A 57,671-nucleotide genomic window follows, 5' to 3' on the forward strand; every position below is an offset into this window, starting at 1 on the left:
GTTTCTTATCATAAATATGATATCTGGGGGTTACTTCCCTTAATAATATATCCAATAGTTTTAATGAGGCTCTCAGAGATATCTTTAAAGGACTGTTTCCGAAAGATAAGAGGAATACTTCCGCTTATCTTGTTTATCGGTCTCTTTAATCCCTTTCTAGACCGGGAAGTGCTATTTATGGCAGGTAAGCTTCCTATAACAGGAGGTATCCTGTCTTTTCTTACCCTATTCTTAAAAGGTGCTTATTGCCTTTTCGCTTCCTTCCTGCTTATAGCAACAACCGGAATAGAGGGAGTCTGCTATAGTTTGAGATTACTTAAGTTACCGGGAATTCTGGTGAATCAGTTTCTTCTGACTTACCGGTATATAACGGTATTGATGAAAGAGGCTAATGCTGTTTATCAGGCTTATTCCTTAAGGGCACCGGGGGAAAAAGGAGTAAAGTATAAGATATGGGGATCTTTATTAGGGCAGCTGTTTCTCCGCTCCATTGACAGGGCAGGGAATCTATATGAAAGCATGTTGCTTCGAGGTTTTGAAGGAGAATACTACCTGACAGGCAAACGCAAAGCAGAAGGCAAGGATTATGCTTATTTTGTACTTTGGGCAGGGATATTTCTGATACTTCGTGTTGGCATCAGATATCTCATGAAATAAGTTAAGGCACACCAGAAGGAGAGGTTATGAAAAGTATAAAAACAATAAAACCATTGGCATCAAAGGATTTAAGGCAGAATCATACAGATGGGACGGGACTGGTGGAATGTAAGAATCTGTCTTTTTCTTATGAAAAGGGTACGGATATCTTGCAGGGGATTACTTTTTCAACCGGAAGAGAAGAAGCGGTGGGTATTGTCGGCGCCAATGGAGCTGGGAAGTCCACGTTGCTTCGAATACTGGTTGGTCTGGAAAGCGCCTATACCGGGGAAGTTCTGATTGACCATATACAGGTAAAAAAAGAGAATTACGCCTTTATAAGGGCGCATGCAGGTTACCTCTTTCAGGATTCCGACAACCAGCTCTTTACCCAAAGTGTTTACCAGGATGTAGCTTTCGCACCGAGAAATTACGGACTGAACGAAGCTGAGGTGGATAAACGGGTAATGGAGGCTCTGGGAATCCTTGATATTACCCATTTGCGAGACAAACAGATTCATAAAATGTCCGGAGGTGAGAAGAAAATGGCATCCATTGCAACCCTGTTGTCTATGGCGCCGGATATCCTTCTGTTTGATGAACCCTCTATTGCACTTGATCCAAGAAATCGCCGGACGCTGATTCAGGTTATAAATAAATTAAGGTTAACAAAATTAATTGCCTCTCATGACCTGGACCTAGTACTCGAAACCTGTACAAGGGTAATCCTTATAGCAGAAGGCAAAATAATTAAGGATGGGCCGTCAGAGGAGATATTAAAGGATAAAGAGCTGCTAGAAGCAAATCATCTGGAACTTCCTTTGTGTTTACAAAGATGCTGACCAAGGAATAAGCGTAATTAAGATAGATAAGACCTGAGCAGCAGAGATAAGAAAAAAATATATAATGACTTTCTGCTATTGTAATTATGTTCAGGCTGAAAATAGAGGAAATGTAAGAAAAGAAAAATAGCTATTTTAAGAAATGGAATAATCAGGTATAATGGGTTATAAGGACATAAGGACATAAGGACATAAGGACATAAGGATATTAAAATCATAAAATTCATGAAAAATCTATAATAATGATACTATTACAAAGGAATAAAAGATAACTATGAAGGTATGTGAATATTGCGGAACCAGAGTGGCGGACAACGTCATGCATTGTGCAGGGTGCGGATCAAAAGAATTTAAAAATATTTGTTTGAAATGTGGAAGTGTTATATCAGGTAATAAATGTCCAAAATGTGAGGAAGGCATAAAGGACATAAGAAATGAACAAGTAATACAACACCCAGTTGTACGGAGAATGAAACGTAAAAGAAACTATAAATTAATTGCTGCTCTGGTTTTATTGTATTTGGGGATAGGCGGTTTTGTAATGATGAATTATATACCTAATACGGAGGAATACCAGAAACTAAAGGAAAGTCAAAAAAAACAAAAGCTGACCTATGCTGAATTAATAACGTTAAAAGATCATCCGAAATATTATGGAGATTACAAAGAGGCAAAAATATTCTGGAAAAAATATGATGAGGTTGTAGTAGCCACAACAGGTAGTAACGAGGATGCGCTGTTACTGGTGGGAACCACTGATTCTAAGGTTATTGACAATATCAGAATTAATCTTTCAGAGGTTGAAGGAAATCAGAACATTGAACTGGAGGATGTCCTGTCATTGGTATCCGATTACATACCCTTTGACATAATTGATAAATATTATGATTTTAAAGAAGCATTTCATGAGACTTATAAAGCAGGCAATTATGAGGCTTATCATTATGTGATGGATTTAAATGAGGCAGGGAAGAAAGCAAATAAAACTGGTGAAATAAAATACGATGACAAATTTTCTTTTCAAATAATACATAGAAATGACCATGAATGGATTGCTGAAATGAATTATCTCTCCTACGAAGGAAAATATAAAAGCTTTAAAGAGGAGGAATTTGATATTAAGAAGTGGAAGGTCGACCTTAAAAAATATAGAAATTAGACAAGCGTATTACACTTAGTTTAATCAGATAATATAAAGTTTATAAAATAAAGCCAAGGCAGCATGGCAGCATCAGCCCTGGCTTTATTTGTGCTGTTTTCCGGGTGCTCTTTGCTTTTTATTTCAAAATCATAGAATTGTATGTTTCTAGTAATTGAAATTATAGTTATGAAATTATGATTTCCGAAGATACTATGGATAAACAATTTTATCAATAAACTGTTCAAAGATAAAAAAGAAAGCAGGAACAAAATATGAAACCGTCAAAAGTATACTATGAACCGGAGGTTCTGGAATATAGACTCGGTAAAGAATTACAGGATAAATACAAGGATCTGCCCTGGATACCCATTGAGAATCACAATAATATTGAGGAACTTCGTACCAAGGAAAATACAGAATTTCAGAAGCTTAAGACATTATTGATATTAGGCACCAGAAAAACGCATAAATATTCTCCCAACTATAAGGTATCTGATTATCTTGTGCCCTTCACCTCCTCGGGATGCACTGCCATGTGCCTGTATTGTTATCTGGTCTGCAATTATAACAAATGTTCGTATCTCAGGGTATTTGTCAACAGAGAACAGATGATGGAACGGCTTATACGCTTTTCCATGAAAACAGAAACAGAGCAGGTATTTGAAATCGGAAGTAACAGTGATCTGATACTGGAAAATACCATTACCGGCAATCTCCCCTGGATTGTTGAGGAATTTATAAAAAAAGGAAGAGGTAAATTGACCTTTCCCACAAAATTTAATATGATAGAACCCTTGCTTGGGCTGAATCATCAGGAAAGAGTTATCTTTCGTATGTCTGTGAATCCACAGTATATTATCAGCAATATAGAATTAGGCACAGCTTCTCTCAATAACAGAATTGAAGCAGTAAATAAAATGGCAGCGGCAGGTTATCCGGTAGGACTGCTGATAGCCCCGGTGATACTGCTCCCTGACTGGCAGAAGATGTATCTTGAGCTGCTTGATGTGCTGGAGGAAAAATTATCACAAAAGGTAAAAGATACCATGTTCTTGGAAATCATTTTTATGACCTATAGCTTTATTCATAGAAGCATCAATCATGAGGCTTTTCCAGAGGCTACAGAATTATATGATAAAGAGCTGATGAGAGGCAGGGGGATGGGAAAATACTCCTATAAACAGGATTTAAGAGAAGAGGGAGAGGCGTTTCTTTTAAAAGAGATCGACAAGCGGTTCGGTAAAGATAAGATACTTTATTTCAGTTAGAGAAACTCGATTAGAAAAAATACAAAGGATTAAACAGAAAAACCAAACTAATTATAACACCCTGAGCACCGTTAAATCGCATGGCTCAGGGTGTTATATGTAAGTTATACTGTAAATTAATAACGATTATTTTTATGTAAGCCATGTAGTAAGCAGCTACTATCATAATAAAAAAGATAGGCCAGTTTATGAAATTGTATAATTCCTGTATATTAAGCACTTTTATCAATAAATTGCAGTCCGCGTGTAACTTACAATCTCGCATAATTTACAGTCCTCACATAAACTGCTGTTATCTTATAAAATTCGTAAAAATCCGTTCTTCTTTTTTAGGAAGAGGGATTCCGGTATTCTTACCTGCCTCGATACATTTGAGCAGCCATGCCATATTTCTGCCAAGGGTTCTCATAATCTGCATGCCTTCAATATCCTGCTTAACTTCTTCCGGAGTATTACCGTGTACCATATTCCAGTACTGTGAGGATACAATGGGCATACTTGAGATGGTAAAGTATTTGTTAAGCTGGTCAAGGGAAGCAGTGGAACCGGCTCTTCTTAGAGATACTACAGCAGCACCCGGTTTATATGGAAATCCTTGCCCGCAGTAAAAGAATCTGTCCAGAAAAGAGGTCATGGCACCACTTGCAGAGGCATAATGAACAGGTGCTCCAAAGATAAGACCATCTGCTTTTTCTGCCAGCTCGATTGCTTCATTTACCGTATCATCCCCATAAGCACATTTGCCGGGAAACTTATAACAGACACCGCAATCCATACAGCCTCTGACAGGTTTGCTTCCGATGTGAAAAATCTCCGTTTCTATTTGCTCCTCTTCCAGTGTTTTCGCAACTTCCTCTAAGGCTGTATAAGTACAGCCGTGTATGTTAGGACTTCCGTTAATTAATAGAACTTTCATATCAACTCTCCAATCTGCGTGCTTAAGCTTACATTTTTCGCTTTCATTTAATATTAGCACTTATATTCTCTGCGGAAAAGAGTAAAAAAGATTGTTTTTATTGATGGATTTGTTACAATGTAAGTAAACTTTTTGGTACGTAAGGCAGGTAAAAAATGAATCTATATGACAGCCTATTAAAATACAGTGAGGCCGGATACTATCCTATGCATATGCCGGGCCACAAGAGAAACAGCAGGCTTCTTGCCATGTGTGACCCCTATTCCATTGATATTACAGAGATAGATGGTTTTGACAATCTACACAGACCGGAGGGAATACTAAAGGTCGGAATGGAGGCTTGGTCCGATTTATATAATTCCCGTAAAACCTATTATCTGGTAGGAGGAAGCTCAGCGGGAATTCTTACAGGCATCTCTGCCTGTACCAGCCGAGGTGATAAGGTTCTCGTGGCAAGAAACTGTCATAAGTCGGTTTATCATGCCCTTTATTTAAGAGGTTTAGAGCCTGTATATCTTTATCCTCCTGTTATGAAGGAATTTGGAATTAATGGGGGAATATCCGTGGAACAGGTGGAAGAGCACCTTAAATGTCAGGGGGATATTAAGTTAATTATTCTTACCTCTCCCACATATGAAGGGATAGTATCAGATATCCGTGCTATTGCAGCAGCAGCTCACAGCTATGGAATACCTTTGATGGTAGATGAAGCACATGGCGCACATCTGGGTTTTCATAAAGGCTTTCCGGAAACGGCAGTCAGGCTGGGAGCTGACGTTGTGGTACACAGCATCCATAAGACCCTGCCAGCTTTTACCCAGACTGCGCTGCTGCATATAAATGGACATTTGGTGGAGGAGGAGAAGATAGAACGGTATCTAGCCATATACCAGAGCTCCAGTCCCTCCTATGTACTTATGTCAGGAATTGAAAAATGTCTGGAACTATTAAAAAATAATGGGATAGAATTGTTTGAGAGCTATGAAAAAATGCTCTGCGGCTTTTATCAGGAGGCTAAAGGATTTAAGAATATCAGTATTTTGACCGATAATACTGTTACCAGAGAAGGTTTTTACCGGTTTGATCCCTCTAAGCTTGTATTAAGCGTTAAAGGAACCAATATGACTGGGAAGGAACTTTATGAAGTACTGCTCCATACCTATAAGATTCAGATGGAGATGGTTTCTAAGGATTATGTTCTTGGAATGACCAGTATTGCTGACAGACAGGAGGGCTTTGACAGGCTGCTTGCTGCTCTGAAGGAAATCGATAGAAGGCTCGGCAAGGAAACCACAACGGACAGGGTTATGGAATATGCCCCCCCTAAAGCAGTGATGTCTTGCGAAGAGGCTCTGAATGCTCCTTTCAAGGAGGTTCTGTTATCAAACAGCGAAGGGTTCATATCTGGGGAATATGTCTACTTATATCCGCCGGGAATACCCCTTCTGGTGCCGGGAGAGAGAATTGAAAAGGAATTGCTTACACAGATTACCTCCTGCCAAAAACAAGGGTTATCCTTACAGGGGCTGGCAGATTACAGCGGAAACACAATAAGAGTCATCAGTATATAGTTCAAGTACAGGTATTAATAAGTTGGAAGGAAAAAATAAAAGTATGCATAAACTGTTTGTTGTAATGGGCAAGAGTGCAGCGGGAAAAGATACGGTATTTAAGGAGATCACCCGCCGGGCTCTTAATTTGAAAACGGTTGCCGGGTACACAACAAGGCCGATCAGGGACGGAGAAAAGAACGGGGAAGAATACTTCTTTGTTACCAAAGAGGAACTGGCGAGATTACAGAAAAATAATAAAGTAATCGAACATAGGGCCTATGAAACCATGCACGGAGTATGGGATTACTTTACGGTTGATGATGGACAGATTGATTTTAATGAGACAAGCTCTATAATGATTGGTACTTTGGATACCTATCGGAAAATTCGTGAATATCTGGGAAAAGACAGAGTGGTACCCTTATATTTGGAAGTAGAGGACGGAATTCGGCTGGAACGTGCTCTGGCCAGAGAAAAGACCCAGAAAAGACCCAAGTATACGGAATTATGTCGTAGGTTTTTGGCAGACGAAGAAGATTTCAAAGAAGAAAATCTCCTTGAGCTTGGTATAAATAAAAGATATAACAATGAAAACAGTGAAATATGTATCCTGAACATAGAAAAAGATATCAGGGAGAATATGGAAGATTAAAATTTTCCTATTTATTTTAATCTGATTATGCTATAATAAATCTGGAAATTGTCCGTTTCAGTTTAAGCTAAGCAGCAATTTCCATTCTAATAATAGAATTTAGAGAAATGCAGCAGCTATAGTAATGGAATCTATTTTACTGAAGAGGGGAGAGGAGTTAATTTTATGGATATTAAAGTTAATCAGTTACCAACCATAAACCAAGTTGAAGCGAAAGCACCTCTGTCTGAAGCAGATGGCTCCTTTAAATTTACTTTGATCAGTAACATTGAGGAACAGGGACTGAAAGAACGCTTGAATCTTATGATGGAGGACATTATTCAGCATGGTAAGAAGCTGGGGAAACATATGGATGTCCGGGATATGAAAAGGTACAGGCAGCTTATCAGGGAATTTATGAATGAGATTGTCAACCGTTCCCACAAATTCAGCAGGGAGAATTTTCTGGACAGAAGAGGCCGTCATCGTGTCTATGGCATGATAAAGCTTATCGATCAGAATCTGGACGAGCTTGCAATGGAATTAATCAAGGATGAGAAGGATACAATAGCCATTTTAAATAAAATAGATGAAATCAAAGGACTGCTGCTGGATATATTTGCCTGATAAATTTTCAATCGGAAAAGCACAGTGTGCTTTGGGATTAGTATTTGTAAGTCCCTCAAGGGGCAGATGGGAGTTATTGTGGCTGGATTTAAGCAAATAATTGGTCATGAGCAGATTGCCGGACATTTAAGGACAGCAGCCGGAACAGGAACCGTATCCCATGCATATATCTTTGCCGGTGAAGAAGGGATGGGAAAACATACGCTGGCTGCCGCATTTGCAAAAAGCCTGCAGTGTGAAAACCTGGAAGCGGACGGCGAAAGTTGCGGTATCTGTAAGTCCTGCCTTCAGGCGGAATCAGGAAACCATCCGGACATTATTTATGTAACCCACGAAAAGGCAAGTCTTGGAGTGGATGATATCAGAAGCCAGTTAAACAACGATATACAGATAAAACCCTACAGCGGAGACCGAAAGATATACATTGTGGATGAAGCTGAGAAGATGACGGAACAGGCTCAGAATGCGCTCCTAAAGACATTGGAATCCCCGCCGTCTTATGCTGTTATCATACTGTTGACCAATAATATTAACGCATTACTGCAAACGATTCTGTCAAGATGCGTGGTGTTAAAACTAAATCCAGTAAAGGAAGAGGATATTAAGAGGTATCTCATGGAGGTACAAAAGCTTCCGGATTACCAGGCAGAACTCAGTGCGGTATTTGCACAAGGTAATGTGGGAAAAGCCATATCCTATGCTTCAAATGAGGATTTTACCTCCATGAAGGACAAGCTCCTTCATTTGCTTCGATACCTTGATCAAATGGAGCTCCACGAGCTGATAGATGGTCTGAAGAATATTTCAGAGCAAAAGAACCGAGTTGATGAATATCTGGACATGATTACGCTGTGGTTCAGAGATGTTTTAATGTATAAGGTTACAAGAGATATCAACCTGTTAATTTTTAAAGGGGAATACTCAGAAATTACCAGGCAGGCCGGAAAGAGAAGCTATGAAGGTCTTGAGAATATTATTAAGGCAGTGGAAAGAGCCAGGATACGCCTTAATGCCAATGTAAACTTTGACATTGTAATGGAACTTATGTTTCTTACCATAAAAGAGAATTAAAAAATTGTTATTTTACATGTGTGAAAGCCTAGAAGCAAATGTGATATAGAAGATATTTCATGCCCTGATTTGTGACAGCACCAAATATGCAGGCAGTGAAGGCTTGCAAGGGAGCAAATGTGGAACATCCGTAAACAATTTTTAACATATAAATTGAGCGCGCCAAGGCGCAAATGGAGGTTAGTATGACGAATGTTATAGGTGTCCGGTTCAGAAGAGCGGGCAAGATATATTTCTTTGATCCTGCCGGTTATGAGATAAAGCAAGGGGACTATGTAATAGTGGAAACCGCCAGGGGTGTAGAATACGGACATGTTGTTATCGGCCCCAGGGATGTGGAGGAGAGTAAGATTATTCAGCCCCTTAAGCCGGTAATCAGAACGGCGACGCCCGAAGATAACGAGATTGAAATGAGAAACAAGATAAAGGAAAAAGAAGCCTTTCAGATCTGCCTGGAAAAGATTAAGAAGCATGAACTTGAAATGAAGCTGATTGACTCTGAATATACCTTTGACAATAATAAGGTGCTGTTCTATTTTACAGCAGATGGAAGAATCGATTTCAGGGAGCTGGTCAAGGATCTTGCCAGTGTATTCAAGACCCGTATTGAGTTAAGGCAGATTGGTGTAAGGGATGAGACGAAGGTGGTTGGCGGTATTGGTATCTGCGGAAGACCTTTATGCTGTCATACCCATCTTTCTGAATTTGCGCCTGTGTCCATTAAGATGGCAAAAGAGCAGAACCTGTCCTTAAATCCCACCAAGATATCCGGTGTATGCGGACGTCTTATGTGCTGCCTGAAGCATGAGGAAGAGGCTTATGAGGATTTGAACAGCAAGCTTCCTAATGTAGGAGATATGGTAACCACAGCGGATGGTTTACGTGGAGAGGTTCAGAGCGTTACCGTATTAAAACAGCTGGTTAAGGTTATCGTTACACTGGAGAACGACGAAAAAGAAGTTCGGGAATACAAAGCATCCACTCTTAAATTTACGGCAAGAAAACGCAAGGAAAGAGTTGCTCTTGATGAAGAATTAAGGGTACTTGAGATGCTTGAAATGAAGGAAGGAAAGTCCCATCTGGATGATGTATAAGCTATGAGCGATATGAGGAATACCCGGGAAGAAGGGCTGCCAAACTGCGATACTTCTTTGACAGAGAAAGAAGCGCAGCAGCAGGATACAGTGAATATCCTTCTTCCGGGGGAGAGAATAGATGAGTTGCAGCGTAATGGATATAAGATTATTCAGAACAGCAAGAAATTCTGCTTTGGAATGGATGCTGTTCTTCTTTCCGGCTTTGCAAAAGTGAAAGAAGGGGAAAGAGTAGCTGATTTAGGAACCGGAACAGGTATTATACCCATTCTTCTTGAGGCAAAAACAAAGGGAGAGCATTTTACCGGGCTTGAGATTCAGGAAGAAAGTGCCGACATGGCTAGAAGGAGTGTAAGGCTTAACGGACTGGATGAGAAAGTCTCAATTGTAACAGGGGATATTAAAGAAGCAGGCAGACTTTTTGGCGCTGCTTCCTTTCATGTTGTTACCAGTAATCCTCCTTATATGAATGATCTTCACGGGCTTAAGAATCCAGATTTGCCAAAGGCTATAGCAAGGCACGAAGTGCATTGTACGCTGGAGGATGTGGTAAGAGAGGCGGCAAAGCTACTGAAACCTTCAGGACGCTTTTACCTGGTACACAGGCCCTTTCGTCTGATAGAAATAATAAATACACTTACTGCTTATAAGCTGGAACCCAAAAGGATGAAGATGGTGCACCCTTTTCTGGATAAAGAACCGAATATGGTGTTAATAGAAGCAGTAAAAGGCGGAGGGTCTATGATCAAGGTGGAACCTCCCCTGATTGTATATAAGGAAGTCAATCAATATACCGATGAAATCTATGATATCTACGGTTATTAAGAAAGAAGGGACCATTGCAGATGACGGGAACATTATATTTGTGTGCTACGCCCATAGGCAATTTAGAGGATATCACCTTAAGGGTTCTGCGGATACTAAAAGAAGCAGACTTAATTGCCGCAGAGGATACCAGACACAGTATCAAACTGTTAAATCATTTTGAAATCAATACACCCATGACCAGCTATCATGAGTATAACAAAATAGAGAAAGGCCGTTATCTGGTCGGACTTCTGAAAGAGGGTAAGAATATTGCTCTAATTACAGATGCTGGAACGCCCGGTATTTCAGACCCCGGTGAAGAACTGGTTAAGATGGCATATGAAGAGGGGATTTTAGTTACCTCTCTGCCGGGGCCTTCTGCCGTTATCACAGGACTTACCCTGTCCGGATTATCCACTAGACGATTTGCTTTTGAGGCTTTTCTGCCCTCTGATAAAAAGGAACGAAATAATATCCTGAAAGAATTAAAGTCAGAGACCAGAACCATCATTATATACGAAGCACCGCACAGGCTTATAAAGACTTTAAAGGAACTCTCAGAGGCTTTGGGAGACCGCAGGGTTACGGTGGTAAGAGAGCTTACTAAGAAACATGAAACGGCTTTTCAGACAAGCTTACTTAAGGCCGTCAGCCATTACGAAGCGGAGGAGCCAAAGGGTGAGTGCCTGCTTGTTATTGAAGGTTTAAAAATAGAGGAGCTGCTGGAGCAGGAAAAGGAGAAGTTTCTGACGCTTTCTTTAGAGGAGCATATGAACCTTTATCTGGGTCGTGGAATGGATAAGAAAGAGGCTATGAAAGCGGTGGCAACAGACAGAGGTATTACGAAAAGAGAAGTTTATCAGATGCTTTTGAATGCTTAGAGGAATAATTCTTAGAAGAATATAAGTATTGGACTGGCTAAGGGGTGGGGGTTCAAAAGGGGACGGAAAATAACGCAAAACAGAAAAACTTATGCTTCGATTACAAGGCATAAGAAGTCCTAATTCTCTGAATATTCTGTGCTGGACATATTATAAAACAGACAACTCGCTTCGCTCAAACAGTCTGCTTTATAAGATAGCACAAAATTTTCAGAGAAAAGGACCTCTAATGCCTTTCCATAGGCGCATTCGTTCTTCTGTTTTGCGTTATTTTCCTGAAGTCGTATGAAAACAGGAGCTTTTAGTTTTGTACTGAGAGAGTTAAGGTTAAAAAATACATGAATTTAGTAATATTAGGGTTTAAATTTAAAAGCATTTTTCACATTTGCTTGGACATGCCGCGAATAGTTGGAGTATGGGTTTAGGCATTTTTCAAGGATACACAGATTATGAATACCTTGATTTGTGGTAGTGCCACCTCTGCAAGCGGGTATTGTAGGTAATAAGGTTCTTATTTTATACGTTTCCTTTATTTTAGATTTCATTTTAAATAGTTTTAAATTATTCAACAATAAGAAATATTTTATGCGCTAATATAAGAAAAAGCCTGAAGAAAAGCGTATCGCTTTTTCTTCAGGCTACTTCTTTGAGCTGTATTATTCGATAATACCTACTAATTTAGCAAGCTCCATAATAGAATCTTTTGAAATCTTCTTTCCGTGATAATCAATTAAGTTATCTTTGGAACCATTAAAGATATCTGCAGGCTCATATTTTCTTAATATGATTCTGTCCTCATCAACAAAGATTTCAAGGGGATCTCTTTCCCCTACTCCAAGTGTTCTTCTGAGCTCGATGGGAAGCGTTATTCTTCCTAACTCGTCAAGCTTTCTTACAATTCCTGTGCTTTTCATATATATGTACCTCCTACAATACTTTTATAAAATACCATACAAATATTAGAAAGTCAATAAATGAAATATTAAATCAAGCAATTATTTAGTATTTTATAGAAATAATTGTAATAAAAGTATTAAAAAGTAAAGAAAAATAAGTTTTGAGTACTGGATTTTAGCGGTTTAAAGGGGTGATGTGACCGTGTTTTCGCTCTTAATTTACATTTTATTCCTTGTTTCGATAAGTTTTTCGACAGGTAATGGAAATTAATGGAACAGCATCTTAAAAGACCATATGAATTATTTTTCTAACCCCGGAATATAGTATAGATAAAGAAAAGAAACAGGCAGTTACGCTATAGGCGAAATACCTTACTGCCGGGGTTAGGAGGTTTCTTATGTTGAATTATCTATGGGGCTTCATGATAATAATCGGTGTTGTAGTTGGGGCTTTAACGGGTAAAATCGACGATGTAAGCGCTGCAACCTTATCTTCTGCAAAAGAGGCTGTTGTTTTGTGTATAACCATGCTGGGGTTTACTGCCCTTTGGATGGGAATTATGCAGATAGCCAAAACAGCAGGGATTATCGACGCCCTGACAAAATTTATCAATCCGCTGTTAAGTCTGCTCTTTCCGAACATTCCGGATAAACATCCCGCCAAAGAATACATAGCTTCCAATATGATAGCCAACTTTCTGGGGCTTGGCTGGGCAGCAACACCCATGGGGCTTAAAGCCATGCAGGAGCTGAAGAAATTGAATCAGGACAGAGAGTCGGCCAGCTGTGATATGTGCACCTTTCTAATTATAAACATATCCGCGCTCCAGCTGATACCCGTAAATATTATTGCGTTCAGAACACAGTACGGCTCCGTTAATCCTACAGAAATTCTTGGAGCAGCCTTGGTTGCTACCAGTGTATCAACGGTAGCAGGTATAATCTTCTCATTGGTGGCCAGAAAACTGGCACATAACAAGTAATTGCTATGAAACAGAAGTAACCGGGTGCTGTTTATGCAGTTATTCAAACAGAGTAAAAAAGAAAGGATGCCAGGGGCAGGGCAGCTGCTTATAATGGCTTTGGGGTAGAAGCTTGAGATTTCTTTTATATATATCAGACTACATAATTCCCTTTATTATTTTTTACATAGTAGGTTTTGCATTATTAATGAAAACGCCAGTGTTTCAGGAGTTCACAAAAGGTGCTGAGGACGGCTTTAAAGTGGTTCTTGGTATAATGCCTACCCTTGTCGGTTTAATGGTCGCTATAGGCATTATGCGAGCTTCTGGAGTACTGGATATGCTGGCAGGATTCATCAAGCCATTAACGAATTTTCTTAATTTTCCTTCGGAGCTGGTGCCGCTTATTACGGTCAGGCTTTTTTCAGCTTCGGCAGCCACCAGTTTACTGTTGGATATCTTTAAGGAATTTGGTCCTGATTCCTATATCGGCAGGCTTACCTCCATAATCATGAGCTGTACAGAAACCATTTTTTATACCATGAGTGTTTATTTTCTGACGGCTGGTGTGAAGAAGACGAGATATACCCTGGCAGGGGCATTAACTGCTACTTTTGCGGGAATCATTGCCAGTGTATTTCTTACTAAGCTGCTATTCTGAAGTAGAGAAAGCAGTTGTTAGTCAAGAACAGCAGCTGTTGTTAAAAAAAAGTATTTGGCAGCATAGAAAATAAATGGCATCATACATAGGAATTTGATTTGAGAAAAGGGTAATTATTATAAGAATTAGAATTGACACATAATCCCATTAAGTATATAATAGAGTTCCTTTCGCAAAGTTCGTTTTACCATAACTTTTCTGGCAAAATCCAGGAAGTTGGACTTGGCAAGATATTATGAAGTTTGATTCATTTATGGATATTGTCCGGAAAATCGGTACAGGATATGAATAAAAATATTAAACCTGCAGAATTTACGGCAATGCCCTCTGATGATGAAAGATGAAAGATATTACTACCAGGAAACCTAAGTTTGTGACATTTAGAATGAAACACAAACTTTCTATATAAGCTGAATGATAACCGCTACCTTTTTCAGTATAAAATGCCAGAATATCTGGCGTTTTATATCCGGAAGAGGCTAATGCTATGTTCAACTTATATAAGTGCATTTTTCATGCACAGAAGAGGAGCATGTAATGATTGAGGTAAGTCATATTACCAAGACCTTTCAGGTTGCAAGGCGCAGTGCAGGTCTAAAAGAAGCCATGAAGGCTTTTGTGCACAGAGAGTATCAGGAGGTGAAAGCTCTTGATGATATTTCATTTACCATTGAAGATGGTGAGATGGTTGGTTATATAGGGCCAAATGGAGCAGGCAAGAGCAGTACCATTAAAGTATTGAGCGGTATTCTTACTCCGGATGGGGGAAACTGCTTGATTAACGGCAGGGTTCCCTGGAAGGAACGGGTACGCCATGTAAAGGAGATCGGTGTCGTATTCGGACAACGTTCCCAGCTTTGGTGGGATGTACCTATTTTGGATTCCTTTGAGCTGATAAAGGACATATATCAGGTGGAGGAGAAAGACTACAAAAAGAATCTGGAGGAATTAACGGAGCTTCTGGATCTGAAAGATATCCTCAGAACGCCGGCAAGGCAGCTTTCCTTAGGCCAGAGGATGCGGTGTGAGATTGGAGCTTCCCTTTTGCATAATCCCAAAATACTCTTTTTGGACGAGCCTACCATTGGGCTGGATGCGGTTTCAAAGATTGCAGTGAGGAACTTTATTTTGGAGAGAAACCGTGACCATGGAACTACGGTTATCTTGACGACCCATGATATGCAGGACATAGAAGCCCTTACCCAGAGAATACTTTTAATCGGTAAAGGTAAAATTCTTCTGGATGGCAGGCTGGGGGAAGTAAGGGAGCGTTTTTCCAGGGACAAGCTGATAACGGTGCAATACTCCGGTAAGAAGCCTGTTTTAAGAGATGGCATGACGGAAGCCTTAAAGGTCCATACCACGAAGGAATCCGCAATAGAGGGAATTCTTACAGTTGCAGTAGATACAGAGATTCTTAAAGTCTCTGAGGCGATTGCCTGCTTGACGTCTCAGACGGAAATATCTGATATTTCCGTGGCAGGAACATCACTTGATGAAGTGGTCGTACAGCTTTATAAGCAGTATGAAATATAGAAAGGCGGTGTTCTGAGTGAAGAAATATCTGTCTTTTTTTCGAATACGGTTTACCAATGGGCTTCAATACAGAGCGGCTGCCCTGGCAGGTGTAGCAACCCAATTTGCCTGGGGAGTCCTGGAAATATTGATGTTTAAGGCTTTTTATTCCTATAATCAGGAGGCCTTTCCAATGGATTTTTCCGCACTTTGTTCTTATATCTGGCTGCAGCAGGCCTTATTATCCCTATACATGGTTTGGTTCTATGAAAATGAGATCTTTGACATGATAATCAGCGGTAATGTGGCTTATGAGTTATGCCGCCCCATATCAATCTATAAGATGTGGTTCGTAAAAAATATGGCTTCCAGGTTGTCAAAGGCGGCACTGAGGGCTTTTCCTATTCTGCTGGTAGCGGCCTTTCTTCCGGCTCCCTATGGCCTGGCTCTTCCGAAAGACATAACGGCAGCTCTATGGTTTCTGTTTTCCTTAACTGCTGCTTTTCTGGTGGTAATTGCTTTCTGCATGATTATATATATTTGCTGTTTCTACATGGTTTCCTCCCTGGGGATACGAATAGTGGCGGCTGCTTTGGCAGAATTTCTGACCGGCGCAGTTATACCTCTGCCCTTTTTTCCGGAGAAGGTCGAAAGAATCATAAGATTTCTACCTTTTGCCTCCATGCAGAATCTGCCCCTAAGAATTTATAGCGGAGATGTCTATGGTGTACAGTTGTATGAGGGAATCCTCTTGCAATTATTCTGGCTGATGGCAATGATTCTTGTTGGGAAGATGCTGCTGTCCAGAGCCTTAAGAAGAGTTACTGCCTTTGGAGGCTAAGTTAAGGACAGGGCGGGAATATAGAGACTTGAGATAGAAATTCGGGAACTGAAAGAAATTACAAAAAGGAGGTCATATGGGACTCTATTTAAAATATCTGTCCATTCAGGTCAGAAGCGCCATGGAATACAAGACTTCATTTATTCTGACTGCTTTGGGGCAGTTTCTTGTATCGTTTAATGTTTTTCTAGGCATATATTTTATGTTTCAGCGCTTTCATGAGGTAGAGGGTTTCACCTTTCATGAAGTTCTGTTATGTTTTTCGGTGGTTCTAATGCAATTTGCTCTGGCGGAGTGTTTTGCGAGAGGTTTTGATGCCTTCCCATCGGTGTTATCCAGCGGAGGCTTTGACCGTATAATGGTGCGCCCCAGAAATGAGATTCTGCAGGTTCTGGGTACCAAAATAGACCTTACCAGACTTGGACGTATGTTACAGGCGGTAATTATGTTTATTTACGGGGTATATAAGAGTGAAACAGATTGGAATGCATTAAGGATAATAACTTTGATCTTTATGATGGTGGGAGGAGTCGCAGTCTTCTCCGGTTTGTTCTTGCTTTATGCTGCTATCTGCTTTTTTACACTGGAGGGGTTAGAATTTATGAATATTCTGACTGACGGAGCCAGAGAGCATGGGAAGTATCCAATTGCAATCTATGGTAAGAAAGTGCTTTTATTCTGTACCTTTATAGTACCCTATGCCCTTATCCAATATTACCCTTTACTGTATGTGCTGGGTAAATCGGATAAGAGCTGGTATATGCTTCTTCCTTTAATTGCGGTACTGTTTTTGATTCCCTGCTATCTTTTCTGGAAGTTTGGCATGAGGCACTATAAATCAAACGGTTCGTAGCTCTACCTTTTGGAAGGTTGGTTTGTGGCTTAGTTCTGTGCCTTAATCCAGCCTTCCAGGTATTTGTTAATAATTTTAAACTGGGCGGGTCCGATGTCCAGAACGAATTTATGAAAGTCTTTTATATTAAATTTGCTGCCAAGACTTTCTTCGGCAGTATTTCTTAGCTCCATAAATTCCAGATACCCAACACCGTATTGTGGATAAAGAGCTGGCTCTTCTACCATTGTTGTGAATAAAACCTGGGCAGTGGACTTATCGGTAATACCAAACTGCTTCAGATAAGAGGCGGTCTGTGCTACAGTCCAGCCTTCATAATTTACCCCCAAATCCAGACGGCAGTATAAGGCCATATTAGCTGCCATGCTATGATCTAAGTAAGAGGAGGCGGCTTCTGCAAATCCAGCCATATGATAGGAATAGAATTCCACATAGGTTGCCCAGCCCTCTGCATAGCCGCTGAAGTTCAGCAGGCTTCTTAAAGGGAGTGGATTGGTATTTCTGAAATAAACAGACTGGTATAAGTGTCCGGGGTAGCCTTCATGGGCCAACGTACTGAAAATCTGCTGATGGTCATAAGCAGGATTATTGTTTATATAGATTACATTGTTGTTATAATTATCAATTGCCGGTACCAGGTACATAGCCGGGCTAAGGTAATCCTCCAGGGACTTATGTACATATTTCACGGTAAAGTTTACATCCGGAGCCACCGGAAAATCTTTCTCTATAGCACTTCTAAGATATTCAAGTATCTCTTTCGGCTCTGACAGCGGATAGGAAACGGTGGAGGCTTCTTCATAGAGCTTTGGGTCTTTGTCTACCAGATCGTTAAGAGCAGTCAGGTTACTGGTTATGGAGTCATCAAGTAATTTGATGAGCTCCTCCGGTGAGCGGGAGGTTCCAGTGCCGGAGGCCAGGAGATAACGATAATACTCCTTACCCTTTGGCAGGTTGGCAAGACCCCCTTCGTTTACACCTGTTCCCTTTAAGCCTTCTAAAGTATCAATTAGCAGCTGATAAGCAGGTATTACGTTTTTAAGGACAGCTTCCTTATTTTCTTTTTTGTAGGATTTTATCTCAGCTTTTGTAAGTCCTTCATAGCTCTCAATCTTATCGTTGAATACGTCTATCAGATAGTTGTTTTCAGGGTCTTCAATAAAGGATTGGCATTGTTTTAATATGCTGTCGGCTACGGTGTCACTCATAAACAGGCCGGCTTTTGATTTCTGCTGTTCAAAGAGACAAATTTCCTCAAAGTACTCCGTAATTTGCGGCAGCAGCTTAAGGTAAATGTCAATGTCATCCTTGGTATAGAAATTGTATTCGGCCAGCAATACCGGTAACTGCGCCTGAAGACCGGTGGTAGGTCCCAAAACCTCATTGTATAGCAGGTAGGATCCGCTGTTAAGCTCTAACTTCCAGTAGCTGGATAATATATCATAAGTTAGCTTCTGACTGGTATTTAAGTTGCTGTACTCAAACTTTTTAAGAGCAGCCAGATAATTTTCTGCAGTGATGAGAGATTTCTTCATTTCGCCGATGGAATAGCGGCCAAAAGTAACAGGATAACTATCTATACCGTAATTCTTGGGATTGGCAACAGAGAAGTTAAGGGTTAAAGTATCCTGTGTCACTTCCGCCTTAAATACATCATTGGTAAAGCTGTCGAACTTGGCCCGTGTGGTTTCCGCATTATCCTTTTTGCCGCAGCCTGTTAACGCTGACACCAGTAATAGTACGGTAATCAGAAACGGAAACAACTTCTTTCTTTTTTTCATATACTTCATACCTTTCTTTGGGTAAATAGGATTATCCACCAGATTATGCAGGCCAGCCCTGCACCTGAGAATAAAAATCCTGTAATAATACTTTATGTTAAATAGATCAAAACCATTCATGAAATCAGGTTAGATGAAAGCTTTCTATTGCTTGACATGCTGTAATACCAAGGGTATAATCAATTTATTACAAATGTAAGAATTAGGGAGGCTTTATGAAAAAATTACCTCAGATATCAGAAGCAGAATATGAAGTTATGAAAATTATATGGAGATATGCACCCATCAGCACAAATGAGGTAACCGAGAAGCTGACAGCTGAAACCAGCTGGAGTCCTAAAACCATACAGACAATGTTAAAAAGGTTGGTTCAAAAAGAAGCCATAAGTTTTCATAAGGAGAGCAGAGTATTTGTTTATACACCATTAGTGAAGCAGACAGAGTATCTGGAGCATGAAAATAATCATTTTTTAAACCGTTTTTATGACGGTAACCTGACCTCTATGTTAACCAGCTATCTGGGAAGTGACAGTATCACGGAGAGAGAGCTGGAAGAGCTTCGCAGTCTGTTAAAGAAGACGAAAGGAGATAAGAGATGATAGCAGGTTTTATGGTTCGCTTTGCTATTGCAGTACTGGTCATTTCCTTTCTTGTACTACTGATTATCGGTGTTAAAAAAATTGCAGGAAAAAAATTGTCTCCCAGAACACATTATCTTATCTGGTTCTTTCTGCTTATTGCACTTACAGTACCCTTTCTGCCGGGAATTTCTTTATCCTATGGCAGCAGCTTTTTTCCAAATTTAAATACCACCTTATCCCCTTCCCCAAGGAGCCTGACAGAGGAGGAAAAGGTTGTGGAGACAGCTGATAGAGGCTGGATGAATAATTTTGTGGTTTCAGTCGGACAGGAAAGGGAATCGGTCGTTTATCTCATAGTAGGCCTTGTGTGGATTTTGGGTATTCTGGTTATGGGAACGGTTACCATAGCTTCCTTTCTGCGGCTTAAGAGGCTGTTTGAGGCTTCCCTGCCCTTGCAGGATGCAGTGATAAGAAGGTTATTTGAAGAATGCAAAAAAGAGGCAGGTATAAAAAAGAAGATTGAAATATGTAGCAGTGCTTATATAAAATCCCCCATTGTCCTTGGTACCTTCAAACCAGCAGTGATTTTGCCTATTCAGGCGGTAAAAGAGCAGAGCCCTGAGGAAATCAGGTATATTCTGCTACATGAGTTGATGCATTGCAGGTACCTTGACATACCCATAAATTATTGGATATGTCTATTAAGAGTTCTCTACTGGTTCCATCCGCTGGTATGGTATGCATTAAGGGAAGTGCAAAATGACAGGGAGGTTGCCTGTGACGCTTCAGTACTGACACTGGTGGGAGAGGAACAAGCCCAGGCTTATGGCGAAACATTGATTTCATATGCCAGAAGTGTGTCTTATCCTCGCTTTTCCACTGCCTCTGCCATGGGAGGTTCTTCAAGACAGATAAGCAGACGTATTAAAAATATTGCAGCCTTTCAAAAAGAAAGTATATGGGGACATCTTAGAAGCAGGGGGATTCTACTGTTAGTGGGAGCAGCAGTGCTTGCTGTTCTGCCGGGACTCACTACGGCCGCCTCCGATGATGAGGTAAGACTTCCGGATTCCTATAAGGTAGAGAATAGTCTGGGGACCTATTTCGCAGGTTACGAGGGGAGCTTTGTGATGTATGACCTAAACCAGGAGACATATACTCTTTATAACGAAAAAGATGCCATAAAGAGGGGCTCTCCGGACTCCACCTATAAAATATACAGTGCTCTTTTTGCGTTGGAGAAGGGCGTTATAACCGGAGAGAATTCAAAGCTTGGCTGGAATAATACTAAATATCCTTTTGATTCCTGGAATAAGGACCAAGACCTGAAAACTGCCATGAAATATTCTGTTAACTGGTATTTTAAAGCCTTGGATGAAAAATGTGGATTACCATATCTAAAAGAAAAGTTTGAAAAAATTGGCTATGGTAATAAAGATTTGTCAGGAGGAATATCCGGCTACTGGATGGAGTCTTCTCTTAAGATCTCTCCCCTTGAGCAGGTAGAACTGCTGACGGCTTTTTACCGTAACGATTATGATTTTAATGCAGAGAATATAAAAACGGTGCAGGAGGCAATGTTTCTCGGAGAAACAGAGGAAGCCGCCCTGTATGGTAAAACCGGAACCGGAGCAGTGGAAGGAAAAAATATAAATGGCTGGTTCCTGGGTTATATAGAAGACCAGAATAACCATTATTTCTTTTCTGTAAACCTGCAAAAGGGAGCTGACTGCAGCGGCAGTCAGGCCGCAGACATTGCACTCAAGATACTGAAAGGTCTTGGGATATATGGAAATTAAATTCAGTCGGTTCGTTGTGCAGTATTGCTTATAGCTTTTCCGTTTAATAGTGCTGCTGCCTCTTCTGGCTTAAAATAACAGGTTATAACATCCTTCGCTACACCAACAGCATTACTGGAATAATAACCATTTGCTATTCTGACGGCAATAGATATTTCAGGAGTATCACTTGGGGCATAGCCGATAAACAGAGCATGGTTTGGCTTGGTCTTAGATTCCTGTGCTGTGCCGGTTTTCCCGGATACAGAGACATCCATATCCTTTAACAAGGTATTGTTTTGAGCATATTGCAGCATTCCTTGTGTAAGGGTATCCCAACTGGATTGTGAGAGTTGGACTTTTTCCTTTGTTTCAGGTAAGAAGGAACTTTCGGTCCCGGTGCTGCTGTCTGCTATTTTATCCAGCAGTGACAGGCGGTAGGCGGTACCTTTTTCTGCCAGGATATTTACATATGCAGCCAATTGAACTGTGGTATAGTTATGAGTGCCCTGACCAATGGAGGAAGGTATTGCATAGTTGTTTGTTACCTGAGGCAGGCTTTCATTTATTTCTATACCGGACTTGCTATCCAGATGGAACAGGTTTGCATATTTCTTTAATTCCTTAAGAGCCTGCTCTTCAGAATAGGTGTTGTTATCCTTACTGCCCAGTCGGTAAGAAATCTCGCACAGATAGTCATTGCAGGAGTTCTGGATGGCTTTTGCAGGATTTTCTATTATACCATGTCCGCTTCTTTTCCAGCATCTGAGGTGGGGAGAGCGTTTATCAAATACACCGTCGCAAAAGACTGAGGTGGCAGGTGTTATGACCTTTTCTTCCAGTCCGGCAGCTATGGTAATGGGCTTAAAGGTTGAGCCGGGAGCTGTCAGCTGTTGGGTGGCACGGTTATAAAGCGGCAAAGACAGGTCCTTTAACAGATAACTGTAGTAGGTTCCGCTTTCCTGCCCGGACAGGAGATTGTTGTCATAACCTGGATAGGTTACGCAAGCAAGCAGTTTGCCGGTGACCGCCTCTGTAACCACCACAGAACCGCTACAGGGTTCCAGGGCCAATTGCGCCGGGGTTATTTCGAGATTCTGTATTTTTTTTCGAATAAAAGAGTAAGGGCTTAATTCATTATTTATTAAACGTTTGTAATCCTCGTCTTCCTTTAAAACTCCCTGCAGGTATAGGAGCTGGCAGATTTCCAGGGGAGTAATCAGGTTGGTTTTTAGCATCTGCTGATAGACCAGTTTATGAAACTCCGTATCAGCAGTAAGGGTATTAGCCGCTTTTTCTGCCAGTAGCAGGGCAGCTTCTTTTGCATCAAGGTATTTCTGGTCTCGGGTTAGGGTACTGGTGTTAATCCAGTCAGCTTTCACCGCGGCTAAGAGGAGTTCCATAAAGGAAAGCGTTCCTTCCTCCCATTGAAGCCAGAGATCTGATTTCTTAGGAGAAATATCAGGGAGCAGGAAAGGGGATGCCTCAGTGAAAAGAATGTCAGCTAAATAGGCTTCATAAAGCTGGCATTCCTTTGATAAAGCATTAAAAGGTATGGCAGTTTCAGAGACAGAGGTCAGATTTTTTAGTATTTCTTTTAGTTTCCTTTGAAGCCGTTCGCTGATTTCTTTTTCTAATGGTGAGAGATCTGTAGTTTCGTTTGAGGAGAGCTGCAACAGGTTGTTTTTAATAAAAGCATAATATACATCATAAACCGGTATACGGATGTCGGAGGAATCTGACAGACCGGTTTTATTAAAATCTACAGCATCTATGAGATTATCCAGCAGAATACCTGCGATATGCTGCTCAAGAAGTTGATAAGCGGCTGTCTGCAGATGGTAGTCAAGACTTAAATAGACGTCCTTGCCAGGCACGGGGTCAGTTACAGAAAGGATATCTTGTATTCGGCCAGCCTGATTAATGGCTACTTCCTTTGTGCCATTACTGCCTTTTAGATCCTCCTCCATGTATTTTTCGATTCCGTCCTTTCCGACGATGGAGTTTATAGTATAGTCTTTTCCGGCTTCCTTGGTTTTATCAAGTTCCTCCGAGGAAATATTACCCGTATAACCTATAATGTTTGAGAAGGCCTCACCACCCTCATAAACGCGTATACTTCCGGTATCTATCTGCACACCTTTTAGAACAGAGCTGTTTTCCAGTATATCTGCCACGGTCTGCTCAGATACGTCCCTGGCAAGGGTCAAAGGTATAAATTTTTGGCTGCTGTTCTGCCATAACATATAGCGAATCCCCAGTAACTGAAGCAACTCTTCTTTCTCATAACGAGATGAAAGACCATATTGGTTCAGCTCAGCTTCTGTATAAATGTCCAGCATATCTTCATAGATACCGAATTTATTGCAGAGATACTGGGAGAGTTCCTCTGAACCTGTGCCGGCTTCTTTTTTTGTCAGCTTATCCGGGCTGGTCTTTCCAAAGATATCAGCCCGCAGACGGTTCAGCCTGGTACCATCGGTTGTAAAGATATATTCGCTGTTTGCATTAAGAGCTATTGGTAAGGTGTTTTCAAGGGTTTCTCCATTTTTTCTAAAAATTTTGATAAGACCAGAAGCAGTTCCATTTAAGGCAAGCTGCCGTTCTCTGCTGCTGTCATATTCTGTGTTGTCCTCCAGGGTAACAAAATAAGCCGTCCTGTTGCCCGCCAGGAGTAAACCGTTTCTATCATAAATATTCCCCCGGGTGCTGTTCACGAGAATCTCCTTCTTTTTTGTATAAATGCCCGTATTAAGGTCATTTTCCTTCAAAATCTGCAGCTGGTAAAGGACGGTAATCAGCCACAGTATAAGAAAAAGAAAGATTGCAGCTATCGGTATAAGCCGTAGGTTTTCAGATTTTGATTTCATTAATTTCCTTTCTTAAGGGGTCAGTTGTTCAAGCACCGGTTTCAACCCTTTCATAACATAGGAGCTTCCGCCTCTTTGCTTTACGTCCTCTACCATAGTTACCAGCAGGATAGGCTCAGAGGTGTCTTTGTCTGTAGTAAATACAGCGAACCAGCCAAGCTCCGTACCCTTATTATCCGTTTTGGAGAGCTTTATCTCAGCAGTACCGGTCTTACCTGCCAGGGATAGATCCTTCCTGTGAACGGTATAACCGGTTCCGGCAGGGGTGTTCACCGTTTTTAGTAAGGCATTTCGAACGATTTCTGAGGCAGCTTCTGAGAAGGCATTCTTAAGCCAAATACGAGGCGCTGCTTCTACCTGGTACAAAAGGGTCGGGCTGATAACATCTCCCTTGTTGCAAAAGGCAGTGTATAAGCAGGCCAGATGAAGGGGATTTACAAGCACTTCTCCCTGTCCATATCCGGTGTCGGCCAATTGAATTTCTGATTGAAAAATACCATCTCTGGCATATTGGGAGGAAGAAAGGGAGATTTCAAAGGGGAGATTTTCAGAAAAGCCAAGGTGGGATAAATTTTCGGCTAATTTGTCCTTTCCTATCTTTAACGCGGCTTTGGCAAAATAGATGTTATCTGAATGAATAAGGGCATTTTCCAGAGTAACCCGATCATAGGTATGGAGAGTAGTGACATAATAATTCCCCCAGCTTGCATCCTTGCGCCATTTAAGACCCTCCTGCCCATAATCCTCCTCCGGATCAAGAGCACCACTGGTAAGCCCGATAGCAGCTATGACAGGTTTAAAAGAGGAACCAGGACACCAGGTCTGCCGAAAGCGGTTATAAAGAGGCTGGGACTCTGACTGATTCAAGCTCTCCCATTGATCAGCAGACATCCCAAGTATAAAATTATTGCTGTTGTAGGAAGGAGTACTGACCAGTGCTAATACTTCACCTGTATAGGGATTAAGGGCAACAGAACAGCTTCTGTCCTCACGGAAGCTGTCATAAAGTTTGGATTGAAGCTCGGAATCAATCGTCAGCCGAATATCCTCACCGTCCTTTTTGGCTACGGAGGCTAAGGTACACTTTACAGCTCCCTGAAAATCCGTAATATGAAGCTCATAACCAGTACTGCCTCTTAACTCTTTTTCATAAAGGGCTTCTAACCCGGTACGGCCTATAAGACTGTTTGAATAATAGCCCTCACCTGGATGGTCTTTAAGGTCTTCGGCTGTTACATTCTGTACATAACCTGTCAGATGAGAGGCCTTTTCTTCCAAAGGATAACTGCGAACCGCAATATCCGTAATCATAATTCCCGGTATCTGGAGGAGGGAATTCCTTTGTTCCTTAAGCTCCATAGCCTTTTCACTTGGATTAGAACGAAGCAGCTCTGATTCATCCAGCTTTTCAATTGTTTTTAAAGGAACAAAGGAGTCGTTGTTTACCCATTTGGCCTGAAGCTTTTTCTCAATGCTTTCAGGCGACATATTTAACAGGCGGGACAGTTGTTTTCTATCTTTTTCCCAATCCTCGGACAATTTCCCCGGAACCAGCCCGACGGATGAGGCAGCACCTTCACCTGCCAGTAAGTTACCAATGCGGTCCAGCAGACGGCCGCGTTTAGCTTCCTTACGAATTACCTTAACCTTATCGTCAGAAGTCAGCTGGGGAAAAATTATGCTGTCATCCCAGGAAAGGGCATAGTTACCCTCCTCATTTTTTGTGAAAGTGGCGGTGTTTGTAAATTGAATTTCACCAGCCAGACTGTCGAATTTCTGGCTGTAGGTCACAGTGGATAAATCTTCTGAAGTAATGGAAGTATCAGTGATTTCAGAATGGAAATTTTTTGCTTCAATTCCTTCATATATCTTTTGATTTCGCAGGATGAAAGCATCCTCAGAAATCCTGCTACGGCTGTCGTTATCCAGTAGAGAATACATTTTCTTAAAGTTCTGTTCCTTTAGCAGGGACACATAGGCTGATAGAACATCCTTTGGTGTGGTAACTATTATTTCCTCCGGGGCTTTACTGTCCTTTAAAAATGCGTAGATTATTGCAAGCAAAGCCAGAGCTACAGCCATAGAGCAGTTTACCCCCCAAAAAATTTTCAGAGCGTAATTTTTTCTCTTTTTTCTCTTCATATTCCTGTCCGGTTTCAGTCTGATTACTGAATAAATATGGACTCCTTTCATGGATTTTAATATATTGCAGTGATAGGGCAGAGTTGAAAAAGTTATTAATATTACAAGTGTAAGATTTATAAACGTGCCTATATATTACAACTGTAAGATTTAAAAGTCAAGCAGTTTTCAAACACGTACTGGTGCAAATACATGAAAGGGAATTCCGAAAGTAGTAATGAGTTTTGCTATAAATAAAAAGCTGTAGTTGACAAATTTTTTGAGGGATGTTATGCTAAAAAATAATTGATGTATGATGCCGGTAAAAACGGCCGATACTAATCTATAATATTAAAAGGCTGAGAAAAGAAGAGTAAGTAAAACTTTTCGTGGACAGAGAGCCCTGTATTGCTGAAAAAGGGTCACGTTTAGATTACCGAAGATGGTCTTGGAGCCTCGCACCGAATGGAGAGCCTTTAGGCTGCGACGGAAGCACCCGTTATCGTGACACCCTGTAGAAACTGCAGGAGAAGAGAGCCTATTCAGGCTGAATTAAAGTGGTACCACGGGATATTGTTCTCGTCTTTAAAGAAGACGGGGACTTTTTTTGTAATAGGATATAAACCGATTGCCAAAAACGCCCTATCGGACGGATGTACAAGGTGCATTTAAGGAAGAGGGTAACTATCGCGAAAGTGCTGGAGTCTGGTAAGCTCTTTATATAACTGGACAGTAAAAGGAGGAAGATATATGTGTAACTGTAAAAAACCCTATTATATTACAACTGCCATAGCTTATACCTCAGGAAAACCTCATATCGGGAATACTTATGAGATCGTACTGGCGGACAGCATAGCAAGATTTAAGAGACAGGAAGGCTATGAAGTGTTTTTCCAGACAGGAACGGATGAGCATGGACAGAAGATTGAGAACAAAGCTGGTGCCGCAGGAATTACCCCCAAAGAATTCGTAGACGGAGTTGCTGCACAGATTCAGGATATTTGGGATATGATGAATACCTCTTATGATAAATTTATCCGTACAACAGATAGCTATCATGAGGAACAGGTTCAGAAGATTTTTAAGAAGCTCTATGAAAAAGGTGATATCTATAAGGGACATTATGAAGGCTTGTACTGTACGCCCTGTGAATCCTTCTTCACACCCTCCCAGCTGGTTGACGGTAAATGTCCGGACTGCGGCGGTGAAGTTCAGCCTGCAAAGGAAGAGGCATATTTCTTAAAGCTCAGCAATTATACAGACAGACTTATCGAGCACATCAAGACACATCCAGAATTCATTCAGCCAGAGAGCAGAAAGAATGAAATGATGAATAACTTCCTGCTGCCGGGCTTACAGGATCTCTGTGTTTCCAGAACCTCGTTTAAATGGGGTATTCCAGTAAGCTTTGATGAGAAACATGTGGTGTATGTATGGCTGGATGCCTTAAGTAACTATATTACCGGCCCAGGCTATGACATAGACGGAAACCACGGAGAACTTTATAACAAGTTCTGGCCGGCAGACCTTCATTTAATCGGTAAGGACATCTTAAGATTTCATACCATTTACTGGCCAATTATGCTTATGGCTCTTGAAGTTCCTTTACCAAAGCAGGTATTCGGTCATCCCTGGCTGTTACAGGGAGAAGGTAAGATGAGCAAGTCGAAAGGAAATGTACTCTATGCCGATGAGCTGGTTCAATTCTTCGGTGTGGATGCCGTGAGATATTTTGTGCTTCATGAAATGCCTTTTGATAACGATGGTGTAATTACCTGGGAACTTATGGTGGAGAGGATGAATTCTGACCTTGCAAATACACTTGGCAATCTTGTTAACCGTACCATTTCCATGTCCAACAAATACTTTGGAGGAACGGTAAGAAATGCGGGTGTAAAAGAAGCAGTAGATGATGAATTAAAAGACCTTGCAGTTAAGACCGCAGATAAGGTAGTGACTAAGATGGAGCAGTTAAGAGTCGCTGATGCACTTACTGAAATCTTTACGCTCTTTAAACGCTGCAACAAATATATTGATGAGACCATGCCCTGGGTACTGGCAAAAGAGGAGGAGAAAAAGGAAAGACTTGAAACGGTTCTTTATAACCTCGTTGAGAGTATTACCATCGGAGCCAGTCTGCTGCATTCCTTCATGCCTGAGACTGCCGGGAAGATTCTCGCTCAGCTTAATACAGAGTTAAGGAATATTGATGGATTAAAAGAATTCGGACGATATCCGGATGGCAATAAGGTTACAGAAACCCCTGAAATTCTTTTTGCTAGACTTGATATCAAGGAAGTACTTGAGAAGGTTGAAGCTGCAAAAGCTGCAGAAATCAAACCGGAAGAGGCTCAGAAAGAAGAGCCTGTAAATGTTATAGATATACCAGCAAAAGATGAGATTTCCTATGATGATTTCATGAAGCTACAGTTTCAGGTTGGTGAGATTATCGCCTGTGAAGAAGTGCCTAAGTCCAAAAAGCTTCTCTGCTCCCAGGTCAGAATCGGAAGCCAGGTGAAGCAGATCGTATCAGGAATCAAGGCATACTACACACCGGAACAGATGGTAGGTAAGAAGGTTATGGTACTGGTGAATTTAAAGCCTGCCAAGCTGGCTGGAATCCTGTCTGAAGGAATGCTGTTATGCGCAGAAAATGAAAACGGAGATCTGGCATTGATGATACCGGAGAAAGATATGACTCCTGGGGCAGAAATCTGCTAAGTTTATAAAAAATAAGTCAATTAATGTTACCTAAGCTTTTCATTCCTTGCTATTGTAGGCTTGAAACCATTCTTAACCCTGAGATATGGTGGCATGAAAGTATAAGTATAATCAAAGCATAACTGCGCTGCATTAACTATATTTAAACAGAAAGCATGAATGGGAATATAAAAACAAGTATATAAGAAGCTGCCATCTCAGTTCACAGTTCAATGTGGTATCTGAGGGCAGCTTCTTCTTATTTCAGCAAATATTTCAACAATGCATTCCTGCTTATTTTAATACCTTATCCAGCTCCGGATTCATTGCATAGAAGTTCTTTGCATCCAGATGCTCCTGTACTCTTACCAGGGCTTCACCAAATCGCTGAAAGTGCACGACTTCACGTTCTCTTAAGTAGCGTATAGGCTCAGCTATTTCTTGATCTGTTACAATTCGAAGAATGTTATCATAGGTGGTTCTTGCCTTCTGCTCTGCCGCAAGGTCTTCTGTTAAGTCCGTAAGAGCATCACCTTTGGATTGAAAGAAACATGAATTAAAGGGGACTCCGCCTGCAGCCTGAGGCCAGAGTCCTGTTGTGTGGTCAATATAATAAGCATCAAAACCTGGGGTTTTTAACTCTTCCAGTGTCAGGTTCTTAGTCAGCTGGTATACAATTGCACTGATAATTTCCAAATGAGCCAATTCTTCTGTGCCGATATCTGTTAACAGGCCGGTAACTTCCTTATAGGGCATGGTATAACGCTGTGACAGATAACGCATGGAAGCGGCCAGCTCTCCGTCAGGACCGCCGAACTGACTGATAATAAGCTGTGCCATTTTGGGATTCGGGTTTGTTATTTTAACCGGAAACTGCAGTCTTCTTTCATAGGTCCACATATTATATCGCTCCTTCCCAGGGCCAGGGATCTTCCACCCAGGTCCACGTAGTATTTTCTTTTATCCGGTAAGGTTCTATGGGACCAAAGGCTGTCTCGTATTCTGACAGTGCTTTCTCTCTTTCTGACCGGTAATTTTCAAAGCAGCTAAGTGCTTCTTTGTCAAAAGGGTGAGTATCAAGAAACAGACGTAACTCATCCAGTACAAAGCTTATTTCCTGAAGTTTTTTCATAGCACTGCATTTATCTTCCTTCATAATAAAGCACCTCCTGTTCCGTAAAAGGGCAGGTCTAATTCCTTAAACAGTGTTCCGGCTTGTAAAGCCTCAGCCGGCAGATTTAAATCTTTAAAGCATTGTTTTCGAATGACAACCATAGCCAAAGGAAGCTCAGTTGTGGTTGTCTCCTGGTTATCACAAGGAAGAGAGGGAATCCCTTTTGTTGGTGTATCTTTTAGCATTGCATTGAAGCTTTGAGGTGTGATGTCCATATAGATCTCCTTTCTAAAATAATAAAAAGTGCGCATACTATCTTTAAGCTTTATTATTTTTAAGGTGTTCCTTGGTTTCTATAAGTCATCTTTTATATCCATCCGACAGATAACCTTACTGGAAAAGGCTCGGGTTTGGGTAGATATAGCAACTTATACAGGAGAGGATATTACCAGCAAAAATAAATTTTACATTGATATCAAATCTATGCCAACGAATAATCACAGTCCTTATAAATAGTTTGTCATTACAAATACAAAAGATACAGGTAATAAAAGCATGGGCAGGGAATGGTTAACGAATATGGAAGAAAACATGGACAAAGAACAGGGTTATCACTTATAATGTCTTAATGGACAGGCATCTGGTAATATTTATCGAATTACCGTAAGGAATAATGATGTGAAAAAATGATATTTTTTGTTTTTGGATAAGAAAAGAGGCATAGCTATGATTTTTGAAACCCATGCTCATTATGATGATGAAGCATTTGATGAAGATAGAAAGCAATTACTAAACAGCTTTGAAGCAGCAGAAATTGGATATGTAGTGAATATAGGAGCAAGCCTTCAAAGTTCTAAGAACTCTCTGACGCTGGCAAAGGAATATCCTTTTATTTATGCAGCTATTGGAGTACATCCCAGTGAAACGGCAGAATTGGATGAAGCGAATTTTGGCTGGCTGAGAGAGGCTGTAAAGGAGCCTAAAGTAGTAGCCATCGGTGAGATCGGACTTGATTATTACTGGGATACACCGGAACGTACAGTGCAAAAGTTATGGTTTGAAAGGCAGATGGAATTAGCCAAGGAGGTAAATCTGCCCGCAATCATTCACAGCAGAGATGCAGCAGCAGATACCCTTGATATGATACAAAGCTGTAATCTTAAGTCTGTAGGAGGAATTATACATTGCTTTTCCTATGCAAAAGAAATGGCAAAAGCCTATCTTGATATGGGCTTTTATCTGGGAATCGGAGGAGTGTTAACCTTTAAGAATGCCAAAAAGCTCAGGGAAGTGGTAGAGTATGCACCTATGGAAAGTATAGTGCTGGAGACCGATTCACCTTATCTGTCACCGGAGCCTAACAGAGGCAAGAGGAATTCTTCTCTTAATCTGCGTTATGTAGCGGAAAAAATAGCAGAAATTAAAGGACTGGATTACGAAGAAGTCCTAAAGATAACGGAGCAGAATGCGAAGAATGTATATAAAATAAAATAACTGTGAAAGGCATTGTATGCCACAGAAAGGATGAATGGATGGCAACACTGGGAAATCCAAAGGAAACCATAGAAATATTAAATAAATACCACTTCGTTTTTCAGAAGAAGTTCGGGCAGAACTTTCTGATCGACACCCATGTACTTGAGAAGATTATCAGAGCTGCAGGGGTGACAAAAGATGATATGGTAGTGGAAATAGGTCCCGGAATCGGAACCCTGACGCAATACCTGTGTGAAGCTGCCAGAGAGGTGGTTGCTGTTGAAATAGATAAGAATCTGATACCGATTCTTGAGGATACCCTATCTCCCTATGAGAATGTAAGTATTATCAACGAAGATGTCTTAAAGGTGGATTTAAAGAAACTAGTACAGGAAAAGAATGGGGGAAGGCCCATAAAAGTTGTGGCAAATCTTCCTTATTATATAACTACTCCAATCATCATGGGTCTGCTGGAAGCACATGTACCCGTAGAAAACATTACCGTTATGGTGCAAAAAGAGGTTGCTGACCGTATGCAATCCGGCCCCGGCAGCAAAGACTACGGAGCTCTTTCCCTGGCAGTTCAGTATTATGCACAACCCTATATTGCAGCCAATGTACCGCCAAACTGTTTTATGCCACGACCGAATGTAGGCTCTGCCGTCATCAGGCTCTCTCTTCATAAGGACAGGCCGGTTAAGCTTCAGGACGAAAAGCTGATGTTCAAATTAATCCGCGCCTCCTTTAATCAAAGAAGAAAAACTCTTGCCAACGGACTTAATAACAGTGATGAGATCAAGCTCTCCAAGGAGCTTATAACAGAGGCTATAACAGAACTTAATCTGTCTCCCAGTATCAGAGGAGAGGCATTGACACTTGAAGATTTTGCGGCTTTAAGCAATTTGATTTATGAGAAGCTGAATTCCTGACACATTCGTTTAGTCAACGGAATATGTCGAAAAAACAACCTTTTATATTGACATATCCTTTTGGGAATGATATCTTTTACTGGCAAATGTCCAGGTAAAAGTAGAAACCTCTAACCAGAAGGAGATAGTAGAATGCACATAGGTAAAATAACAGGAAACATTGTAGTCGGACAATCAGGCGGACCAACCGCTGCCATTAATTCCAGTCTTGCAGGTGTATATAAAGCAGGTAAGGAAGCAGGCGCAGACAAGGTATATGGAATGCTCAACGGAATACAGGGGCTTCTTAAGGGAAAACTGATTGACCTTTCTGAGAAAATAACCTGTGATCTGGAGCTGGAACTGTTAAAGAGAACTCCTGCCGCTTATTTAGGCTCCTGCCGTTATAAATTACCGGATCATGAAAAGGATACTGCCCCTTATGAACAATTATTTCAGATACTGAAGGCGCATGAAATCGAGGTTTTTCTCTATATCGGCGGAAATGATTCCATGGATAGTATACGTAAGCTTTCTGAGTATGGAGAGTTGGTAAATAGCTCTATAAAATTTATAGGAATCCCGAAAACCGTTGACAATGACCTGGAAATTACAGATCACACCCCCGGATACGGAAGTGCTGCCAAGTTCATTGCAGCTGCAACAAAAGAAATAATCAGAGACAGTCTGGTTTATGATCAGAATAATCTTACAATCATAGAAATCATGGGAAGACATGCAGGCTGGCTTACAGCAGCAGCGGCACTGTGTAAGGATAAGGACTGTCAGGGACCCGACCGTATCTATCTTCCGGAGAAGAATTTTGACAAGGATATTTTCTTAAAGGATATAAAGGCTTTACAGCAGGAAAAGAAATCGGTTGTTATCGCGGTATCAGAGGGAATTCATCTGGCAGACGGAAGGTTTGTCTGCGAATTGTCCGATAAGGACTCCTATATCGATGAATTCGGTCATACCATGCTGACAGGTGCAGGAGCCTATCTTGCAGCGCTGGTAAAGAAGGAATTAAACTGCAAGACCAGAGCCATTGAACTTAACACCTTACAGCGTTGTGCTTCTCATTTAGCTTCCCTTTCTGATATTACAGAAGCCTTTGAAGCAGGCAGAGCCGGTGTGATGGCTGCAGCCAGAGGTATCACCGGAGTAATGGCTGTAATAAAGAGAGTATCTGATTCACCTTATCAGTGTGCATACGAGACTCATAACATCAAGCAGATTGCCAATATGGAGAAGAAAGTTCCCTTAAGCTGGATTAAGGAAGGCGATGATGGACTTACAGAAGAGTTTATCCAATATGCAAGACCTTTGATTATGGGGGAAGTAATGCCTATTATGGTAAACGGACTTCCTGCGCATATGGATAATATCAAATAAAAAGTCCAAATAATAGATATTGTATAATACTAGAGACTGTTAATTTTGAGACTTTCATTATTTTATAAAATTTTATAAAAACAAAGAAACAATAATTGTTAACTATATAATCTCATAAATGAAAAGATTAATCCCCCCAGCTATGCTGGGGAGAACAGTATAAGTGGAAACGGTGAGGATAACCCAATAAGCATCCTATGATAAAATGAGAATGGTGTTGCATGCCAAACTCAATTAATAGGAGGCAGCCCTTATTAGGACTAATAACAAACCACCAGTTCAACTGGTGGTTGATGACTTAGATTATAGATTAAAATAAAGTACTTAAGTAGTTTATATTGATATTACCCCGATTTGTAATATAAAACTTGCCATTATAGAGTATAGTATCATTTGATATAACTTGAAAATTGTACACTAAGCTGTCATCAGAATAACATTTTATGTTATAAATCCATCCTTTACTTCCTAAAGCATTTTTATCATAATTAAATTTAATATTATGGAAGTCATTTTTAAATTCATTTAGATTTTTATCTTCCTTAAGAGTGACAACCTGAGTTTTATATTGAATAGTAACATAACTTATATTTTCTAAATCAATCACAAATACTCTGTTGATACTATTTTTATAGAAGAATAGTATCAAAATTATAATAAGTATTAGAGCAGATATCAATTTTAGTGATTTTTTGCTCATGATGCAATCCTCCGCAAATACATTGAAACTAATAAGTCGAATTTAGTGTTTTGAATATAAAAATTAATAATTGTAACCCCAAATTTTCACTTGTTTTTAAATTATATAGTGAAACTTTGGGGTTACAAAATTTTTTTATATTATAATAGTCATTTTAAATAAACACAGGAATCAACATTTTCCCTTATTTTTATTATAGATAATAAACCAAATTATGTCAATTAATTTCTATTGGGGTAGTCATAAAGTAAGCCTAGTGCATATTATGTTCAAAATACCTGAAGAGGGATGTATATTGCGTTTCTCTAAAGCAACATCTACTCAAGGAGAAAAATTGTTTATTGTGAAATAAGTATTATCGAGCCTTGCTCCAAAGTGCTCTTGACATCAATAATCTTCTGATTACTGCTGCCTTTCCAGTGTAGTTTGGTATCCTTTAACCCTTCCATGAACTTGCCGTCTACCAATACATCTACCTGTTCAAGTAAAGGCAGATATTTAATCTCATCCCAGGAAAAGCCTGTATAAAGCCAAATATTCTTATCAGGGAAAGTATTTCTAATCTCTTCCACCAAGGCTGCCACACCACTTCGGTTTGCTGGATGCAGGGGGTCTCCTCCGCTTAGGGTGAGCCCTTCAATATAGGGCTTTCTTAATTGTTCAAATATCTCCTCTTTTGCTGCCTCATCAAATGCAAGACCTCCGTTAAGATCCCAGGTTACAGGATTGTGGCAGCCCTTGCAGCCATGATTACAACCGGCAACCCACAGTACTACACGAAGACCGGTGCCGTTAAGCATATCGTCTTTGGTTATATTGTGATATCGCATTACATGCTTTTCCTTTCCTTGATTTCTGCCATTTTGGCTTCATTGAGACGGGTATCCCCTTTTACTCTGGAGTAAGACAGATATCCGTTCATCCGTTCAATCTTAGTAAGATTGGAGCTGCCGCATTCTGGGCAGACATCCATTTCAAGCTCCTGGTGGCCGCAGTCATCGCAATAAGCGAGGGAAAGGTTCACGCCTTCGTAAAATCCCATATCCATGGCTCTTCTGACCAGGGTCTTGATAGCCTTCATATTATAATCGATAGGATACTTCACATACTGGATCTTACCGCCGTTTGAGAGATCCCAGAAACGCTGTTCCAGATCCTGCTTCTGAATGGGGGTCAGTTCTTCCGTAACATGGCAGTGAAAGCTGTTGCTTACATACTCTCTGTCAGATACATTCTCAATAATTCCATACTTTTTACGGAACTGCTGTACCTGAAGACCGCAGAGGCTTTCGGCAGGTGTGCCATAAATAGCATACAGGTGATGATCCTCTTCTTTAAACTCATTGATCCTCTTATTTATGAAGGTAAGTACTTCAATGGCGAAGCTTCCGTCTTCTGCCAGTGACTTCTTGTTATAGAGCTGCTGCAATTCGTTTAAGGCAGTAATACCAAAAGAAGCAGTAGCCGGCTCCAGTAAAGGCTTGATCTTATCATGAATTCCAAGATGTCCGCCATAGAAACCGCCTTCGCAGTAAGCCAGAGGATTGGTGGAAGCACGAAGCTCTCCCAGGTAGTCGAAGGTACGGATATGAAGTCTTCGAATCAGATTAAGATAGTAATCCAGTACCTCATAAAAATCCTTGCTTTCCTGATTTGCTTTGGCAAGAATCATAGGCAGGTGAAGACTTACCGCTCCAATGTTAAAACGTCCGGTGAAAACCGGTGTGTCCTCTTCATTAGCCGGATTCATACCGCCTTCCCTATACCAGGGAGAGAGAAAGGCTCTGCAGCCCATGGGACTGATGATTTCGCCGTACTTTTTATAAACACTTGGAACATAACCTTCTCCGGTAAGACTTAACCAGTCTGGGTACATGGTCTTGCTGGAACACAGGATGCCAGCCTCAAATACCTCTTCCAGTTCACAGCCTTCTCCATGAAGATTCTTATCATATAAGAAGACTATTTTAGGGAATAACACAGGTTTCTTGCACTCTTTCTTACCCTGGCCTTTTCTTCTTACGTCTAAAAGGGCGATGGAGGCCATTTTAGCAAACCGGCCTCTTCCGGTACCGGCTGAAACCGTTATGAAAGGATAGTCCCCGCGGCTAGATGCAACGGTGTTAAATTTGTACTCCCAACCCTGAAAGCCCTGTTCAAAATCCAGCTTTACATCCTTAAGTGCTTCTGCGGAGGCTTTCTCTTCGGGAATGCCAAGTTCCAGATACTTTTCAAAGAGTATCTTATAGGATTTTTCCGCGTAAGGCTCTAACAGCAGGTCAACACTTGGTACGGTAAAACCGCCGTACTGCTGGCTGGCAGCACTGAGTACGATATCTCCTATAACATCAAAGGCAACATTTAGAGTCTTTGGCTCATTATACCAAAGGTTACCCATCTCAAATCCGCCCTCCAATACATGTTTCACATCAAAAAGGCAGCAGTTCATGGTATCTCTTCGTGCAGACATATCATGGATATAGATATAGCCGTCTCTGGCAGCTTGTAATTCTTCTGTCGTTAAAAAGAATTTTTGATAAAGCTCCTTATTCAACTGGTTGAAGATAAGACTTCTCTTTGTAGAGACCAGTGCGCTGTCGGTGTTGCTGTTTTCCTTATCACCGATATACATGATGGACTGGCTTTTCTTATATACCTCATCCAGCATATGTACGAAATCCTGTTTGTAATTACGGTAATCCCTATAGCTCTTTGCAACCAGCGGATTCGTTTGCTCCAGTGCACTTTCAACGATATTGTGCATCTCACTTATGTAAATTTCTTCTCTGTCCATATGAAAGACTTTACTTTCAACAAACTGACAGATGAAATTATGCTCATCCTCCGTAAAACGTATCAAAGCACGTTGAGCGGATTTGTCCACTGCGTTAATAACCTTTTGCACATTGAATTCTTCTTTGGTGTTATCCTTTTTTACTACTTTTATCATTTGACGCCACAACCTTCTTTGCTTAATTTTTCCTAGGTAATTACTGACTCCTTACCTATTTATAACGCGGGTAATTTCCAGCTGCATCCTAGATAATCGCCCATATTGTGTAGTATTATAACACATACACACAATATATTGTATATAGAAAATGAATAAAAATTATCAAGGATTATCGTTAAATTTTCTATGAAGGTAATTTCTCCTAGTTCATAATAGGTGTGAAAAGAAACTTTTTTAAAGAGGAAGGCCTATCGTCCATATGAATTAATACTTTCCAATTTTGTAGGTTTATGTTATCCTTTTATAGCAAAGAATGAAAAGATGGCTTTTGTAATGAAAGCAACCACCCGGTGCAGTGAAGAGCGGCACCTGGTCAGGAATTAAAGGAGTCAATACGATGAATCTGCTTAACGTAGAGAAAATGAGCAAAAGCTTTACAGATAAAGTACTGTTTGACAAGGTTTCCTTAGGTATAAATGAAGGAGACAAGATTGGAATTATCGGTATAAACGGCACCGGCAAATCAACCTTACTCAGAATAATCGCAGGACTGGAAGAGGCAGATGAAGGTGGCGTGGTTAAGGGGAAAAATATACGGATAGAATTCCTGCCTCAGATCCCCGAATTTGATGAGAATCTGAATATCCTGGAAAATGTAATAAAAGGCAAAAAAGCCAGGGAGGAATACAGAGACCTGGAAGGGGAAGCAAGGGCGATGCTGCTTAAGCTGTCCATAACGGATGTTACAGGCAGTACAGCGACCCTATCCGGCGGTCAGAAAAAGAGAGTTGCCTTAGTCAGGACCCTGCTGACACCTGCTGAAATACTTATATTGGACGAGCCTACCAATCACTTGGACGATGCCATGGCAGAGTGGCTTGAGGATTATTTAAAGAAATACCAGGGAGCTTTTCTAATGGTAACCCATGACAGATATTTTCTCGATAAGGTTACGAACAAGATCGTTGAGATTGATAAGGGGGCATTATATACGTATACTGCCAACTACACCAAATTTCTTGAGTTAAAGGCTGCCAGAGAGGATATGGAGGCAGCAACGGAACGGAAGAAAAAGAGCCTGTACCGCATGGATCTGGAATGGATGATGAGAGGTGCCAGAGCCCGTTCCACCAAGCAGAAAGCCCATATTATGCGCTTTGAGGAACTTAAGAACCGAAAGGTAATAGAAGAAGACAAAGCAGTAGAGATCAATGCCTTATCTTCAAGACTCGGAAAAAAGACCATAGAAATAAACGGTATCAGCAAAGCCTATGGCGATAAAATACTGTTTAAGGACTTCAGCTATATTATGTTAAGAGGAGATCGTCTTGGCATTGTAGGTCCTAACGGCAGCGGCAAATCCACCTTGCTAAAATGCATAACAGATAACCTGAAGCCGGATGAAGGCACTATCGATAAGGGAGAGACTGTCAAGATCGGATATTTTTCACAGGAAAATGAATATATGGATCAAAACCTTAAGGTGATTGACTATATCAGAAATGTGGCAGAATATATTGAGACAGCCGATGGAACAACTACTGCCTCGCAGATGCTGGAGAGATTCTTATTTGATGGAAGTTTGCAATACTCACTGATATCCAAATTATCCGGAGGAGAGAGAAGAAGGCTGTACCTGTTAAAGGTTCTCATGGAAGCGCCTAATGTACTGATACTGGATGAGCCTACCAATGATTTGGATATCACAACCCTGACTATTTTGGAAGATTACCTGGATACTTATGACGGAATCGTACTTGCTGTATCCCATGACAGGTATTTTCTGGACCGGATGGCAGACCGTATTTTTGCCCTTGAGCCGGACGGTGTGATTAAGCAGTATGAAGGCGGTTTTACGGACTATAAGGAGAAAATCAAGGAAGACAAGGCTCTCGCTGAGAATGCAGCACCTGTTCAGAAAGCAGAGAGCAATGATAATTCCAGGGGAAAGACCAAGGATGTGAAATTAAAGCTCTCCTATAAGGATCAAAGAGAGTATGATACCATTGAAGGGGATATTGCTTCCTTGGAAGCACGCCTTGAGACCATTGAGGAAGAATCTGCCAAGGCAGCTTCTGATTATACCAAATTAAATACGCTCCTGGCAGAAAAGGAGCAGGTAGAAAAGAGCCTGGAAGAAAAGATGGAACGCTGGATGTATTTAAGCGAGCTGGTGGAACAGATCAAGGAACAGAATGAAGGCTCTAAGAAATAGGGATTTTCCGGATGCTTATATTGTTTTACCTGCCAATAAAGTGCATCCACGGAATCAGTTATCAAACTTACTTAAAATAATATTTTAATAGAATATAAGAATATAAAACTGGAGGTAAAAATTATGACAAAGATAGAAATCGTAAGAGCAGAAATGGTAAAGGCCATGAAGGCAGGAGATAAAGGAAGAAAGGACGCTCTATCAGCATTGCTTACTGCTCTTAAGAATGTGGCAATTGATAAAAGAGCCGATTTAACTTCCGAAGAAGAGGATGCAGTGGTTTTAAAAGAAATCAAGCAGTTAAAGGAAACCCTGGAAGCTGCACCAGCTGACAGAACAGAAATTATCGAGGAATGCACTTTAAGGCTGGCTGTGCTTGGTGAATTTGCTCCTGTGTTCTTAGGCGAGGAGGAAATCAAAGCGATAATCAACGAGGTTCTCTCAGGTCTTGAGATTACGGCACCTACTGCAAAAGACAAAGGAAGAATCATGAAGGAGCTTATGCCCAGAGTGAAGGGGAAGGCAGACGGCAAACTTGTAAATGATCTGGTTGCAGCGTTATTTGTGTAGGTGAGTTTTTCGCAAGGGGACGGCAAATTGCACAAAACAGAAAAAAACGCATGCTTCAATTCCAAGGTATAAGAATTCCTAATTCTCTGGGTGTTTTGTGCTTGACATAATATAAAACTGATAACTCGCTGCGCTCAAACAATCAGTTTTATATTATAGCACAAAACATCCAGAGAAAAGGAATTCTAATACCTTTCCATAGGCGCTTGCGTTCTTTTCTGTTTTGCGCAATATGCCTGAAATCTAGGGGAAAAAGATTTTCATACTTAGATCAAATTATTGTGAAACTTAATAATAGCTATAAGATAGCAGTATCGCATGATAGATGATATAGATAAAATTTACACTAATAAAGTTGAACCTTGTTTCTTCTGCCCACAATAATATTTATATTGTGTTTCTATTGTTTGGCAGAGTAGAGACAAGGGTTAACTTTATTTTTTAGTCTATATAACCTCGTTCTCATATAAACAATGTCACTTCATTTTTAGGCAACTATGTGATGCAGATACAGAGATCAGATCAGTTAAATAAATTTATAAAGGTCTAAAATTCCATCCTGGAAAATATAATTGTTATAAGTATAACAGTGCAATGATTGTACCAGAACCCTGAGGTTACTCTGGCACAGGAAGAGGAGTCCATTATGGCTGATTATAAACGACTGGTTTCGTACATGTACCTATATGAGGAGGGTAAAAAAAGAAATAACATAGGCTATGCCAGGGTCGAGAGTAGAAACGGACAGTGTAAGTACACCATTCACGTGACGGCGCTGGGGCTGAATGACAAACAGCTGAAAGTCTATTCCTTTAAAAGAAACTCCTCCGGTATTGAAGGTATTCTCCTTGGCAGCCTTCTTATCAAAAACAACACAGGTGATTTTAAGATTTTAACAGATGCCGCACACATTATGAATTCCCCTTATGGATTAGACGACATGGGAGGAGTTATTCTTGTGTTCTCGGATAGAAAATTCTTTGCTGCTGAATGGGATAATAAACCGATAACAATGTCCATGGTAGCTGGTATTGAAAATAGAAACAATAATACAACAGCAGATACCGTTAAGAATCCTGATATTGCTAAGTATCCCGAATTAGTGAAAAACCCAGAGAACGCTAAAATTCCTGAAACCGTTAAAACCCCGGAAGAGATTAAGGCAGCAACACTTGCAGAAGTATTGTTTGAATACTCTAAACCCACGGAGGAAGCAGTACAAAAAGACAACAAAGAAGAGATGAATAGAGATAAATCACTGAAAGACCTTCTTACACCAAACTTTAATCGTATTGTAGAACAGGAAGAAGAACAGGAAATACAGCCTGGGGAGGCAAACAAAAAAACAATTGATTTTGAGGCGCATATTCACAAGTCTGTCAATTCATCGGTTACAGACAGAAATTCCAGTCCAGCAGAAAGCCCCTCAGAAATACACATTGAAAATCCAGCAGCCTTAACGAAGAATAACCCGGTTGAAGATTCAGCAGAGAGTGAAAATGAATATTCTTATAATAAGCTGACTGAAAATGAAAAACGAGACCAGCCTGAAACAATCGACGAAAGCCCGGTGGCTCATATTTCATTACCGGAAATTGAAACTCCGCAGCAGTCTGAGGGAGAGCAGCCATCTGTAAATCAGACAGTTAATCAACCCCAGGAGACGGATACCAAGACAGAGTCTGCGACAGAAGGGCTTAGTAATAACAAGCCAATATTTGATGATCATCCTTTGGCAAAGCAGATATATCACAACTTTCCCAAAATGTATCCCTTTGAAGATAATGAAATCGCCTGGTGCGCCAGAATAGAACCTAAAGATATCGGAATGCTTCCTATGGATTTATGGGGACTTGGAAATAACAGCTTTTTACTTCATGGCTATTATAGCTACAGACATTTAATCTTTGCCAGGGTTAACGATAAGAACGGACAGAATTACATTCTTGGTGTACCGGGTATCTATCATAACAGAGAGAAGTTTATGGCGAAGATGTTTGGTTTCGAGAATTTCAAATGTGCGAAAAGAAAACCCCAGAGGACCGGGGAGTTTGGGTATTGGTATATACCGGTATTGCTTAACCGTGGCAATTAAATCCATGCATTACATAAATAAACTCTGCAGCTGCATTATTGGCAGTTACAGAGTTTATTTTAGTTCACCGTATTTATAAAGGCGTATCGTGCATGGTCTTCCCATTTGTGGTTAATTTTTATGTTGGAAATGGCAAGTCCTTCGTATTGAAAACCAAGTTTTTGCACAAGGTGTATGGAGCGAAGGTTAGAAGGCATAATATTGGCTTCAATTCGGTGAATTTCATAATCCGTTAACAGTACCTGCATGGCCTCGCGGATGCTTTCTGCTGCATAACCTTTTCCTACAAAACGCCGGTCGAATTTATAACCTAACTGGCAGGTGTAATAAGATCCCTTGGTTATATTGTAAAAATTAACGGATCCAATGATAGTATGAGGATCTTCTTTCAGAAATACCCAATAACGAAGAAGCTTGGACTGCTGCATTAAATTATATTCGATTGATAAGGAAAGCCTTTGGTAGGACAGTGTATAAAAATTAACATCTCTTTCCGGCTCCCAGGGCTCAAATTGATCTTTGTTCTGGGAATAGAATATCAAAACCTTATCAGCTTCATTAGGGTGCAGAATACGTAACTGCAACCGCTCTGTCTGAATACCCATTTGCATATGAATTCTCCTGTACCAATTTATAGTTAGGAATAAACTGTTTGGGGTTAATCCAATCCGCGGATTTCAACCTTTTCTACGAAAGGGAGGAGAGAATTCTGTATAAGCATAAGCTCTTCTTTGCTATACCCTGAAAAAACAGGGGATATTACGTCCTCCGAAACCTTATAGGATTGAAGATAGTAAGCTTTTGCACCTTTGATCCATTCACCAATAGCTGAAAAATCTGCCGGAGTATGGAGCTCTTTTGTTACAGTTGTCCGAAACTCATAAGATACTTTATTTGTTAGCAAAAAATCAACGCTTTCTGCTATTTTGTCCATTGAATAACTATCTCTGCCAATCGTTATGGAATATTTACTTCTGCTGTTTTTAATATCCATTGCCACATAATCAATAAGGCCGGAAAGAACAAGTTCCTTCAGACGACCAGGATTACTGCCATTGGTATCAAGTTTCACTAAAAATCCCAGTTCTTTTATCTCTGCAATAAAATCTGTAAGACCTGCAGCCAGGGTTGGCTCACCTCCGGTTATACATACACCTTCTAATATCCCTTTCCTCTTCTTTAAGGTATTTAGAACGTCTTCTTTGGATATAACAGGAAGGCTGTCAGGACAGAGAACGAGCGAGCCGTTGTGGCAATAAGGACATAGGAAGTTGCAGCCGCCAAAAAATATAGTTGCAGCAAGATGCCCAGGATAATCAAGCAGAGTAGTTTTCTGAAAACCGTGTATATTCATAAATTATACCCATGGTATATCACAGGCTGGCCTGTGATACATCTACTCCTTTCGTATATATCAATCTTACATCTGATGTTCCTGAATCCGTCGAGTAAAACAGTCATATGGCTTCTCAACCTGACATTCATCTGTGTTCTGTCCCACGTATCCTACCCGCTCCTCTATAAAATATATGCAGCAGCAGTTGGTATATGAAAGTAATTGCTTGCCCCAAAAGGATGCCCGTGGTAATATTAATATAGCAAAAACAGCCCTGTTCGTCCAGAGCTTCTTCCAATAAATTGGTATGTAAGAGAATTGCATGTAAAATTAAGATATCGGAATAAGGATCTGAAATTAAATAAAGTGATAGAAAGATGCCGCGGGGGCTTACATTATCAGAGCAATTCGTGGCAGTACTGGTGTTAGTGTGGAACTAAAATATATGAAGGAAGCCTTAAAAGAGGCTAAAAAAGCTGCAAAAATTGGTGAAGTGCCCATTGGCTGTGTTATAGTATATCAGGATAAAATTATTGGCAGAGGGTATAATAGGAGAAATACCAATAAAACCACCTTGGCTCATGCTGAGATAACAGCTATCCAAAAGGCAAGTAAAAGCATGGGAGACTGGAGGCTGGAGGATTGTACCCTTTATGTTACATTAGAGCCTTGCCAGATGTGTTCCGGTGCCATTGTGCAAGCGCGGATAAAAGAGGTTATCGTAGGTGCCATGAATCCGAAAGCAGGATGTGCAGGTTCAATTCTTAACATTCTCCAAATGAAGGAGTTTAATCATCAAGTAGAACTGACTACCGGAGTTATGGAAGAAGAATGCAAACAGGTACTTCAAGATTTTTTTGTAGGGCTGAGAGAACGAAACCGCAAAGAGAAGTTGCTGAAAAAAGAAGAAATGGGCGGAGTTTGTCGGGAGGAATAGGCTATAGTCACTTGACTTTGTGATTAAAATCAAGTATACTGTTTTAGCAGGATGTAACATGGAGAGTATTTCGGTATGTTCCTGCAATTGTATTCCAAATAATTATCTACATTTTCATAATTATACTTTGTCATAAAATTTCCGTGCAGCCGGGGAGATAGCGGTGCCCTGTACCTGCAATCCGCTACAGCAGGGGTGATGTCTTGCCCAGGGTGTTGTACTGTAGGGCTGCCCCTTATAAGTGATGTTGACGTCTGGGTCTTACGCAACAGGAATTCGTGAACCGTGTCAGGTCAGGAATGAAGCAGCACTAAGCGAAAGCTCCTGTGTGCCGTAAGGGTGCCTGGACCGAGTTAACTGTAAGGGTAACGCTTATGGTATACATTCAAAGCAAGGCGCACGGATTAAATATAAAATAATAAACAGTATCATCTGGCAAGGATGTCGTCACAATATGTGGACGGCATTTTTTTATTTCAAAAAAAGCTGTTTTACGGATTAAATAAAACAAGGATGAACTCTCTCGATGAAACCGAAACATTCTTGTATCAACCTTGGTAGAAGCTGCCAAAGGGGGTAGTTTTCTATAAACAACTTATAGGGGTCGGAATCTATCAATGGGGATAGGCCTTTGCTCAGCCATCATTAAAGATGGCCCGGCCCCAAAAAACCAAAAAAACTGGCACCAATATCATATATTGGTGCTTTTTTACTAGGCGGAAAATCATAAATATGCAAAATTCATCTTTCAGATTGTCGGATTTTGAATTATAATTAGATTATTCTGAAGAGATAGCTGAGGTGAGCCATGGGAATAATAATTAATCATAATGCGGTAAATCAAGTAGACAAAAATGCTATGATATATACTGAAGGGGAGAAGATTAACGGCGTAGCGATTATTCTGAAAGGAAGAGTGCTGGTCAAAGGAAAGGGTGCCAGAGTGCTGTTAGGTACCGGTAATTTTATCGGTGTCAGTGACTTAAGGGCTGGTGAATATCAGTGTTCCTACGAGGCTTTCGACGAAGTGCTGTTCTATAGCTTCCCTATTCAGCATATGGAAGATATTACAGATATTTTTAATATAAATAAAGATTATAAGGGTTTAATGTCTGCCTCTTTATCCAGATTTGTAGCAGAGGTGGAAAAGATATATAGTCAGTTAAGAAATGCTGCCGAAGAGATATACGAGTTCAGCATAAAATATAATAAGAAATACGAAGAATTATGCAGCAAGTTAGGGTATTCTGTGAATTCCATTTCAATATTGCAGGAGCTGGAAGCTTATAGTGAAGAGGACATGCTGGATGATAAGAAGCTGGAGTACTATAAGGAATGTGCCAAAATAACCGTAGATAATTGGAAGACATTCTGTTCTTTCGGCGAAATTGTAGCACTCTATACAGTGGAAGATACCCAGGAAATAATCAGCCAGATGCTTATAGAATGTGCCGCTATAGCAGATTACCTTGAGAAGCTGCTTACTGTTCTTATTAATAACTCAGACAGCTGCCTTTATAAAAGCTATGCTGTCCTTGCCATCAGCATAGACGAAACAGGCGGAGACAACAGGGAACTGATAAAAGTTGTAGATGCTATCATTGAACGTATTAATCTGGTAGAGAAACTGTTTGAGGAAAAACTGGGAAGAAAATGCGGTGTTGATAGAAATCGTATGGAAGATATCTATTATACACTGATATCCAAAAGTTCCAACCGGAAAGAACAGGTGGATAATAACTTTCTATATACAGAAAACGAAGCCAAAGAAGTCAGTAAGGCATTGGATGCTTCTTTACAGCAGATTTGTACCTATGCTCTGTATGACCATGAGAAAACGGAGGAATTATCTCATGGGATATTAGACTTTATCAATCTGAGGGACAAATTCTCCACAGATGACAGAATCCGACTACTTCGCAGGAAGCTTACACAGCATTTTTATGAACTATATGAATCTGTTTATCTAAAGGCCTGCAAAGAAACAAATCCTCCTAAGGTCATTGATCTGTTCCTGAAATATGGCTTTTTAGATGAGAGACTATTATCAACAGAGCAGTTAAGAGAATTATATTTCCTTGACAATGAGACGGAGGAAGAAGCTGGCCCCTGCAAAGTGTATGATATCAAATCCTGGCTGACCAGTATTTACAAAGGAGAGAAAGAACCTTCTAAAAATGAATTCGATCAGGAATACCCGGATTATTTAAGAAGTAATCGTAAACGAGGAGAGCTTACGGAGGACCAGGAAAAAGAGGCCTTAACCAACCCGGTGCTAAAGGTAAAATATGAGATGCAGAACATGTTCCGTTATAATACCAGAGTTGTAAACGGTCTATTTTCAACCTTTGTTCCTTTTCTATGGGGGGAGAGCATTGTTAAGAGCTTGCAAAGCCTAAAGCTGAATTCCAAACGTTTTAATGAAGCAATGAAAACTCTATTGGATATCGATTATTCTGTCTTCCACAGAGAAATTCTCTATGTAAATCCGGGAAAGGGAATTGCCAAGGAATATCTGATGCAGCCTGTATATCCGGATATCATCCTAATGCCGGTTCTGGGTTACAATGGTGTTATGTGGCAGGAAATAACAGGAAAGAAAAAGAGCCGTGAAGGAAGATTTATCTTCCCTATATTAGTAGATGCTAATCTTAACGATATGCTCATAAAGGTACTTGGAAGATTCCGCTGGGAACTTTGCAGAAGTATTCAGGGAAATGCATGGAATAATATCAAAGAAAAATCTCTGACCTCGGAATACTCTGACTATATCCAGTTCTATCGTAAGAATAGAGAGATATCAGAGGAGCTGCGGGAGAAGATTAAAGCACAGATACAAAAGGGAAAGAACAACTACAGAGAAATCTTTGTTATAGACTATGAAGGCTGGATGAAGAGTGAATCCAATGGAGCCATCAGATTAAATCGATTTGCAAGAGAAATCTTAGCTACCTATTGTCCTTTCCGCAAAGAACTTAGGGAACGATTTAAGAATATGCCTTTGTTTGCTGATGCGATGGAGCGCCTGAAAAGAAATACTGCCAAGAAGATTAAGGAGACGGAATTAAGATACCGAATGATAGAAAAAGAGGGCGGCACCATAACACCTGAGCTCCAGGAATCCTTAAGGTTTTACCGCGAGTTGTAATATATAGGTTTAAAAGCTTGAATAGTCTGACAAATTACGAATATATAATAATATAACAGAAATGAATAAAATATATTTAATAAAGGTTGACAAAAACGTCTGAAAGGACTATAATCTAATTACAACAAAGCAAACAGTATAAATAACTGATAATAAGTACTGTGAGCTATACAAAAGGAGGAGATTCCAATGGACACGATAGAGACTGAATCAGCATATATTTGTTTAACTGATTCGCAAAAAGAAGTATTACATGATGGGATCCTCAATGAGGTCGCTATTCTTGTATGATCTCTAATCGGAGCATAATAAACATAATATAAACATAAAGATTACAGGTGTCTGTAGATGTATCGACAGACACCTGTTTTTGTGTTTTCTAACGTAAATTCCAAAGCTGATAATATGGAGAACACAGGTGTATCCGTGAATTTGCTGAATTCTGCTGATTGCTGCTGTCTAAGGGAAAGAACTTGTATAAATACGATGAAAATGGTAAGATAGATAAAACAAAAGAACTATTTGCAATGTCGGTGGCGAAAGGGAGGCTACTATGGAGCGGTATGAAAATATAGTTAAGATAGAAGAGATCCGTAAATTGACAGACGGAGGACAATACCAAAAAGCTGTTAAGATCCTTGACACCATGGAGATACATAAAATCAAGTCCTTAACAGATCTAAGTGTACTGGCAGATGTACTCACAGAAAACGGACGTTTAGATGAAGCTATGGGACTTCTGGAAAGAATTTACGAAAAGTCCAAGACCAGAAGAATTCTATATCAGATGGTAGAACTTGCAATAAAAAAAGGAGATGCCAAGTTAGCTGATGTATATCTGGTTAAATACATGCAGGCTGCTCCTAACGATTCATACCGGTTTATATTCCGCTATTATATTGATAAATTAAAGGGAGAACCCTTAGAAGTTCTTATGGATTCACTGGAACAGCTAAAGGAGTATGAATATATTGAGGTATGGGCATATGAACTTGCAAAGCTATATCATAAAGCCGGCCTTAAGGATAAATGCGTCAGAGAGTGTTCGGACATCATCCTCTGGTTTGGTGACGGCATTTATGTGGATAAAGCCAAGCTATTAAAGGCGTATTATGTCGGTGAACTGGATCCTTTACATATGTTAAAGGCAAAAGATAAAAATGAGGCCAGGCAAAGACTTGGTCTGGATAAGACCAAAGACTATAGCAGTATCAGAGAACAGATAAATCAGTATCTGGATAGGGAAGATAAAGCGAAAACACAGTCTTCAGCTGCTTATGAAACATATAAATTACACCAGGTAACAGGTGGATATGAATCCAATAAGGTGGCAGAGGAAGCGGTAAGCGGATATACTTCAAAAGAAATCAACGAATATGAAAACAATGAAGCTGCATTGGAATTTGAAACACAGGAAACAACTGAGGCTGAAACGAAAGAAGCTATAGTAGGGAAAAGCCAGGTAACAAATTCTGATGAAGCCGAAGTGACTGAAGGATATGAAAGGAAAGAAATTACTGAGACTGATGCGGAAACTGCGGCTACTTTGTATGAAGGACAGGCAAAACCTGCTAATATAAGCTTAGAAGATGCAAGCTATAAAAGACAAGCAGCATCAGAGAATAATGGACTGGAAACTGCAAACAATGAGGGACAAGCAGCAGAGAGCAGAAGCCAGGAAACTGCAGATTATATAGAAGAAGCAGTCCCTGAGAGCAGAAACCTGGATATCGCGAACTATGAAAGACAAGCAGCACCTGAGAGCATAAATCTGGAAACTGCAAACTATGAGGGACAAGCAACAGAGAGCAGAAGCCTGGAAACTGCGGACTATGAAGAACAGGCAGTATCATATAAAGAAAAGTTAGCATTAGTGGATGACCCTCAGGAGGCTTCAGAATATAGAGGAAAAGCAGCAACAAAGGAAGAGAGCCAGGATCAAACATATGCTGTAACTGCCGAAAAATCTATTATGATATCGGAAGAAGTCTGTGAAGACAGCGTTTTTAGTTTGTTTGATAAGATGAAGTTTGATTATCGGAAGGAATTTAGCGGATTTTTGCAGATAGATACTGTGAAAGAAGATTTGCGGCATTGTCTTGAGAATATTCTTTCGGATTCTTCTAAGAATCTGTTTATGATGGTCACCGGAGAGAAGGAAAGCGGCAAGAGTACGCTAGCTTTTAAGATTTGTAAGGCTTTGTATTCCGTGGACTGGATTAAAACAGATAAGATTGCAAAAATTACCGGAGAGAATCTTAATCGTGTAAATATTCTGACACAAAAAGATAAGCTTTACGGTGCCTCTCTTATTATTGAGAATCCCACGGTAATTAATAGTGAGTCTGCAGAAAGGCTTTATAGATTTATTAAGGAAATGGGGAATAATACATTTATCGTATTAGAAGGGACGAAAGAAGAAGTCTGTTGTTTTCTGGAAACCTACCCTGAATATATGAATTATTTTCTGCATGAAATTTCACTGAATAATACCTATACTTTAAAGCAGCTTATGGGTTTTGTGAACCAGTATATGGAGAATAAAGAATATAAAATGAAAGAAGATGCCTTAGAGGAATTTATAAAATCGGTTGAGAAGATACTAAGCTCAGAAGAAAAGGGAACTTATGCAAAAGTGATGCAGCTTGCTTCAAAGGTAAGAAAGGCAGCGGATACCAGATATAAAAACCTTTTAGGGGATATCATCAGCAGCGGGAATATCACACAGGAAGATTTGCTTTATATAATAAAGGAAGATATAACAATGGAGGTAATGTGACAGGATGGGAAATCAGATATTTGTAATCGGGCATGTTAATCCGGATACGGACTCTATTTGTTCAGCCATTGCATATGCAAATTTAAAATCCAAAATTACCGGAGAAAATTATGTACCCAAGAGAGCAGGGCATATTAACTCTGAAACTAAATTCGTACTGGAAGCCTTTAAAACCACTGCACCCGGGTACCTGCCGGATGTCAGGACCCAGGTTAAGGATATCGATATCCGCAGGATCAAAGGTGTAAGCAGCGGCATATCCTTAAAAGAAGCCTGGGCATATATGAGGGAAAGCAACGTAGTTACACTGCCGATTGTAGATAATGATAATCATCTGGAAGGTCTGATTACCGTAGGAGATATTACAAAATCCTATATGGATGTTTATGACAATCGTATTCTGACAAAAGCAAATACACCCTGCAGTAATCTGGTGGAAACCCTGGAAGGTGAATTAATAGTTGGAAGCAGAGAAGAGGTCTTTGAAAGCGGTAAGGTACTGATTGCTGCCGCCAACCCTGATTTGATGGAAAACTACATCGAAAAGGATGATGTGGTTATATTGGGGAACCGGTATGAATCCCAGCTCTGTGCTATTGAAATGAATGCGGGCTGTATTATTGTTTGTGATGGTGCAAGTGTTTCCAAGACAATAACAAAGATGGCCCAGAATAATAATTGTTTTATTATTAAAACGCCTTTCGATACCTTTACGGCAGCCAGACTGATTAACCAAAGTATTCCCATCCGATTCTTTATGACGGACAAGGATATAGTTTATTTTACCCAGGAGGATTATATTGAGGATATCAGGGGAATCATGGCGCAGAAGCGTCACAGGGATTTCCCTATTCTTGATAAGGATGGGTATTATTTTGGTATGATATCCCGTAGAAATTTACTGGGAGCCAAAAGAAAGAAACTGATTTTGGTGGATCATAATGAGAAATCCCAGGCAGTGGATGGTTTGGAGGATGCGGAAATTATGGAAATCATAGACCATCACAGATTAGGAAGTCTGGAGACCATTAATCCCGTATTCTTTCGAAATCAGCCTTTGGGCTGTACTGCTACCATCGTATACCAGATGTATTGTGAACATCAGGTTCCCATTGAACCTAAAATAGCAGGGCTATTATGCTCTGCCATACTCTCGGATACGCTGGTATACCGTTCACCTACCTGTACAGATGCAGACAAGGGAGCAGCAGAAGCTCTGGCAAAGATAGCTGGAATACAGACAGATGAATATGCCCGGAACATGTTTGCAGCAGGCAGCAATCTGAGTAATAAGACCTCTGAAGAAATTTTCTATCAGGATTTTAAGAAATTTACGGCAGGGGACGTTACTTTTGGAGTGGGGCAGATCAGCTCAATGAGCCGAGAAGAATTAGATAAAATAAAAGAATCCCTGGTTCCCTATATGAAGAAAGCATACCATGAGCATGGAGTGGAAATGTTATTCTTTATGCTGACCAATATCATGGACGGTTCCACTGAGTTTTTATTTCAGGGGGCGGGCGCCAAGGAACTTTTGATTAATACGTTTCATTTTAACAAAGATGCAAGTGTATTCTACCTGGAAAATGTAGTGTCCAGAAAGAAGCAGGTAATACCTGCTCTTATGCTGGCGCTCCAGGAGAATTAATCCTGAATCTTAAACTGGAGGGTGACAGGAGCCTTAAGGTTCTTGCCTCCTTTGGATTTCACATTTTTACTAATGGTAAGTATATAGGACTGATTCTGCGTATAGGCTTCTAAAGGTTCTATTTCGATGTACTGATTCACAGTGTCATAACGGATGTAGGTCTTAAGAGGCATTTGATTTAAATTAGTCACATAGAGATTCTTATTATTAACAGTTGCCGGATCCAAAGGTGCAGAAAATTTAATGCGCCATACGAATTTACCGGTCTTAAACTTTAAGGATTGTTTCACTTTATCTGAAACTCCTTGTGTAACGGATTCTATTTGAATTAAATTATCAGGCATATGAAAACCTCCTTAGCCCTTCCAGACTGGTATGCGGTAAATACCATAACGATTAGTCAGGAGCAGTCTGCTGTTCATGAACAGCAGAATTTTTATGTGTTATTCTAGCTTAATTATATAATAAAACCAGACCAAAAAAAAGTATTATTATGCCGAATTTTTGAATATAGGTCAGAAGACCAGGTGGCATAGTATGCAGTACCGCAAGTAATTGCGATATGGCGGAGGTCAACAACAGACTCAGGAATATCGAATGGAAGATTTGGTATTCGCAAATGGAGGTTAGTGTGAACAAAGAATTATGGAAACCCGGAAATATGCTCTACCCCCTGCCGGCGGTTATGGTAGGCCTAAAGAGTAAAGAAGGAAAAAACAATATCATAACAGTGGCCTGGACAGGTACTGTCTGTACGAACCCTCCCATGGTCTATATTTCCCTGCGAAAAGAAAGATATTCCTATGATATAATAAAGGAAACCAAAGAATTTACAATAAATCTTACAAGCGAAGAGCTCGTAAAAGCAGCGGATTACTGTGGAGTGAGATCCGGAAGAAATGTCGATAAATTTAAGGAAATGAAGCTAACGCCTGTAAAAGGAGTTCATATAGACGCACCATGTATTGAAGAAGCACCTGTAAATATTGAATGCCGCTTAAAAGAGATTATACCTCTGGGTTCTCATGATATGTTCCTGGCAGATGTTGTAGGTGTTCATGCAGCGAGCAAATACATGAACGAAAAAGGAAAATTCGAACTCAGCAAAGCAAAACCTGTTGTATATTCCCATGGAGAATATTACGGTTTAGGGGATATTATGGGAACATTTGGGTATAGTGTCAAAAAGTAAAGAGTATGAGATAGCCTGCTTTGGCAGATAATAAAAAATACTTGGCGAAGACTGATAAAGATGATATAATCACTACATTATGTGCGAAAGGACATGCCCATGAAGAATATTGTTTTAGTTGGAATGCCTTCAGCCGGTAAAAGTACCATTGGAATTATCCTTGCTAAGGTTTTGGGATATCAGTTTCTTGATTCCGACCTATTAATTCAGGAGCAGGAAAAAGAATTATTAAAGGATATCATTGACAAAAGAGGAATAGATGGTTTTCTGGCTATTGAAAATCAGATTAATAGAGAGATAGATACCGATCATACGGTGATTGCTACAGGCGGAAGTGTCATATATGGGAAAGAAGCAATGGAACACCTTCAGGAAACTGGAGTCATTGTGTATATTAAGCTAACACTTCAGACAATATCGGAACGCCTTGGAAATATCAAACAGAGAGGGGTTGTTCTTCGAAAGGGACAGACTTTGAAGATGCTTTATGAGGAGAGATGTCCTCTTTATGAAAAGTATGCCCATATAACAGTTGATGGTGAAGATCTGAACACGGAAGAGCTAATGGAAAATATTATAAATGCTCTTAAGGATTATGAAAATAACTAATGCAGTGAAAGCAGAATAGTAAAAATAGTAACGATTAGTATGTTATGTAGTTAACAAAGACTACAAGATACAGAATATGGTGAAAAATTATTTACAACCTGCATTTTTATGGTATAATCAATTTGATTTAAATTACGAATGAATATGATTGATAAAAAATAGAGAACGAACATAAACCGTGATATATGGCAGCCTCTTTGCGTAAGCTTGAGCATAAGGGGTCTAATTTTATGTAAATGTCATAAAAGAAAAAGAAATAGTGCGGACAGTATAGAAACCGCAAAATAAAGAGGTGTGCGATGGAGCAGTATATTATAAAGGGCGGCAATGCCTTGCAGGGAGAGGTCACTATCGGTGGTGCCAAGAATGCAGCACTGGGTATTTTATGTGCAGCAATAATGACAGATGAAACAGTAGTAATCGGAAATTTACCCGACATCAGTGATATTCATATACTGATACAGGCAGTTGAAGAAATCGGAGCCAAAGTTGAGCGTATAGATAAGCATACTGTTAAGGTTAACGGAAAAGATATTGATCCCTGTATTGGAATTGATTATGATTTTATCAGAAAAATAAGAGCGTCCTATTATCTTCTGGGAGCTTTACTTGGTAAATACAAAAAAGCACAGGTTGCCTTACCCGGAGGCTGTAATATCGGAAGCCGTCCTATCGATCAGCACATTAAAGGGCTGGAGGCTTTAGGCGCTACCGTAAAGATTGAGCATGGTATGATAAAAGCTGAGGCCGAAGAACTGAAAGGCAACCATATCTACCTGGATTGTGCCAGTGTTGGAGCTACTATCAACATTATGCTTGCCGCCTGTCTTTCCGAAGGTGTAACCATTATTGAGAATTCTGCAAAGGAACCGCATGTTGTTGACGTTGCGAACTTCTTAAATAGTATGGGTGCCAACATTAAAGGTACAGGAACCGATGTTATCCGTATCAAAGGTGTGGAGAAGTTAAACGGCAGTGAATACTCCATTATCCCTGATCAGATTGAAGCAGGAACGTTCATGTTTGCAGCAGCTGCAACAAAAGGAAATGTCCTTATTAAAAATGTCATACCAAAGCATCTCGAGGCCATAACAGCAAAGCTTATAGAGATTGGCGCACAGGTCGAGGAATATGATGATGCCGTAAGAGTAAGTGCAACGGGTACTCTTGGACATACTCATGTAAAGACTCTCCCTTATCCAGGTTTTCCTACCGATATGCAGCCTCAGATTTCTGCGGTTTTAGTTACTTCTGAAGGAACCAGTATTGTTACGGAAACAGTTTATGAGAACAGACTTCGATATGTGGATGAATTCGCCAGAATGGGTGCCAATATAAAAGTAGAAGGCAATACAGCGGTAATTATGGGTGTTAAGAATCTTACGGGTGCTATTGTGACTGCTCCTGATTTAAGAGCCGGTGCTGCCCTTGTTATAGCAGGCCTTGCAGCAACCGGTTTTACCTTTGTTGAACAGGTTGAGTATATTGAGCGAGGATATGAGCATTTCGAGAGAAAGATGCAGCAGCTGGGAGCCATCATGGAAAAAGTTGATGTGGAAGATGAAAAAGCAATTCAGAAATTTAAATTAAAGGTAAGTTAATAAAAGTGCTGACGTAAGGATATCTGCGTCAGCACTTTTTGTGGTATAGAAAGAATATATTCAGGTTCGCAATGAACATATATAGGTTCATAAGTATATAGGTTTACAAAGAAAATACAGTATGAAAGAATTAGAGAAGATTGTGTTCTGTTATAGCTAATTTTCCTGTTAGAGCAGAGCTTCTATGATAATATCTTTCTCTTTTGAAAGATCAAGGAAGGCTGCACCTACCTGAACGATAGGTTTGGAAAGGGCATGTTTGTTAATCATTCGTATTTCCCCTTCTTTTCCGTTGCTTAAACGGACCTTATTACCTACATAAGCTTGTATAATCTTCTCCAGGAACAAAAGCACATAAGCTGGATCATACTTTTGAAGGCCTTCGGACTCAAATACAGAGATAGCCTGAAAAGGACTTAAAGCAGGACGATAAACTCTTGCGGAGGTCATGGCATCGTATACATCAATAATTCCGATGATCTTAGCAAAAGGTTCTATCTTATCTGCTGTCAGTTTATAGGGATATCCACTACCATCGCAACGTTCATGATGCATTAACGCTACGTTGGCTATTCTTGGATCAAGGTCCTTGCTCTTCAACACATTATACCCCTGAAGGGTGTGGGTCTTTATGGTTACGTAATCAGTAGGAGTCAGCTTCTCCTGTTTATTAATCAGTTCATTTGGAAGAGAGAGCTTACCAATATCGTGAAGAAGTCCTGCCAGTGTAAGAAGCTCGATTTCCTTCTCCGGCAGATTAAGCCATTTACCGAATACATTGCTTAGTAATGATACATTGAGACAGTGTACGTATGTAATATCATCATGCTCTCTCATACAGTGAAGCATGTCAAAGACATGGATTCCATTCCGGCTCTTTTCCAGTAAATCTGAGGTGTGCTCCAGGAGGCCAGATACGTCTATGGGTTCATTGGCATCAGAAAGTTTATCCAATTCACCTTTAAAGGAATCAACTTTTTGGTTAAACGATTGTTGAAACTCTTTGAATTCTGCGCTAGTACGCACCTTCTCAGAATAACTGACTTCTTTTACCGGTTCTGGTGCTTTCTGCGGTTCGGAGGTATCCTTTCCCTCAGACACGATAATATTGAATTCAGTGATTGAATTAAATTTGAGTCTTGTAATTATACGATCAGTCAGCATGATCCCTTTGGATATAACTAATTGATTGGATGCATTATAAATATCATCGGCAACAATCATTCCGGGCTTAGCCTGTCGCATGGATATCCTTTGTTTCTTCACGTTTAATCCGCTCCTATCTGTGCCTTCGTGGCGCATGGTTACAGGGTTTAGAGCAACCTGTTTTTACCATATAGGCTAAGTATATTTAATCTCAAATCAGTTGTCAATAAAAAAATACTTGACAAAGATACCTATATAAGATATCCTCAATTACGTAACATAATATAATAAAACTTATATCTCTTATTCAGAGTGACGGAGAGTAAAGGCTCTATGAAGTCACGGCAACCCCCTATGCGGAAGGTGCCAACCTGAGCGAGTAATCGAACAATAAGAGGATTTGATGCTTTTTTTTCAAGTCCGCTTAGCAGGACTTTTTTTTATGTAAGGAAAAGACAATAGATATCCTATACCGAAGGAGTCCTACAAGCAGAATGCACATGACGCGCAAAAGGAAAGATTGTCAATATGACCAAGTGCATTAGCGCTTGAATCTGGAAAACCAGGTTCTTTGATCTTGCAGTGATAGAGGAAAAGTTTTGAGTATGTGTGCCGTGGAGCACAGATAGGAGTTAGCTATGAATAAATTATTATTTACATCGGAGTCCGTAACCGAGGGGCATCCCGATAAAATCTGTGATCAGATTTCCGATTCTGTTTTGGATGCCATGTTAGAGCAGGATCCTATGAGCCGTGTTGCCTGCGAAACAGCAATAACCACCGGTTTAGTACTGGTTATGGGAGAGATTACAACAAATGGCTA

General features: G+C 40.2%; 48 protein-coding genes, 1 other RNA gene, 1 riboswitch and 1 other annotated feature (2 of these 51 cut by a window edge). Of the genes, 34 read left to right on the forward strand and 15 right to left on the reverse strand.

The features are described from left to right. The 4 genes from cbiQ to R2R35_RS12450 form a co-directional block, all read left to right on the forward strand. Window positions 1-657 carry the 3' portion of a cobalt ECF transporter T component CbiQ gene (gene cbiQ / locus R2R35_RS12435; protein ID WP_317730136.1) on the forward strand. 129 nt of this gene lie to the left of the window's left edge, so only the last 657 of its 786 coding nucleotides appear in the window; the start codon falls outside the window, past its left edge; it ends in the stop codon at window positions 655-657. A gap of 26 nt (window positions 658-683) precedes the next feature. Further along, a complete protein-coding gene (locus R2R35_RS12440) occupies window positions 684-1,478 on the forward strand; it encodes an energy-coupling factor ABC transporter ATP-binding protein (RefSeq protein WP_317730137.1) in 795 nt (264 codons plus the stop codon). A 469-nt stretch (window positions 1,479-1,947) separates the two neighbouring features. Further along, the gene (locus R2R35_RS12445; RefSeq protein WP_317730138.1) at window positions 1,948-2,637 is read left to right on the forward strand and encodes a hypothetical protein; all 690 of its coding nucleotides are present in this window, start codon (window positions 1,948-1,950) and stop codon (window positions 2,635-2,637) included. 254 nt (window positions 2,638-2,891) lie between these two features. Continuing rightward, complete coding sequence (locus R2R35_RS12450) at window positions 2,892-3,887, forward strand: SPL family radical SAM protein (RefSeq protein ID WP_317730139.1); 996 nt, start codon at window positions 2,892-2,894, stop codon at window positions 3,885-3,887. Window positions 3,888-4,179: 292 nt separating this feature from the next. On the opposite strand, the gene R2R35_RS12455 is transcribed toward R2R35_RS12450, so the two are convergent. Then, window positions 4,180-4,803: a flavodoxin family protein gene (locus tag R2R35_RS12455; protein ID WP_317730140.1), complete on the reverse strand. Its 624-nt coding sequence runs from the start codon at window positions 4,801-4,803 to the stop codon at window positions 4,180-4,182. A gap of 155 nt (window positions 4,804-4,958) precedes the next feature. Here R2R35_RS12455 and R2R35_RS12460 point away from each other — a divergent pair, with 155 nt between their 5' ends. From R2R35_RS12460 to rsmI, 7 genes are all read left to right on the forward strand, one after another. Then, complete coding sequence (locus R2R35_RS12460; RefSeq protein ID WP_317730141.1) at window positions 4,959-6,374, forward strand: aminotransferase class I/II-fold pyridoxal phosphate-dependent enzyme; 1,416 nt, start codon at window positions 4,959-4,961, stop codon at window positions 6,372-6,374. A 43-nt stretch (window positions 6,375-6,417) separates the two neighbouring features. Further along, window positions 6,418-7,008, forward strand: a complete 591-nt coding sequence (locus tag R2R35_RS12465) for a guanylate kinase (RefSeq protein ID WP_317730142.1) — start codon at window positions 6,418-6,420, stop codon at window positions 7,006-7,008. 165 nt (window positions 7,009-7,173) lie between these two features. Next, window positions 7,174-7,614 (forward strand): YaaR family protein, encoded by a 441-nt coding sequence (locus R2R35_RS12470; protein ID WP_317730143.1) that lies wholly within the window; start codon window positions 7,174-7,176, stop codon window positions 7,612-7,614. A 78-nt stretch (window positions 7,615-7,692) separates the two neighbouring features. Further along, complete coding sequence (holB, locus tag R2R35_RS12475) at window positions 7,693-8,685, forward strand: DNA polymerase III subunit delta' (RefSeq protein ID WP_317730144.1); 993 nt, start codon at window positions 7,693-7,695, stop codon at window positions 8,683-8,685. Between the two features lie 185 nt (window positions 8,686-8,870). Then, window positions 8,871-9,779, forward strand: coding sequence for a PSP1 domain-containing protein (locus R2R35_RS12480; RefSeq protein ID WP_317730145.1), 909 nt, complete (start codon window positions 8,871-8,873; stop codon window positions 9,777-9,779). Window positions 9,780-9,782: 3 nt separating this feature from the next. Then, complete coding sequence (locus R2R35_RS12485; RefSeq protein ID WP_331670115.1) at window positions 9,783-10,604, forward strand: tRNA1(Val) (adenine(37)-N6)-methyltransferase; 822 nt, start codon at window positions 9,783-9,785, stop codon at window positions 10,602-10,604. A gap of 20 nt (window positions 10,605-10,624) precedes the next feature. Next, the gene (gene rsmI, locus R2R35_RS12490; RefSeq protein ID WP_317730146.1) at window positions 10,625-11,467 is read left to right on the forward strand and encodes a 16S rRNA (cytidine(1402)-2'-O)-methyltransferase; all 843 of its coding nucleotides are present in this window, start codon (window positions 10,625-10,627) and stop codon (window positions 11,465-11,467) included. Between the two features lie 656 nt (window positions 11,468-12,123). On the opposite strand, the gene R2R35_RS12495 is transcribed toward rsmI, so the two are convergent. After that, window positions 12,124-12,381, reverse strand: coding sequence for an AbrB/MazE/SpoVT family DNA-binding domain-containing protein (locus R2R35_RS12495; protein WP_033164152.1), 258 nt, complete (start codon window positions 12,379-12,381; stop codon window positions 12,124-12,126). A 380-nt stretch (window positions 12,382-12,761) separates the two neighbouring features. On the opposite strand from R2R35_RS12495, the gene R2R35_RS12500 reads away from it, so the two are divergent. From R2R35_RS12500 to R2R35_RS12520, 5 genes are all read left to right on the forward strand, one after another. Next, the gene (locus R2R35_RS12500; RefSeq protein WP_317730148.1) at window positions 12,762-13,346 is read left to right on the forward strand and encodes a nucleoside recognition domain-containing protein; all 585 of its coding nucleotides are present in this window, start codon (window positions 12,762-12,764) and stop codon (window positions 13,344-13,346) included. A gap of 112 nt (window positions 13,347-13,458) precedes the next feature. Beyond that, window positions 13,459-13,986, forward strand: a complete 528-nt coding sequence (locus R2R35_RS12505) for a spore maturation protein (RefSeq protein WP_317730149.1) — start codon at window positions 13,459-13,461, stop codon at window positions 13,984-13,986. A 537-nt stretch (window positions 13,987-14,523) separates the two neighbouring features. Then, entirely contained in the window at window positions 14,524-15,522 is a 999-nt protein-coding gene (locus R2R35_RS12510) for an ABC transporter ATP-binding protein (protein ID WP_317730150.1), read from the forward strand. Window positions 15,523-15,538: 16 nt separating this feature from the next. After that, on the forward strand, window positions 15,539-16,342 hold the full coding sequence (locus R2R35_RS12515) for an ABC transporter permease (RefSeq protein WP_317730151.1): 804 nt from the start codon (window positions 15,539-15,541) through the stop codon (window positions 16,340-16,342). 76 nt (window positions 16,343-16,418) lie between these two features. After that, window positions 16,419-17,195, forward strand: coding sequence for an ABC transporter permease (locus tag R2R35_RS12520; protein WP_317730152.1), 777 nt, complete (start codon window positions 16,419-16,421; stop codon window positions 17,193-17,195). A 29-nt stretch (window positions 17,196-17,224) separates the two neighbouring features. Here R2R35_RS12520 and R2R35_RS12525 read toward each other — a convergent pair whose 3' ends face one another. Continuing rightward, a complete protein-coding gene (locus R2R35_RS12525; RefSeq protein WP_317730153.1) occupies window positions 17,225-18,976 on the reverse strand; it encodes a DUF885 domain-containing protein in 1,752 nt (583 codons plus the stop codon). A gap of 215 nt (window positions 18,977-19,191) precedes the next feature. Between R2R35_RS12525 and R2R35_RS12530 the strand changes: the two genes are divergently transcribed. Together R2R35_RS12530 and R2R35_RS12535 are read left to right on the forward strand one after the other, a co-directional pair. Then, entirely contained in the window at window positions 19,192-19,575 is a 384-nt protein-coding gene (locus tag R2R35_RS12530; protein WP_317730154.1) for a BlaI/MecI/CopY family transcriptional regulator, read from the forward strand. After that, on the forward strand, window positions 19,572-21,356 hold the full coding sequence (locus R2R35_RS12535; protein WP_317730155.1) for a BlaR1 family beta-lactam sensor/signal transducer: 1,785 nt from the start codon (window positions 19,572-19,574) through the stop codon (window positions 21,354-21,356). The genes R2R35_RS12530 and R2R35_RS12535 overlap by 4 nt, the downstream gene beginning before the upstream one ends. 2 nt (window positions 21,357-21,358) lie before the next feature. On the opposite strand, the gene R2R35_RS12540 is transcribed toward R2R35_RS12535, so the two are convergent. Continuing rightward, window positions 21,359-24,205: a penicillin-binding transpeptidase domain-containing protein gene (locus tag R2R35_RS12540; RefSeq protein ID WP_317730156.1), complete on the reverse strand. Its 2,847-nt coding sequence runs from the start codon at window positions 24,203-24,205 to the stop codon at window positions 21,359-21,361. Window positions 24,206-24,217: 12 nt separating this feature from the next. Further along, window positions 24,218-26,287, reverse strand: coding sequence for a penicillin-binding transpeptidase domain-containing protein (locus R2R35_RS12545; RefSeq protein WP_317730157.1), 2,070 nt, complete (start codon window positions 26,285-26,287; stop codon window positions 24,218-24,220). Window positions 26,288-26,678: 391 nt separating this feature from the next. Next, window positions 26,679-26,916 (forward strand) — a binding site (T-box leader). 160 nt (window positions 26,917-27,076) lie between these two features. Here R2R35_RS12545 and metG point away from each other — a divergent pair. Beyond that, window positions 27,077-29,047, forward strand: a complete 1,971-nt coding sequence (gene metG, locus R2R35_RS12550) for a methionine--tRNA ligase (protein ID WP_317730158.1) — start codon at window positions 27,077-27,079, stop codon at window positions 29,045-29,047. A 273-nt stretch (window positions 29,048-29,320) separates the two neighbouring features. Here metG and R2R35_RS12555 read toward each other — a convergent pair whose 3' ends face one another. From R2R35_RS12555 to R2R35_RS12565, 3 genes are read right to left on the reverse strand one after another with little or no spacing between them, the layout of a single operon-like run. Next, window positions 29,321-29,926: a manganese catalase family protein gene (locus R2R35_RS12555; RefSeq protein ID WP_317730159.1), complete on the reverse strand. Its 606-nt coding sequence runs from the start codon at window positions 29,924-29,926 to the stop codon at window positions 29,321-29,323. A gap of 1 nt (window position 29,927) precedes the next feature. Beyond that, window positions 29,928-30,182, reverse strand: coding sequence for a spore coat protein CotJB (locus R2R35_RS12560; RefSeq protein ID WP_317730160.1), 255 nt, complete (start codon window positions 30,180-30,182; stop codon window positions 29,928-29,930). Beyond that, window positions 30,179-30,415, reverse strand: a complete 237-nt coding sequence (locus R2R35_RS12565; RefSeq protein WP_317730161.1) for a spore coat associated protein CotJA — start codon at window positions 30,413-30,415, stop codon at window positions 30,179-30,181. Before R2R35_RS12565 ends, R2R35_RS12560 begins: the two co-directional genes overlap by 4 nt. Before the next feature lie 451 nt (window positions 30,416-30,866). Between R2R35_RS12565 and R2R35_RS12570 the strand changes: the two genes are divergently transcribed. The 3 genes from R2R35_RS12570 (at window position 30,867) to R2R35_RS12580 (ending at window position 33,919) form a co-directional block, all read left to right on the forward strand. Beyond that, window positions 30,867-31,634, forward strand: a complete 768-nt coding sequence (locus R2R35_RS12570) for a TatD family hydrolase (protein ID WP_317730162.1) — start codon at window positions 30,867-30,869, stop codon at window positions 31,632-31,634. Between the two features lie 38 nt (window positions 31,635-31,672). Next, window positions 31,673-32,545, forward strand: a complete 873-nt coding sequence (rsmA, locus tag R2R35_RS12575; RefSeq protein ID WP_317730163.1) for a 16S rRNA (adenine(1518)-N(6)/adenine(1519)-N(6))-dimethyltransferase RsmA — start codon at window positions 31,673-31,675, stop codon at window positions 32,543-32,545. 138 nt (window positions 32,546-32,683) lie between these two features. Beyond that, the gene (locus tag R2R35_RS12580) at window positions 32,684-33,919 is read left to right on the forward strand and encodes a 6-phosphofructokinase (RefSeq protein ID WP_317734791.1); all 1,236 of its coding nucleotides are present in this window, start codon (window positions 32,684-32,686) and stop codon (window positions 33,917-33,919) included. 310 nt (window positions 33,920-34,229) lie between these two features. Here R2R35_RS12580 and R2R35_RS12585 read toward each other — a convergent pair whose 3' ends face one another. From R2R35_RS12585 to nrdD, 3 genes are all read right to left on the reverse strand, one after another. Next, a complete protein-coding gene (locus R2R35_RS12585) occupies window positions 34,230-34,619 on the reverse strand; it encodes a hypothetical protein (protein WP_317730164.1) in 390 nt (129 codons plus the stop codon). Window positions 34,620-34,957: 338 nt separating this feature from the next. Continuing rightward, on the reverse strand, window positions 34,958-35,449 hold the full coding sequence (nrdG, locus tag R2R35_RS12590) for an anaerobic ribonucleoside-triphosphate reductase activating protein (protein WP_317730165.1): 492 nt from the start codon (window positions 35,447-35,449) through the stop codon (window positions 34,958-34,960). Then, a complete protein-coding gene (gene nrdD, locus R2R35_RS12595; protein ID WP_317730166.1) occupies window positions 35,449-37,569 on the reverse strand; it encodes an anaerobic ribonucleoside-triphosphate reductase in 2,121 nt (706 codons plus the stop codon). The genes nrdG and nrdD overlap by 1 nt, the downstream gene beginning before the upstream one ends. Before the next feature lie 400 nt (window positions 37,570-37,969). Here nrdD and R2R35_RS12600 point away from each other — a divergent pair, with 400 nt between their 5' ends. The 3 genes from R2R35_RS12600 (at window position 37,970) to R2R35_RS12610 (ending at window position 42,452) form a co-directional block, all read left to right on the forward strand. Beyond that, complete coding sequence (locus tag R2R35_RS12600) at window positions 37,970-39,787, forward strand: ABC-F family ATP-binding cassette domain-containing protein (RefSeq protein ID WP_317730167.1); 1,818 nt, start codon at window positions 37,970-37,972, stop codon at window positions 39,785-39,787. 123 nt (window positions 39,788-39,910) lie between these two features. Next, the gene (locus R2R35_RS12605; protein ID WP_317730168.1) at window positions 39,911-40,357 is read left to right on the forward strand and encodes a GatB/YqeY domain-containing protein; all 447 of its coding nucleotides are present in this window, start codon (window positions 39,911-39,913) and stop codon (window positions 40,355-40,357) included. Between the two features lie 646 nt (window positions 40,358-41,003). Beyond that, on the forward strand, window positions 41,004-42,452 hold the full coding sequence (locus R2R35_RS12610) for a DUF6128 domain-containing protein (protein ID WP_317730169.1): 1,449 nt from the start codon (window positions 41,004-41,006) through the stop codon (window positions 42,450-42,452). Window positions 42,453-42,511: 59 nt separating this feature from the next. On the opposite strand, the gene R2R35_RS12615 is transcribed toward R2R35_RS12610, so the two are convergent. Together R2R35_RS12615 and R2R35_RS12620 are read right to left on the reverse strand one after the other, a co-directional pair. Further along, window positions 42,512-43,063, reverse strand: a complete 552-nt coding sequence (locus R2R35_RS12615; protein ID WP_317730170.1) for a GNAT family N-acetyltransferase — start codon at window positions 43,061-43,063, stop codon at window positions 42,512-42,514. A gap of 47 nt (window positions 43,064-43,110) precedes the next feature. Then, window positions 43,111-43,806: an anaerobic ribonucleoside-triphosphate reductase activating protein gene (locus tag R2R35_RS12620; protein ID WP_317730171.1), complete on the reverse strand. Its 696-nt coding sequence runs from the start codon at window positions 43,804-43,806 to the stop codon at window positions 43,111-43,113. Window positions 43,807-44,233: 427 nt separating this feature from the next. On the opposite strand from R2R35_RS12620, the gene tadA reads away from it, so the two are divergent. From tadA to R2R35_RS12645, 5 genes are all read left to right on the forward strand, one after another. Then, complete coding sequence (gene tadA, locus R2R35_RS12625) at window positions 44,234-44,725, forward strand: tRNA adenosine(34) deaminase TadA (RefSeq protein ID WP_033166977.1); 492 nt, start codon at window positions 44,234-44,236, stop codon at window positions 44,723-44,725. A gap of 141 nt (window positions 44,726-44,866) precedes the next feature. Further along, window positions 44,867-45,128, forward strand: an RNA gene (gene ffs, locus R2R35_RS12630) — signal recognition particle sRNA large type. Window positions 45,129-45,533: 405 nt separating this feature from the next. Next, window positions 45,534-47,873: a hypothetical protein gene (locus R2R35_RS12635; protein WP_317730172.1), complete on the forward strand. Its 2,340-nt coding sequence runs from the start codon at window positions 45,534-45,536 to the stop codon at window positions 47,871-47,873. A 553-nt stretch (window positions 47,874-48,426) separates the two neighbouring features. After that, entirely contained in the window at window positions 48,427-50,652 is a 2,226-nt protein-coding gene (locus tag R2R35_RS12640; protein WP_317730173.1) for a tetratricopeptide repeat protein, read from the forward strand. 4 nt (window positions 50,653-50,656) lie between these two features. Next, on the forward strand, window positions 50,657-52,300 hold the full coding sequence (locus tag R2R35_RS12645) for a putative manganese-dependent inorganic diphosphatase (protein ID WP_317730174.1): 1,644 nt from the start codon (window positions 50,657-50,659) through the stop codon (window positions 52,298-52,300). Here R2R35_RS12645 and R2R35_RS12650 read toward each other — a convergent pair. Further along, the gene (locus R2R35_RS12650) at window positions 52,297-52,644 is read right to left on the reverse strand and encodes an Ig-like domain-containing protein (RefSeq protein ID WP_317730175.1); all 348 of its coding nucleotides are present in this window, start codon (window positions 52,642-52,644) and stop codon (window positions 52,297-52,299) included. The two genes, R2R35_RS12645 and R2R35_RS12650, sit on opposite strands and share 4 nt — an antisense overlap. A gap of 287 nt (window positions 52,645-52,931) precedes the next feature. On the opposite strand from R2R35_RS12650, the gene R2R35_RS12655 reads away from it, so the two are divergent. The 3 genes from R2R35_RS12655 (at window position 52,932) to R2R35_RS12665 (ending at window position 55,702) form a co-directional block, all read left to right on the forward strand. Then, window positions 52,932-53,492, forward strand: a complete 561-nt coding sequence (locus tag R2R35_RS12655) for a flavin reductase family protein (RefSeq protein ID WP_033164126.1) — start codon at window positions 52,932-52,934, stop codon at window positions 53,490-53,492. A 99-nt stretch (window positions 53,493-53,591) separates the two neighbouring features. Continuing rightward, the gene (locus R2R35_RS12660) at window positions 53,592-54,101 is read left to right on the forward strand and encodes a shikimate kinase (protein WP_317730176.1); all 510 of its coding nucleotides are present in this window, start codon (window positions 53,592-53,594) and stop codon (window positions 54,099-54,101) included. Window positions 54,102-54,400: 299 nt separating this feature from the next. Continuing rightward, on the forward strand, window positions 54,401-55,702 hold the full coding sequence (locus tag R2R35_RS12665; protein WP_317730177.1) for a UDP-N-acetylglucosamine 1-carboxyvinyltransferase: 1,302 nt from the start codon (window positions 54,401-54,403) through the stop codon (window positions 55,700-55,702). 168 nt (window positions 55,703-55,870) lie between these two features. On the opposite strand, the gene R2R35_RS12670 is transcribed toward R2R35_RS12665, so the two are convergent. Then, window positions 55,871-56,968: an HD-GYP domain-containing protein gene (locus R2R35_RS12670; RefSeq protein WP_317730178.1), complete on the reverse strand. Its 1,098-nt coding sequence runs from the start codon at window positions 56,966-56,968 to the stop codon at window positions 55,871-55,873. 180 nt (window positions 56,969-57,148) lie between these two features. Then, window positions 57,149-57,245: riboswitch (SAM riboswitch) on the forward strand. A 241-nt stretch (window positions 57,246-57,486) separates the two neighbouring features. Between R2R35_RS12670 and metK the strand changes: the two genes are divergently transcribed. After that, window positions 57,487-57,671, forward strand: the beginning of a protein-coding gene (metK, locus tag R2R35_RS12675; RefSeq protein WP_317730180.1) for a methionine adenosyltransferase. Its footprint extends 1,006 nt past the window's final position; only the first 185 of its 1,191 coding nucleotides appear in the window; its start codon is at window positions 57,487-57,489; its stop codon lies beyond the right edge, outside the window.

The organism is Anaerocolumna sp. AGMB13020 (genome assembly GCF_033100115.1).
Taxonomy (GTDB): domain Bacteria; phylum Bacillota; class Clostridia; order Lachnospirales; family Lachnospiraceae; genus Anaerocolumna.

Coding starts and splice junctions, on each gene's coding strand:
- R2R35_RS12440 (WP_317730137.1), top strand. CDS start 684: ATGAAAAGTATAAAAACAATAAAACCATTGGCATCAAAGGATTTAAGG.
- R2R35_RS12445 (WP_317730138.1), top strand. CDS start 1,948: ATGAAACGTAAAAGAAACTATAAATTAATTGCTGCTCTGGTTTTATTG.
- R2R35_RS12450 (WP_317730139.1), top strand. CDS start 2,892: ATGAAACCGTCAAAAGTATACTATGAACCGGAGGTTCTGGAATATAGA.
- R2R35_RS12455 (WP_317730140.1), bottom strand. CDS start 4,803: ATGAAAGTTCTATTAATTAACGGAAGTCCTAACATACACGGCTGTACT.
- R2R35_RS12460 (WP_317730141.1), top strand. CDS start 4,959: ATGAATCTATATGACAGCCTATTAAAATACAGTGAGGCCGGATACTAT.
- R2R35_RS12465 (WP_317730142.1), top strand. CDS start 6,418: ATGCATAAACTGTTTGTTGTAATGGGCAAGAGTGCAGCGGGAAAAGAT.
- R2R35_RS12470 (WP_317730143.1), top strand. CDS start 7,174: ATGGATATTAAAGTTAATCAGTTACCAACCATAAACCAAGTTGAAGCG.
- R2R35_RS12480 (WP_317730145.1), top strand. CDS start 8,871: ATGACGAATGTTATAGGTGTCCGGTTCAGAAGAGCGGGCAAGATATAT.
- R2R35_RS12485 (WP_331670115.1), top strand. CDS start 9,783: ATGAGCGATATGAGGAATACCCGGGAAGAAGGGCTGCCAAACTGCGAT.
- rsmI (WP_317730146.1), top strand. CDS start 10,625: ATGACGGGAACATTATATTTGTGTGCTACGCCCATAGGCAATTTAGAG.
- R2R35_RS12495 (WP_033164152.1), bottom strand. CDS start 12,381: ATGAAAAGCACAGGAATTGTAAGAAAGCTTGACGAGTTAGGAAGAATA.
- R2R35_RS12500 (WP_317730148.1), top strand. CDS start 12,762: ATGTTGAATTATCTATGGGGCTTCATGATAATAATCGGTGTTGTAGTT.
- R2R35_RS12510 (WP_317730150.1), top strand. CDS start 14,524: ATGATTGAGGTAAGTCATATTACCAAGACCTTTCAGGTTGCAAGGCGC.
- R2R35_RS12520 (WP_317730152.1), top strand. CDS start 16,419: ATGGGACTCTATTTAAAATATCTGTCCATTCAGGTCAGAAGCGCCATG.
- R2R35_RS12525 (WP_317730153.1), bottom strand. CDS start 18,976: ATGAAAAAAAGAAAGAAGTTGTTTCCGTTTCTGATTACCGTACTATTA.
- R2R35_RS12530 (WP_317730154.1), top strand. CDS start 19,192: ATGAAAAAATTACCTCAGATATCAGAAGCAGAATATGAAGTTATGAAA.
- R2R35_RS12535 (WP_317730155.1), top strand. CDS start 19,572: ATGATAGCAGGTTTTATGGTTCGCTTTGCTATTGCAGTACTGGTCATT.
- R2R35_RS12540 (WP_317730156.1), bottom strand. CDS start 24,205: ATGAAATCAAAATCTGAAAACCTACGGCTTATACCGATAGCTGCAATC.
- R2R35_RS12545 (WP_317730157.1), bottom strand. CDS start 26,287: ATGGCTGTAGCTCTGGCTTTGCTTGCAATAATCTACGCATTTTTAAAG.
- metG (WP_317730158.1), top strand. CDS start 27,077: ATGTGTAACTGTAAAAAACCCTATTATATTACAACTGCCATAGCTTAT.
- R2R35_RS12555 (WP_317730159.1), bottom strand. CDS start 29,926: ATGTGGACCTATGAAAGAAGACTGCAGTTTCCGGTTAAAATAACAAAC.
- R2R35_RS12560 (WP_317730160.1), bottom strand. CDS start 30,182: ATGAAGGAAGATAAATGCAGTGCTATGAAAAAACTTCAGGAAATAAGC.
- R2R35_RS12565 (WP_317730161.1), bottom strand. CDS start 30,415: ATGGACATCACACCTCAAAGCTTCAATGCAATGCTAAAAGATACACCA.
- R2R35_RS12570 (WP_317730162.1), top strand. CDS start 30,867: ATGATTTTTGAAACCCATGCTCATTATGATGATGAAGCATTTGATGAA.
- rsmA (WP_317730163.1), top strand. CDS start 31,673: ATGGCAACACTGGGAAATCCAAAGGAAACCATAGAAATATTAAATAAA.
- R2R35_RS12585 (WP_317730164.1), bottom strand. CDS start 34,619: ATGAGCAAAAAATCACTAAAATTGATATCTGCTCTAATACTTATTATA.
- nrdG (WP_317730165.1), bottom strand. CDS start 35,449: ATGCGATATCACAATATAACCAAAGACGATATGCTTAACGGCACCGGT.
- nrdD (WP_317730166.1), bottom strand. CDS start 37,569: ATGATAAAAGTAGTAAAAAAGGATAACACCAAAGAAGAATTCAATGTG.
- R2R35_RS12600 (WP_317730167.1), top strand. CDS start 37,970: ATGAATCTGCTTAACGTAGAGAAAATGAGCAAAAGCTTTACAGATAAA.
- R2R35_RS12605 (WP_317730168.1), top strand. CDS start 39,911: ATGACAAAGATAGAAATCGTAAGAGCAGAAATGGTAAAGGCCATGAAG.
- R2R35_RS12610 (WP_317730169.1), top strand. CDS start 41,004: ATGGCTGATTATAAACGACTGGTTTCGTACATGTACCTATATGAGGAG.
- R2R35_RS12615 (WP_317730170.1), bottom strand. CDS start 43,063: ATGCAAATGGGTATTCAGACAGAGCGGTTGCAGTTACGTATTCTGCAC.
- R2R35_RS12620 (WP_317730171.1), bottom strand. CDS start 43,806: ATGAATATACACGGTTTTCAGAAAACTACTCTGCTTGATTATCCTGGG.
- tadA (WP_033166977.1), top strand. CDS start 44,234: ATGAAGGAAGCCTTAAAAGAGGCTAAAAAAGCTGCAAAAATTGGTGAA.
- R2R35_RS12635 (WP_317730172.1), top strand. CDS start 45,534: ATGGGAATAATAATTAATCATAATGCGGTAAATCAAGTAGACAAAAAT.
- R2R35_RS12640 (WP_317730173.1), top strand. CDS start 48,427: ATGGAGCGGTATGAAAATATAGTTAAGATAGAAGAGATCCGTAAATTG.
- R2R35_RS12645 (WP_317730174.1), top strand. CDS start 50,657: ATGGGAAATCAGATATTTGTAATCGGGCATGTTAATCCGGATACGGAC.
- R2R35_RS12650 (WP_317730175.1), bottom strand. CDS start 52,644: ATGCCTGATAATTTAATTCAAATAGAATCCGTTACACAAGGAGTTTCA.
- R2R35_RS12660 (WP_317730176.1), top strand. CDS start 53,592: ATGAAGAATATTGTTTTAGTTGGAATGCCTTCAGCCGGTAAAAGTACC.
- R2R35_RS12665 (WP_317730177.1), top strand. CDS start 54,401: ATGGAGCAGTATATTATAAAGGGCGGCAATGCCTTGCAGGGAGAGGTC.